This is a genomic window from Arenibacter certesii DSM 19833, from assembly GCF_000429545.1.
In the GTDB taxonomy this organism is placed as follows: Bacteria; Bacteroidota; Bacteroidia; order Flavobacteriales; family Flavobacteriaceae; genus Arenibacter; species Arenibacter certesii.
Genome location: NZ_AUCB01000033.1, coordinates 1 through 57,671, shown reverse-complemented (window position 1 = coordinate 57,671; position 57,671 = coordinate 1). Strand labels below are relative to the sequence as shown.

Below are 57,671 nucleotides of genomic sequence, written 5' to 3'. Positions count from 1 at the left end.
TCACCCTTATCAACTCCAATTAATTGGTAAACTAATACTACTATAAAGGCTGTAACAGGTCTCCAAATTAGAATAGATGTTTTATACATGCCTAAAGCATTTTTAAAATTGAACATCTTTGATATATTATTCGTTGTTAAAATCAATTATGGAGAAGTGAGAACCTATAAGGTTAGTTGGATTAGCTTGCTAAATACCTTGTTGATATAGAAAATCTTTTTATCGCATAACCATTAGGATTTCCATGCCTTTTTAACGATTGCCGGAGTAATTTTACTAAAAGGTGCTTTTATATAATCTTCAGCTTCCTAGTGTGAATCCTTTCTGCGCACCCTTTTTCGAGGATTACTATAATTCGGCAGATGATGTAAAATATCTTTAAACGTTTTTTTTCTTAAAATTTTATCGTTCACACCCAAAGAAATGTAAGACCATAAAGACGCTAAATTGATCTGAATTGTAATTATCGAAATTATTTTTTATAAATATAATTACTTCAATCACGAAAGTATTGCACAGAATCAGAGTTTGAAAACGTCATTAATACTATATATTTACTGATTGTTTAGATCTGATTCTATAAATTATAATTTAATATCGATTTAATATATAAGCTCGGGATTTTTAATTACAATGAAATGGACAACTTTAATTTTAATATTTACTTGGATTACATCGTTTTCACAAAACTCTGAATTTGATAGTATCTATAATAAGATAACACGTAATTTAGTATCGACCAGACCAGTTACAGCTTTAGTAACCACTGACTATTTATATGAAATTTCTGGCAATCAAATTGAGCAAGCTAAAGCTCTAATGCTAAAAGCATCTATTTTACGACAAAATGGCCTAACAAGCGAGGCTATAAAGGTTATTGAACAAGCAGATGGATTATTTAGTTTAAGTGAGAATTACATATATATAGCACGATTTAATGGATTGCTTTCTACTTTGTACAGGGAAAATGGAATCACGTCCTCTGGAAAAAGAGCATTACAAAAAGCAATAGAAGCTAGTAAAAAAATAAAAAGCAAAAATGACGCTTTGAGATTCCAGGGAAACCTTCAGCAAGAATTGGCATATTATGCCATGGAAACGGGAGATCATGTACATGCAATTATATATTTAAAACAAGGGATAGAATTTTTCAATAAACTAAACAAAAATTATGATCCTAATTTTCATTTGGCAACAACTCACGAGTTACTTGGAAAAAACTATCTATTACTGAAAAAACCGGACTCTGCATTTATTTACTTTGACCTCGCATTACAAAACCTTCAAAACTCTCAAAATCCGAAAAGTCCATTAAAAGGATTTATTTATAATGGTTTAGGAGCTACCTATCAGTATCAAGATGATTTTGAAAATGCGCATATCTATTATCTAAAAGGATTAGATGTAGCGGAAACTTCAAACTTTTATAATCTAAAAGTCGAGGTTTATAAAGCTTTAATGGACTACTATAGGGCTACAAATGAGGATGACAATTTTATATTATTTAGCGAAAAAAGAGAGAAATTAATTAACATAGCTAGACAAACTCAAAAAAATATTGCTAACAAACTAATAGAGAGACTTCAAGAAAAAGAGAATAGTATAAAATTTAAAAATTCATCTGCACTTTTTTTTGGCGCTAGTTTATTGGGAATTATTTTCGTTTTAGGCGTATATTATTATAGAAGTAAGCTGGGCATAAGTAATTTTCAAGGTATATCAGTTAATAATACACCTCGCAATGTTGAAACTTTAACTAAAATAGTTGAAGAAAAAAATTATATGTCTCAAGAAACCGAAAAGCATATTTTAAATAAATTAAAGGAGTTTGAAGATTCAAATTATTTTTTAGATAAAAATATGTCGTTTTCTACACTAGTAGGATTTATAAACAGTAATTCTAAATATTTAAGACAGGTACTTAAAAATAATAAGAATACAGACTATAATCACTATATAAACGAGCTGCGAATTAATTATGTTGTCAATAAATTAAAAACTAACCCTGACTACTTAAATTATAAAATTAGTTATTTAGCAGAAGAATGTGGCTTTTCGTCACATAGTAAATTTTCAGCCAGTTTTAAAAATGTTACTCAATTATCTCCTTCAGAATTTATCATCAATTTAAGAGATAAGGCAACCAATATAAATTCAGATTTAACGTAGTGGCTATTTCGGAATTACCATGCCAGTGCTATCGGAGGAAACAGTAATAATTAAATGATATTGCTATACTATTAAAAATAACTGTTAGTCTTTTTCATAACTATTTTTAACTGGCTCTTTCCGTTCCATTATGTATGTTTGGTGTCCCTATGCCAGTGCCAGTTTAAGATAGCCCTTTCTTGTTCCAGATGCCCCGGTGAGTATTTAGTTTTCCCTCCAGGTAATAAAATCCAAAGGTCCCAAATTAATGAACATAATCTTGTAAAGTTAGGGTCCAGGGAATAATTTAATCCAGTAATGTTTGCGAGCCGAATCCGACTTGTTACGATAGCTGTTTGATCTTTAGATTCGGGCGTTTTTCCCAATGGTGATCCGTAAGTAGGCTTTGGTATTCAACGGTGGTCCTTCTTCTAAACGGTTGTACTTTAGGTGTATTTGTTTTATTTGTTCACTAGTTTGGTGTTGTTAACAATATAGATTTAATTAATAACTAACCAATAAAAGATGTTCCTTGCGAATTTTTTGCCAAGGGATATGGCAGTAACAATTCATAATGAAACATATATTTAATTAGAAGCAGAGTTTTAAAGAATATGGGGCACAATTTTCAAAGATTTATGTACTGATCCATTAAAATAGTTTTAAAAACGGAACGGAATATTGATGTGTAAAATAAAGAATGTAATCGATCATAAATTTGGATAGTTTGGCTACCAGCCCAATGGATCATGGACGCCTCTAAACTTGGGGAGTCCACCTCATTTTGATATATTAGGCATAACTTTTGGAATGTATTTCTTTAAAGGATTGAAAATTCTTTCAAATCTTTTGTACGACGTAATGCAAATTGATACCCATGGGTTATGGAATCGTATTTACTTTCTGAAAAATAAAGATTGATTCTCGTTTTCATAACCGCTGTCTTCTCTGGTGCCACATACCTTTTTACTAGAACCCTACCCATATCAGAGAGGATGCCTTCTTTTTCTTTTGTATGTAGTTGTGCAAAACTGAGGTTGAATGCCAAAAAGCCTATTCATACTATGCCTAATTTAAGCCTTGTTTTCATTAAGTATAATTGTTAAGTAATGAATAATTCATCAATGAAATTTGAGCCTCTATTTACCTAATGATTTAGATCAGAAAATGTTATCTATACGTATTTCCCAGAGATAAATCCTCAAATTGATTAACCATATCATAATCACTATTTATACTGGCCCTAATATCTTCCACAACAATTCCATAGCCCATGCCATGAGCTATTTTGGAGTTGGTAATTGTTAGGTTGGCAAGGTTATCTCCATCTAGCCCTATAGCAGTTATTTTGGAAATGTTGGGCATTTCTGATTTACCTGCATAGTTCACTTCGTTGAAATCCATCACATTTTTGGGGCTGTCTGATTGAAATTGGATTCCATTCCAATAGCCTTTTATTTCTTTTATCCCTGTAAAAACTATTTTCTGTGTATTGGTGCCTTTGGCATACAAATACCCGTTGGGAAAAATACCTATCATCTTATCTTCCGCGAGCTTAAATAGGGCGCCGGGAAGTACTTTTAGCCCAGATTGTATGGATAGGTTACCACTTATTAGATAGCTAGCATTAAAATTTAGGGCGGGCCATACAGATTCGTTCTGGTTTAAAAGTATGGATTCGTAAATCTCGAATCCATTATGTCCATTATTAATAAATTCTAGGGCTGGAGCGTTTGCTAATTTAGCTACATGATTCGCCGACATAGTGACCGCTGCTTCTCTATTTCCCACAAACTTTACAAAACTAAAGCCATCTAGGTGTGTACTATTTTCCAGTAACAATCCGCTCCCACCACTCTCGGAAATTTTGGAGTCAGATATAGATAAACGGGCTTTATTCTCTCCATCTATAGCAATAGCTGTTTTAGTGGCAAAGCCATCCATAATTGAATTCCCTGCATTATAAACTTCTACATGCTTCAGCTGATTATTGTTGCTGTTTGACTTGATGGCTATTCCATTCCAATAACCACTAAGATTCTCTAACCCCTGAAACTTAATGGGATTTTGTTGTGTCCCAACTGCAGTTAAGAATCCAGAGGGAGTTACTTCTACCTCGGCATTATTTAAAAAACGAAAATCTACGCCTTCACTGATTACTACCCCAGAAGCAATTTCTATCTTGCCCATAATAAGATAGGAGATATCGTAGTTGGGCATACTTGAGGTGGACCGAGGGCATATCCAATTTGAGATTTCGGTATTATTTACCCGATCCCCTTGGACCCAGATAGATGAGGAGGTATTTTCATTAAATTCAGTCAACCCACTAAGAATTCCCAATTGTGAGGCAGGTAGCAGCATTGGTTTCTGGTTGTTGTTAATGGAATTTCCTAAGCGTAAATTCAATTTTGTTCCTCTTTCAACAAGTACACCAAATCCGGCACTGTGTTGGATTTTGGTATTTACTAAAGTGAGATTTGCGGTATTGGCGTTATCCAGTGCTAAATTTGCAGCCTCCTCTAATCCCTGAGCAGCGGAACTGCCTCCATATTCTATGGTTACCTTTTCAAGCAAATTTAAAGATGAATTAGAATTAAGGACAAGTCCCTTCCAGTACCCCGGAATTTTCATCTTTCCAGTTAAAACGATTGGACCTTCCAGTGCTCCCACAGCTATGATTGATCCTGAGGCATCAACAAACAACCCTTTATCCGTTTCAAATGCCATAGTAACCGCAGGAGCGATAGTAAGATTGCCCTTAACATGAATATCATTTGTAATTAAATAATCAATTTTACTATTATCATCAAAAATGTTTGGGAAATGGGTATCCTCATTAATATCGGCATCAATTATGACCATCTCTTGTAATGGAGGATTATCTTTTTCTTTAACCATAAGCGAGACCTCATCCACATCATAAAAAGAATCATTGTAAATTTTCAACTCAATTTGGTAAACTCCTGCTGTGTCTGGAGTAAACTTTGGCGTCATTGTGTTTTCATCCTCCATTAATGATAAACTATTTAAAGGCTTGTTCTTAAATCTCCAATAATATTTAAATGGTTTGCCTTGTTTGTCTTTAGAGTGAGACCCGTTTAAGATAATAACCTGCCCGGTAAACAATTGATCATTGTTCCAATTTCCGGCCTTTGCTTGTAGCGTGTTCATGGGTGTGTCAATAGTGTCATCCTTCTCACATGCAAAAAGGATCACTAAGAAAATTGATAGGTAAAACAGTTTTGTTTTCATTTTATATGTACTGATTTTGATTTTAAATATAGAGATGCTAACTATTTAAAATTTTGGTAATGCCTCATCCAATTATTGGCATGAATAATTATCAGTATAAAGGAAGTGTAGTATTGCTATGCTTGCAATAGCATGAATATGTGGAATTGATAGTTAGTGAAATTGAGTAGCGCCAGAAATATCAACGCTATTAGTGCTAGCAGTATGGAACTGCCAAGAGTTAGTATTTAAACTAAACTAGATTAATTTATCTCTAAATGCTTTCGCCACAGCTTCGCTCTTACTGTTTACATGTAATTTTTCGTAGATTTTTTTAATATGTGATCGAACTGTATCAATGGCAATAAAAAGTTCATTACCAATCATTTTATAACTGTACCCTTCTACCAAAAGATGCAGCACTTGATTTTCACGCTCACTCAGATTATATTCTTGATACTTCACTTGGTGCGTTTCCTGAAACATCTTGAGCACTTGTGCCGCAATTGATGAGGTCATAGGTGCGCCACCTTCGGTTGCATCTTGAATGTATTCTAACAGTTTTGCAGGCGGAGTTTTTTTTAGCAAATAGCCATCTGCCCCGTTTCTAATTGCCTCGAAGACGTTCTTATTATCGTCAAATACAGTCAGCATCAATATTTTGGCCACTGTATTAAACTGCCTTATTTTTTTTAGACCTTCCAAACCATCCGTTCCAGGCATATTGATGTCCAGTAGAATTACGTCTGGTTTCCATTTTTCTACCTCCTCCTTAACATGATCACAATTTTTATAGGATGCCAAAACGCTGAAACCAGTACTCCCATCGATCAGCATGGTAAGTCCCTCACGGAATTGTGGATTGTCCTCATAGAGTAAAACTTTGATCATCAGCTTATTTTTAAAGTAAAGTTAAGGAAGTAAGCCATCCTTTATATCACCTAAATATGTGGATGTTATAGTATCAATTGGTATGTTCAATATTACTTCGGTACCGTTCTGTGACGAACTTAGTAAATGGAATTGTCCTTTTAGCGCTTGTGCCCTTTTCCGCATATTTTCTAGACCGTTGCCAGAATCTGCTTGGTCTACGTTAAAGCCTATACCGTTATCCTTAATTTCCATGAATAACCTTTTTCCTCGACAGAATATAGCAACATTAACGTGATCACTTTGAGAGTACTTGGCAGAATTATTGATAGCCTCTTTATAAATAAGAAATAGATCGCGCCGTGCCTCCATATTTATTTTAAGAGTATTGATACCTTCATCAATCCGAAAATCGAACTGTATGTCTTTCGCTTTTAACACTCCAGTGCCATACTCTCGCATTCTCGCTAACACCTTACTCATACTGTCGTTATTCGGTTTAATGCTCCAGACAATATCGTCCATTGCCTCCATCATTCGCTGGCTATTATCAGTAATCTTGGTTAGATATTCACTACTTGCTATCAAGTCGCTTACCATTTTACTCTTAGCCATGGAACTTAAAATATTTATTGTACTTAAAGTAGAGCCCATATCGTCATGAAGGTCCCTAGCCACTTTGTTGCGGAGTTTTTCCACTGCTAGCAGCTTGTTAACCCTTAGTTTGTATATAAGATAAGTAAGGCTTAATAGAGCGATTGTAAAAAGCGAGATAAACCACCAAGAGGCATAAAAGGGAGGCAGAATTTTCAAACTGACTGCTGTTACCGTTTCTGATTCTATCCCCTGCAGATTTCGAGATTTTACTTCGAATGTATAGTCCCCTGGAGGTACCGTTGTATAATTGGCTGCTAATTCCCTTTCAGCTCTAACCCAATCCGAATTAATGCCTGGAATTCGATAATAATACTGGAGCTTGTGCTGCTGGTTAAAATTCAAAGCAGAAAAATAGATCGTAAATGAATTTTGGTGAGGTTTTAATTTTATTATTTTTTTGGATAGTAGTGAATCCAATGGGACGTATTGGTTAAACAACTTAAAATCGGTCAGGGTTACTCTTGGCGGGTTTTCGGTATGTTTTAGAACCTCTGGATCGAAACCGAAAACCACGTCATCACCACCAAACCATATTTCCCCATTATTCATCCTCCATTTAGCCGCATTAGTCCTTTCCCCATAAATGATTCCATGGAGATTGTTATACGAACTTATATTTTCTTTGCTGTAATTATAACTACTTAGGCCATTGTTCGTTATCATCCATAGTATTCCTTCTTTATCTATCAACATCTGCGATACCTTGGAACCGTTTAACCCCTCGTAGGCAGTTATCCGGTTTACCAATCCAGATTGTAGGTTTAAAATATTGAGTACTTCGGAGCCTAAAAAGAAAATACTATCATTGTACTGCTGAATGTCCCGAATGGAATTGTCCAATACGGAATATCTATCACAGAATTCCTTATCAAAGTGGAACAGGATGCTACCACTTTCCGGATTTATAACATATACGCCTTGTTTGTGGGTACCTACCCAAAGACGCCCTTGTTGATCAAAAAAGAGTTGATAGATGATGGTATTGAAATTATGAACCAATTGAAAGGAAGAATCGGAAATGGAGTTGCTTTTGTCCCATTTAACTAGATGCCCTCCTTGAGTGCCAAACCATAAGTTTCCCATTAAATCTTCCTTAATTTGGCGAACCGTACTTTTTTCAAAAATAGGGGGCAACAACCAATGCTGGGTCTTTTTAGTATCTGGATTTAAAACGGCTAAGGTGCCACCTTGTGATGCCGCCCATATACTACCCGAAGAACTATGTTGACAAAGACTCCATATTTTCCCATATTTTTCAAAATCGGCTTTCTCCATGTTGGTGTAAGGGTCGCCTTCTAATTGTTTAAAGTTGGCATCGTAAAAGAGGATTCCTTTACCCCAAGTACCAATCCAATTCTCTTTGTTCTGGGTTTCCAACAGGGAATTTACTGCCGATTCCTTTTCTAATATTTCTATGATCACAAGATTAAATACCTCTTTTAAATTGGGGTTAACTACATAAAGTCCATTTTCAGTGCTTACCCAGATGTTACCCTCTCGATCTTCAAAAAGATGTCGAATGTCATATGAATTTAGACCGAATTCCATGGGCGGGGTCATGATTTGCTGCTTAAAACCGTTTAGGTCATTTTCATAACTGAGTAGAGAATTGGCGCCTCCAATCCAAATTTGTCCCTCTTTGGTTTCCAATTGCTGATTTAGAAATACATAATCTAGATTGGAATTGCTTCCAATGGTATCGGACAACATTTTACTTTGTACTGGATCGTAATGTAATAGAACCGATCCTTGCTTTAATGGATCATAATCCCAATAGGTGGTCCACCATGTACCGTCTTTGGTTTTTAAAAAACCATTTGCATTTGGAAGTGCTTGTTGATTAAAGAGGGGAATAGCGCTTGGATTATTTCCATTGTAAAGGAGCTCGCCAGTATTGCCGTTATACATCGCAAGCCCTCTATCACTAGTTATAAAAAAATCCCCCGTACCTATATCCTCATATACTCCATTTACACCCCAACCTTCTGGCACCCTAATTGGAACATCCGTATCAACAAACATGGCCATATCGGGATTATACCATAATAGTCCGTATTTGTAAGCACATAGAAATACCCTACCCTTACTATCCTTAAAAAGTTTATATTCATTTCTAGGAGGTAGTGCTCCTTTGGTTAGTATAGGCGAATCACTATACTGAAATGAATAGGTGTTAAACTTACCTATCTGTGATCCTTGTACCAGCCAAAGTGTACCGTTTTCGCCCCCTAGTATTTGATTGATTCCTAGACTGGGTGGAAGTCGATGCTTATTGTCCCTAAAAGAAACAAACTTTCTTCCATCAAATCGCTGGATACCTACCTCAGTACCTATCCAAAGAAATCCTTTCTCGTCTTGCCAAACGCAGTTTACCTTGTTTGTATTGAGCCCATCTGCAACTGAGTAGCGATTATAGACATAGGTGTGTTGTCCAAAAACATAGCTTTGGACGATTAACATCCAATAAAGCATTCTTAAACCCATAAGGCCTCATTTTACACTATTAAAATTACATAAAGATTTGATTCACAGTTATTAAAATAAGCCAAATTATTTATGGGCTGTTAATCCTCAAATCACATAACTATGTGGATGAAATAAAGGGGTTTTAATACGCTTTTCTACTCATTTTCACATACTTGGGCGATTGTGGGAAGTCGGTATTCATCCGACCTTTGATCCTATAGTCTTAACCCAAAAAAATATAAAATAATGAGCGCATTCAACAGCAGTTACAAGTCACTATTGGAAGGTAGAAAAAACAAATCCTTTCTAAATTCTAAAGATAGTATAAGAAATAAATGGACGCAGTCCAGACGATTTCTCCTTTAATGAATACACATGCTAAATCACATGCACAGTACCTTATATCACACGATTTTAATTTTATAAATAAGCAAAAAATGAAAAAAGTCCAACAAAGGTTATATCAATTCGGGCAGCGAATTGAATATAGGTTATACCTGCACTATTTGTTACGGAACCTGAAGAAAGAAAACGTAATCCTTAAAGTTCATGACAAATGAAAAGGTGCTCAAAAATTTTTTACATCCTGACCTTATCCATTATTTTGGTCTCTTGCACCAAGGAATCTGTGACCGCATCCCAAGAGGTTACCCCAAGAACCTATTCCTTATCAGGCTTTACTGCCGTAGAAGTATCAGATAATTTTAATGTAACTATTGTGTTTTCGGATATTGAAGAGAAAGTTGTAGTTACCGCTAATGATAATCTTCATAAATATATCGGTCTAACCCTTGTAGGCGAAAGGTTACATATTAAACTTAATCACATCAATAAAATTAAGGGAAAGGAAACTCTAAATGTGATGATCAGTGCTAAGAATATTACTGATTTTAGAGCATCTGGAAATTCAAAATTACTCCTTAAAAATTCTTTGTATGCCCAGAAACTGAAAATTGATCTAGTTGGAAACGTGTGGTTCTCCGGAAATTTAACTACTAATTTCTTGGACTTGAAAGCTAAAGGGAATTGCATGGTAGAACTGACCGGAACTACAAAAAATATGTCTGCAACCCTCTCTGGAAATTCCGAACTAACCGATTACGGTTTAGCAGTAGAGGTCCTAAAGATTGATTTATCGGGAAATAGCAATTCCTATCTTTCTGTATCAAAAACCATAGATATTAAGGGTAGGGGAAACAGTATGCTGTTTTATAAGGGTGATGCCACCATTGTTCATCAAGATTTGTCCACAGGTGCGAAAATTGAAAAAAAAGGATAATAACATCTGTCTAAAATAACGAGCCATTAAGAAACCACGACGCTTTTAATTTGTAGTAACTGTAATAATTGTTAATCATGAAAAAATTATTGATCGGTCTATCTCTTTTAGGTCTTACCAACCTTTTGTACCCACATAATGCTAATGAGGTAATAGTGGAGCTTTTATTGGAGGAAAATTATATAACGCCTAGAAATAGCGCGTATTTCTTAATAGCACAAGAAAATTCCCCTTCGGGACTTGTAAAGAGTCTTCAAAATAGTGCAGCAGAATTTGACCCTAAAAAGTACGAATGGGCGGATCCGCAGGCGACTTTTTATGAGATTACTTTTAAAAAGGGTAGCGGAACGATTCGTGCAACCTATGATAATAGTGGAAATATTATAAATACTTCAGAAAAGTATGATAACATTAGTCTTCCAGCATCGGTTCGTAATAGTATATGGCGTAGGTATGAAGGTTACTATATAATGAGAAACTCTTATGAACTCTCGTATTCCAATGGTAGGAAAACCAAAGCTATATATAAGGTGTGGCTGCAACGGAATGGACAAAATAAAAGACTGAAACTACATGTGTAGATAAGATTTTGGGATCAGCGTATCTCAGAATTTCAAACTATTGGAGCATTTGTTCAAAAAGTTTTCAAGTGGAAACAAAGCACCGTCTGCCAATTGGTTTACGGTGTTTTTTGTTTTATGCATTTTCCTAAATATCATCTGTAATTTTCTAATTCCTTTTAGGTTCAAGGTTCTTTGATTTCTGCTATGAAGGAATCAGCCCATGTTGGCAGAGAAATTATCGTTAGCGTAGTATAGGATGAACTAATTGACCCTAATCCTATCTGGAACTGTTGGAAAGCTTTAAAAGCCATTCTGTACTTACCATATTCATGTTTGTCCATGCAAATAAACAAAATAAGCTTCGGGCTAAGTCAGATGGTTTACGTATTTTTATAATATCCCTACAATCTTAAACCTCGAAGCTTCCCGGTTGCTTCTATATAAAAAAGTTATAACAAAGCATACTGCTGTTGCGAAGTGTGCATAATAGCTTTTAAGGATTTGATCCCTCCATGATCCGATATATCGTTATTGCTCCTATATAAAATAATTGCCCTTAAATTAACTACTATGGAACTGCTGGAAAAATTTTTAGAATTTGAGCTGTTAAGCGTTGGAAAATATAATTTGAAAGTGGTTGGCCTGGTAATAGCATTTCTAATTATAATTATAACTAGGTTTATTTTATGGCTGATTAAAAAATCTATGTTTCGGAGGAGAAACCTGGAGCAATTTAATGAAGGAAACACCTATTCTTTATACCAAATAATAAAATATATATTTTGGGTAATTGCTTTCGGCTTTATTTTGGAATCTTTAGGAGTTAAAGTCACGCTATTAATTGCTGGTTCCGCCGCATTGTTAGTTGGTATTGGACTTGGATTACAGCAAACCTTTAATGATATTATTTCTGGTATAATTTTGCTTTCCGAAAGGTCGATTAGGATTTCAGATGTTTTGCAAATTGATGGAGATATTGTCAAAATACAGGAGATTGGCCTACGTACTTCTAAAGGATTAAACACAGACGATATTTCAATTATTATTCCCAACTCCTTAATTACCACAAATAAGGTTATTAATTGGAGTCATCAATCCAATCTAAATCGTTTTAGGATCGATGTTGGGGTTAGTTATGGAAGTGATGTAGAATTTGTCATAAAAATTCTTGAAGAAAGTGCCAAAGGGCATCCAGATGTGGATAATACAAAGTTGGTTGAAGCAAGACTTAAGAATTTTGGAAATTCGTCCTTAGATTTCCAAGTGCTTTTTTATAGTAGTACAATTTTTGGTTCAGACAGGATGAAAAGTGATATTCGTAGAATTATTAACACCAAGTTTAATGAAAATAATATTACCATACCCTTCCCTCAAATGGACGTGTATATAAAATCGAACGACGCAAATGAGTAAAATAAGTTTTTTCCTGTTTACAGAGTATTTGGCTTATTTCAGAAGATATAATTCCATGTTCAAAAAAATATTTTAACTAGAGTTTAATAACAGAAGGTGTGAATTGAAGGGAGAATACGAAGTAATTTAATGATTTAAAAGATGGCCTAATGAAGGAGTCCTCCTTTTCTTGGGCCAAGTTATTAGTCCTGGTATTTAATTCATCAGATTCTCTCTTTTAATAATTAATAATTTTAATATCATACTACTTACGCCCGGTAAAATGTTCCATGGTTTTATAAATCCCTAAAACACTTCCTGCAAACCAGTCGAATATCTTAATTGACATAATTGCCTGTCCTAACCTAGTCACCTTATAAATATATCCGGGAATAGTCAGCATTTTTTTATTTTTTTCTATTGCCTTTATAATGGTTAGGGCAGTAGCTTCTGGCTCTAGAATTGGTATTTTTGACTTTACACCATCAAACATTCCAGTGTTAATATAATACGGCATAACAGTGGTTACGTTCACATTCTTATTCATCTGTTTCATTTCCAGTCGTAAACTATCCGACCATCCAATTAACGACCATTTACTTGCAGCATAAACCGACATTTTAGGGTTAGAAATAAGACCACCAGATGAGGCTATATTACAGATGTGACCTGAATTTCTATTGATCATATCCTTTAAAAATTCGGCTGTAATTAACATAGGAGCGTTGGCATTAACTTCCATTGTTTTAATTATATCTGCTGTGGAATGGTCATGAAAATATTCACCAACAATTATTCCTGCATTATTGATAAGAACATCTATACTTCCATGAATTTCTTTCACTTCTTTTGCAACGGTTTGTATTTGTTTACTCTTGGAAACATCTACGTTAAAGGCAGAAATAACCCCCAAATTTGAAAAGGCAGAGATTGTTTTTTCGGTATTTTCTTGATTAAAATCCCAAATTATCACTTTTGCATTGCGCTCTAACATCAATCTGGCCATAATTTTACCAATACCAGATGCTCCCCCTGTTATTAAAACTGTTTTATCTTTTAACTGCATTATTATTCTATTTTTTATTTAAGTTATCAAAAAAAAGTAGTTGTGGTAAACACAAATGCCAGTGGAAAGTTACCTTATTGCCCTGGTCATCATTGCTAAAGCGTATAAGGTATAGGCATCTTTATCCTATCGAAGATAGGGTAATAATAAGTAGAGTGCAAGTTCTTTTATTCCAGCCTGTAGCTTACTAAATTATGCACGAAAAGGGGATAATTAATAACCTTAACGATACCGGTTGTAATGTACTGTAGAAGGAATTGGGACATTATAATGGGGGGCGCTTCTCCTATTATTTATCCGAGGAGGGATGACGTTCGTTTTATTTACAATTAAAAGAAGCGTTTAAATCATGTACCCTACTACCGATTGATCTGCAATTAATTAGAATAAGTGGAACCCCACTTAAAATTCTAATTCAAGGTGTTGTAAAAGAAAATGAAATGAAGAAAGGCTACAGTGCTGGAGATCCATACAAGATGCCCCTGAATTTGGAAAAGCAGAGGAACTTCAAGAAGAAAGACTCGAATACAGCGCTATTTTGATCTAGCGCCGGTAGTTTTTCTCCTTCTGGATTCTGAGCATAAGGTGAAAATGATAAATCTGAAGGGATGTGAAAGGTTGACGGTAAAAGGAAAAAGAGGTTTGAAAACTTACAGCTCCCATCGAGGATAATGGAGACGAATTGGGACTATATCAGTTTTATAAAGGATGCCTTCAATAATTATTATGATTTGAAACTTAGGATAGATGGGTTTATGGTGCCGCTCGCGATGATTTGCAAGTTTCCCAAAATGGAGAATATTTACTTAAAATCCTACTTTAATTGTTGAGGTTCGTGAACGACTTATTTTTTATACAAACCACTCATTTGAGCTGCCTACGTGTTAGCTTAGTGAGTAGTACTCAGTAGTTTCTTTTTTATTACTTATTATTTTCAATATTATTCCTGCATTAATAATTAATGCAGGAATAATTAAAACGTTTTACTGGTATTTACTTCCAATACATCGTATTGTATGAGAAGCACTGCTAAAAGAACAATAATCCTATTCCTCCTTTACATTTACTTCTCTTTCGACAAAAACTGCCTTTGCCACATTTAAAGCATTCAAAACTCGTGGGAAACCAGCATAGGGAAGTAGGTGGATTATGGCATCCACTATTTCCTTTGGGGTAATACCAATAGTAAGACCTGTGTTAATGTGTAATCTTAACTGGGGTTCTAATCCTTGTGTTACTAAGGATGATATGGTAATCAGTGTTTTTTTCTCATGGGATAATCCTTCTCTGGAATATATATCCCCAAATGCAAATTCAACAATATAATTCTCCAACTCAGGGTCTAAATCCATTAAACTCTCAAAGGTGATAGAGTAGGCCGGATTTTCAGATTTATCCTCATATTTCCGTATAACCTCCATACCTTTTTGAAAACGTTTCGATTTTTCCATGTCTTTTTTTATTATTTATGTTTTACTATTTAGTTTAATCTGGATGCATTCTATTATCCGCTTCAGTCGCTAGGATGCCTATTTTCAACATAAAATTAAACAAGCCCAATTATCTCGCCTTATTAGAATGCCACTCAACTATTTTATGAAAAAAGGAAAATTAGAATAATTTCCTGGAATATAAAAATTGGTTTCCAATAGCACATCGTCCCTGCACCATTATTAAATTGTCTAAAATTATATGGCTTGTTAAGGTTATTCAATTTCTGTTCGGCAATCTACTTTTTAGTATGAGGAGAAGGGAGATTTTAGCAATTGCGTTAAATTTTAAACCGTTTGCGAAGGACAAAATGCAATAGCATTCTTAGATTTATATAAATTCTACATGATGCAGCATCTTAGTTAACCTCTAGCCTAATGATGGATGTTTTAGAGGAAGATGGAATGAAAATTACCATTAGTATGCTGCAGCTTCGCAGAATGGTAAAAGTAGTATTCAATGAAACTATAAATCAGAAAATTAAGCTATATGAAAATTCAAGCCTATTTAGCCTTTAACGGTAATTGCCAAGAAGCATTAAATTTTTACGCCGATTTATTTGAGGCGGATATTATAAACAAACAATCCTATAAGGATAAAAAAATTGACGTTCCTTCTTCTTATCGAGATAAATTGCAACATGCGGAATTAAAGGGGAAAAACATTCATGTTATGGCTTATGATGCCTCTCCTGACACCCCTATTAATCATGGTAATCAGATTCACATGAGTGTAGATATGGATAGTAAGGAAAGTGCTTCGGAGATGTTTGGTGAACTTTCTAAGAGTGGAAGGGTTCATCATAATTTTAGAGAACGGGAGTGGGGGTATTTTGGAAGATGTACGGACAAATTTGGAATTAATTGGATGGTGAATTATAACAATTAAGGAGGTATTTTAATTAATGCTAAATAAAATGTTTCAAGTCCAGTAAAAGAAATAACTATCCCGTAAAAGTTGCTTTTACGGGATAGTTTTTATAATTCAACTTTAATGTGATGTATTATTTGTGGGGTTTACACCTTACTTTGTTATTAGACTATCCTCAATAAAATCTAAATCGTTTAGATTAGGAGAATTCTCTTTAAACATTATATTTTTGGATAGTTCAAATAGGTGGGCTTCGGTTTCAAAGAAATGCATCATATAACCAGCGGTGTTAATAAACATGACTATATCACCCCGTTCTGGTAATTTAGGCAGGGTAATCTTTCTTTTAAGAAGAACATCCCTTTCTAGACAATAGGCTCCAGTAAAATATACCTGTACTTCATCTGAATCTTCAGGGAAATTATGGTAAACGATATAAGGGTCTAACAGAAAATCTGCACTAGAACTCATCATTTGAGACATATTCATTTCAAGTCCCACTAACCATTGCCCTTTGGAATCTTTTTTTCTATGAGCTACTTTGGCGGCTGTAATACCGGTTTGGTTCAGTAATGATCTCCCTGGTTCGATCCTAATTTCAATATTTTCAGATTTTAATCGGTCAGTATTGTTCATATCATTGTTCGAATCCCTATAATCCAAGATTTCATTTAAAAAATCTACCCCATAAATGCTATTGAAAAAGGGGTATGTATTCAGTTTTCCGTTTAACTTCCCATCCACCATTTCATATCCCAATCCAGTACCATTAAACGTAATACTGGCATCTTCATTCTGGACGGACTCTCTTAACTTATAATCAAAATCTATCCATTCTTGCTCATGGGCCAAATAATTCATTAATATTCCTCCACCCATATCAATAAAAGTAATGGGGTACCCATTATGCTTTAATTGGTTAGCAAGAGAAATGCATGATGATAAGGCTAGTGCGCGTTGTTCGGTAGAATAACCATCTAAATGAAAATGCAATCCTGTTAAGTTTAAATTAGCTAACTCTTTATCTTTGCCTACGTGTTTGATTGTGAAAGGGATAACTTCATCTATATCAAATCCAAATCTGCTGTACAGCTTTTGTTTGTTTACATAAAACCCGCTAACCCTAATTCCTACATCCGCCTTAATGCCTAATTTTTTTGCTATGGAATTGATTAGGTTACATTCATCGGAATTATCCAGTATTATGGTAATTTTGTTTTGTAAGGCAAGTTCAATTTGATTGGTTGTCTTAATAGCGGAAGTCAATACTAGGCTTTGGCTATCTCCACCCAGTTCCAAGGATTGCAATAATTCTTTATAGCTTGCTGTGTCTACTCCTATTCCCGATTCTAGAGCATGTTTTACGAGTCCTCTAGATTTATTTGCTTTTCTAGCGTAATAAATCTGATGTCGAAGACCTCGAGATTCGAATACGTTTTTATATTTTTCAATGTTCTTCTCAAAAGAAGAAAGGTTATGCAGGTTTACCGGTGAACCATATTGTGCAATAAGCTGGTTTAATAGCTCCCCATCTTTAAATAGGTTATGCATCCATGCCGACGTTATTGGTGTAAGTCCATCTGTCGCGTTGCCTTTAAAATATTTCATCTGTTTTTATATGTTTACGGCTGTCAAGTTTCAGCCTAATTTCCGTTATAATATTCTTTGCCCATTGGGTAGCAAAATTGTTTCTTTCCCGTGAAAGGGTATCGTTATCAAAAGTTATCCCCTCAGTAGGAGTTCCATAAAAGGCTATATCCTTGTTAATTTTCCCATCCTTACTATAAGGATTTCCCTCCTTGTTTAAATCTATATATCCAGGTTTATAATAACCATTGGTCTTATTGGTATAAGGACGGACAATGCCATTCTCCATTAAATTATAAAACAAACCTCTGTGATCTTCACCTTCTGTGGCTCTAGGTATCCTAGCGTTGATCATATAGGTTACTGTTTCTTTTTTATTGGCGTGATTAAGAACGTGTACTTGTGAATGGGGATCATAGGTACAGCTGGTATTTTTCGCATAGGTAAAGTCAATAATCCCTGCCTCTTGAAGGGCTAATATCTTTTGGACATTCTGTAGGGGAGGACCATAAGCAAGCCTATTAAATAGTCCAAAGTAATACGAATCAAATTTATGCTGTGATGGTGCATCTAGTCCTCCAAAACTATAAATGCTATTAAAAATTGGGCTTATTTGGCGCCAAACTGATACGGCGGACATCAACGGGCTTTTTCCTACACCGAGCTTCGCTTCCTGTATTAGGTTTTTTATATAGTCCGAAATATAATCATGGGTTGGATATTGTTTACTGTGAAATGGATCTTCTAGATACTCCCAAGAAAATGGGGGTAGGTTAGGATATGCTAAATGAAAATGTGCGACTTGTTGCTTAATTTCGGAAAAATCTTCGCTAAAAATTAATTCTTGATTCTTTTCTTCAAACATGGCAGTATAGAAAGCGTAATAACATAACCTTTTTATCTTAGGAAGAACCGTTTTCATAAAACTACAGGGTCTAGCTAAAGTTGCTGGGTTCAAAACTGACTTGATAACCTCTGGGGGGATAATCTGTACATCCTGAGAGCCATTTCTAGGAATCATCGGCAATCCTGTTCTGGAAAATGGATATACTTTTAGAGGTTCCTTTCCGGAGGCTTTATACTTTAGGTAACCATTGGGCAATTCACTAAAGATCCCTCCACGACCTTCTGTAAGAGAAAGTGCCGTATCTATAAAGGTTAGTCCCATTCCTTTGATGGCCACTTTGGATTTTGGTAGTATTTGTCCAAGTTGCTCCACCGGATAGACAAAATGGATATACCCGGTCAATTTTTCCTGATGGGGAGGTTTATCGGTTCTGTACGAATAATGGCCAGTGGTAATTAATACCTTATGAAATTTTAAACTGGAGAGTAGGTCTTCCTCATCCTCGCTTTCCAAGGTATAACCACTATCACTTTTATGTATTTTCGTAATAGTCTTAACGTGCGTGGTAAGCTTCACATTGTTGGGAAGATAGTGGTAAAGTTTTTTAAAACAGTAGGAAAGGTATTTGCCTACCGAGGCTCTTGAGGAAAATAAATTGCGGATATTATTCTCTGGCTTCTCTTCTCTTTTTGATAACCATTGCACATAATCATCTATTTCCGAAGGAAGAAATTGGGGTCCATTGGTGGAATTAAATTTGATATTATGATTGGCGTAATTCATAATGAGATATTCGGGTTGATCTTGCCGATAGATATCCCCAGACCCAAAAAAAGCTGTTCTATTGAATAAATGGATAGAAATTGGGGCTTTAGTATTTGAATTCCTAATCTGCGCCAATAGATTTTCTAAGCCATATAGGCCTTTAGGCCCAAATCCTATGATTCCAATTGTAAGAGGGGCATCATCACCTAATTTTATCTTGTCTCGTTCTACCATCCTCCTATGGGGTATAGTACGTTTTTAACCCCTTCAATTTTCGTAGCTAACCAATCTTTATTATAAATGGTATCTAGATAGCGATCACCCCGATCGCTTAAGAGTAAAACACAATTGCTATTATCTGGAATATGGGCCTCGTATTTTTTAATTGCAGAAATTACTCCCCCTGTAGAACCGCCACAGAGAATTCCCTCTTCTTTTAAAAGAGACCAACAACCCCGCACACAATCTAGGTCGCTCACTTCCATATGATCCCAAAGTTTGGAGGTGTCCAAAAATTGTGAACGCACACTGGCGCCATGACCTGGAATTATTCTTTTTTCGGGAAGACCGCCAAATAGCACACTCCCCTTTGCATCTACGGCAATAATCTTCGTTTCGATATTATTTTCACTTATATAATCTGCACATCCCATAATTGTACCACAAGTACTTACTGCCATAAATAGGTAATCTACCTTGCCGTTAAGAGAATTTAAGATTTCTGTAATGGTGTTTTGGTGGGCAAGTGGATTATTTGGATTACCATATTGATTGGACCAATAGCTATTAGGGATTTGTTTTAGTAGTTGTTGGACTTTTTCTAGTCTGGCAGCTAAATACCCACCCTTTTCATTGGGAGTCTGTACGTACTCTATTTTAGCCCCATAAGTGAGTAATAACTTTTCGGTATGCCGATTGATATGGGGGTCTACAACTACAATCAATTTTAAATTGAAGTAAAGACACGCCTGAGCAAGCCCTAAGGCCATATTGCCTGAACTAGATTCAATAATGGTATGTCCTGGCTGAATTTTTCCATTATTTAGCGCTTCCAGTAAGATAAACATGGAAGTACGATCCTTAACACTTCCGCTGGGGTTGGACAATTCTAACTTTCCATAAACATTATAGGTAGAATTGTTGAAGAGTCTGTTCAGCTTTACTAAGGGCGTATTTCCAATGGTATCAACAATATTATTCGCAATCTTAATCTCTTTTTCTAATGCTATCATTACTAGTATTTTATTAATTAGACCTATGGTACTAGTTGAGGTATATACTTACCTGGAGTGAAAAAGTACCGTCAAATTAAATAAGTAGTTAACCTGTTCCGATATTTTGTTAACCGAAACAACCTCATACCCTTATTATGGCTTATGCGTTACGCTGCTAAACCATTACAGTTATATACTTAGTGCAATTAGGATCGCTGATCTAAATATAAAGAGGTTTTGGTGTGATAGGAATAGAGGTCTATTTTTATTTTCAATGTGCCCAAATCTGTTGAACTCTATATTTTATGATCTATTGAGTTACATTTTAAATCATTAAAGAAGATTTGTCTTTCTGAGGAATAGTAGTTTTATATAAAATTATTGAGATGCAGAACTGGATTTTATATACCTGGCTACAACAATTGAACAAACTATATGCTTATTCGCAACTTCAATATGTTAATGCGGCAATGAGAGCCCAATCCCCTATGTTAAAAAAGTTTTTGGAGGAAAGGGCTTTTGAAAGGCTAGATTTTATAACGGATATAGAATTAACCATTGAAGTGGGAGATGGTGAGTGTAATCATGGTCAGAGGTTAGAAGAGCTTTATCAAAGGCATATAAACTTATATGGTCAAAATGTTTTAAACTGTACTATTTGTAGGGATAGGGATTTTTTAGATACTGACTTCAAAATAATTGAAATTTGTAACCTGCTTCTTTCCAATAAGTTATTACCTAAAATCCGTCATACATTAAGAAACCATCTCCTAAAAGTAGAGTCAGCACGACTTTCAATTTATTATTTAAGAACCCTTTATCCCGAAGGGTAAGTAATAATATGAATAGTCCCATAGTTATCTTTTTGGATTGGAAATTTAATCACTAAGTGAGGTTTGAATGCTCCAACGTTTACTTGCCTGTTCCATTAAGGCGGGTAATAAAATATTAAATTTTTTTCTTCTGATGTCTTATGGTCTACCTTGTCATGGAATAATGTGTAATATAACTTATTAGAAACTGATTGAAATTCCGGCATTTCAATTTGCTTCCTTAATGGTTTAAAAGAAATGTATAATTCTTAGAAGCCTCCAACTATATAACTTATTAGGCCACCTACGTAAAACAGTTAATTTTTAATCCATTACCATTCATCGGAGTGCCTAGATTATTCTACCTTTTTAAAAAAAATAGTTCGAACAATTTAAAAATAGGAAGTAATGAAAAAATATGTTTTAGTTCTTGGTATCTCTTTCGCTCTAATGGCCCAAATTGGGTGTAAATCTAGTAAAGCCACTCAAAATGCACAGAAAAAAGAATCTATGAATATGGCTACAACTAAAGGATCGCAAGCTGCACAATCTTCAAAAGCTTCTGAAAAGGAAGTGGTGGAGGAAGATAATACAACCAATCTAGTTCAAGGGTATAATGGATCAACAGGTTCTAATGTGAATGTAAATTCTGCATCCCTAGAAGTTCCAATAACTACCAAAGAAGATTTTGCTAAAATGTATACAGAGTTAAATATGACTGACAACCAAATTAAACGATTGGAAAGCGCTATTAAAGAATTTGAAGACAAGCAGCGTAACGCTCCTAATGGAAAAATGATGGGTACGATTTCTAGTGAAAGGGAAAGACAATTGAAACAAATTTTATCTGATGAGCAATATTCCTCATATGAACAATGGAAGAAGAATAATTAGGCATTAGGATCATATAACTTTGGTGAAAATCAGTTATAGGTTTTCACCATGGTTATTTGCTTAAATAGCATAGGAGCTATTCCATTAAGAGCTTATTGCTTTAAATATGAGGTGTTTATTGTTGAAAGTCATATAGCTAGCATTGAATTTTAAATTGTAATACTTAATATCATGTAAAGTAGAAATAAAGAATACATGAAGGCGAGCGAAAGCGCTCCGATGCCAACTAAACAAAAAGACGATGCTGGAGTGAGTAATCAAACTACGAATGTACCAAGAACAAGATTTCCTTGGGCGATCATAGCAGTGATTACAGTAATCCTTATAGTAATTGCATTATTGATGTTAATGAGTGGGTAAGCTAAAAAAGTTTCAGTTGTATTAATCTTCTTTAATTGTTTCAATATTGGAATCTATATAACCAAAACCTATATTGATGAGAACTACTAATATGGTTAATATTGCTAGTTCCATAAACATTCCTGTGGCTGCAAGACAACCCGTACCAGCACTACACCAAACAGTGGCAGCAGTAGTAAGTCCCTTAACCTTATTCTCTTTTTGTAATATTACTCCTCCTCCCAAGAACCCGATTCCTATAATAACTTGACTAAGTACCCTAGTAATGTCTACATTTGGTTCTCCTTGATATCTAAGTGATATAAGTACAAATACGGCAGCACCTATAGACACTAACGTATTGGTCTTCAATCCCGCATGTTTGCCTTTAAATTCTCTTTCCAACCCAATTAATAGGCCAGACACCATTGCCACCCCGATTTTTAAGCTGAATTGCAACACTTCGTTATAGGTATCTACTTCTAGCATGGTCTATATTATTAATTTACATATAGTTGTTGTTTACCCATTAAATTAGAGTTTCAGTAAGCGGTTTATAAAAGAATGGTATAGGGTTTGGTATACCCTAAAGATAGAATGGATGCATAATATGTTTGTACTCAATAAAATAGATTTTTAACTTAAAAAGCTAATTGAAATTGTTGTCTCTAACTACTTCTGCGGCTACCATATAGATAAAAAAAACACCCTCACGATTAGGTGAGGGTGCAATAATAATTTGGGATGAAAATTTAGCGACTCCACTCGTCGATTTGATCCTCTAATTCTTCTCTTTTCTTTCCTGTCTTTTCTTGCAGGCGACCCATCATTTCATCAAATTTACCTTCTGTATAGGTAAGGTCATTATCGGTAAGATCACCGTACTTTTGCTTAAACTTACCTTTTACTTGTTTCCATTTTCCTTCTAATTGATCCTTGTTCATAATATTTTAAATTTAAATTAGACCATTAAGGCCTAGTAGGTTAATATTAATTACTTTTAATTATAACCCTAAATTAGGTAGATTGATTCATCTTTATGATTCCAGAAAATTTTACTTTTAACTCAATAACATTTTAACCCACCCAATAAGATGTGAAGGCTTCAAGAAATGCCTGTCCCTTTCCATTCAAGCAGAGGAGAGAATGATATTCAGAGTATCAAATCAAGGCCAATTTTATATGTCCTGCTTTTAAATATGTTAGATCTGTCTTTGTTTACAGCTATTAATATTATGGTGCTGTGAATTTTGATGATTAACTATTATCTATAGATTGAAACACCTTTTTTACCAATCATTTTTTGTGCTAATTTTGGGAAGGAAACAATAGGATGTTGTTTCTTATAATATGAATTTAAACTTACAAAGGGAAAGTTTCATTCTCATAAAATTTAAGTGTCTGTAGCGATAATCTCCCGAGCTAATTTCTCACTTGCCGAAAGTGAAAATACACTTTTGGTTTTCCGGAACGGATTGGGATTGGGTATGGTTTTTTCGTCAATTTTTTTGAAAATAGTGGGATGTACGTAATAATTTCTGCAAACACTTGGTGTATTGCCTAATTCCGAGGCCACCATTTTAATAACGATATTGCTAAACTTCTTTCTACCTCCTTTTTTTTGGTCATTCAGGGCTATAGGATAAAATTCAACCGCTAAGCGATTTGCTGCCCAAGTTCTAAAATCTTTGCTGCTATATTCGGAAGACATATACATTCCTATGTAAGAATTAACATCATCACTGTCCACATCATGGTAGTTGCCATTACTATCTCGGTACCTAAAAATTTCATAGCCCGGAAGATCGGCGGCCTTAGTTATAAATGGAACCAATTCTGGATGATTAATATAAACTTCCTGTTCCTGATTGCTCTTACCCTTAAAAGAAAGAAGCAGTCCATCATCTTCAATGGATAAGTGTTTTCTTCTTAAGGTGGTCAATCCATAAGAATCGTTTTGTTTTTTATACTCTTTATTGCCAATTCTGATCCCGTACTCGTCTAAGAGCAATATAATTAAAGCAATGAGTTTGTTTTTACTCCAACCCTTAGCGTATAGATCTTTATATGCTCTTTTACGGATTTTTGTCAAGTTACTAGAAAACGCGATCATTCGTTTGAACTTTTCTTCTTGCTGTTGCTTTTCAAAAACGGAGTGATAAATATATTGTTTCCTGTTTTTGGCATCCCTTCCAATTGCTTGGATATGACCATCATTAAAACGACATATTTGAACGTCTGTCCACATAGGAGGGATTACCAGGTTACGCAATCTTTTTAGTGATTTTTTGTCAGAAATTCTATTCCCGTGTTCATCATAAAAGCAATAGCCCCTACCACGTTTCTTCCTAGAAATAACCATTGCGGAATCATCAATTTCTTTAACCTGATTTCTTTTGTTTGCCATGACTTTTCTTTTAAGAAACATATTATACGCTTTCCTTAGGCGTTTTTAATGGGTTGGAAATCACCTTGTATATTTCCTTATTAAAGTTAAATAGTTAACAAGAGTGGATGCCCTTAAAAAAATAATATTTTAATCCTAAAGGAAGATTCTAAATTGTTGGAGACATTTAAGACTATAGCCTATCTGTCAGTGAATATTTTAAGGTAATTAAATCATGTGGGTAGGTCTAGGTTGATCTATCCATAAAAAAAAGGTTCCAATACAAAATTTATTGGAACCTTTTTTATGATTAAAGAAGTGTTTTAAACACTTCTTCCCGTTACTAATTTGTAAACGATTAGTATTACAGCTACTACTAATAGAAGATGTATAATACCTCCAATATCGGGGAAAACGGTAAAACCTACTAACCAGCCAATAATTAAAATTGCTACGATAATCCATACTATTTCTCTCATAATGTTTCGAATTTTGGTTTATATTTAAGGTTAATTTTAAAGGAACTAATTCCCTCTTATTGTATATATTTTAATTTCTATTTGATTTACATTTAAGTGTTGAATAACAAAGGTTACTATTTTTAGACAGGGATATTATCCACCTTATCCATTCTATCCCAATTTCGATGTTTTGCAATAGCTTCAATAAATTCCTTGGTTGTACCATTGATAAGTACCGCCTTATCTGCTTTAAAGTCCTTGCCAAATGTTCTATCCAATAGTTGTTCGCCTTCATTATCAACTGCAATCGCTTTACAGTGTTTTAGTGCTTCGTTTATAAACTTTATGAATTTGGCGTGTTTTATAAGTTCATTGACCGATTTATTTCCTCCGGGGATATATACGGCATCATAGAGCACACTCTCGGTGGTAGTTATGGAGGCGTCAATTTTATATTCCTTATTGGAATCGCTTTTAACTGTTCCTCCTGTAGGAGCTATCAATTTAATTTGCGCTTTCTCTTTTTGTATTGCCGATTTCATATCACTAAAGTCGGATTCGCTAAAACCATCCGATACCAATACTGCTATTTGTCTGGTTGCTATACTCTTAAACTTTGTATTGGCCTGACTTAATGCAGCGGACTTGTCCAAGTAATTTATCTTGGGGCCGGGTTGAAAATCTTCTACATTACTATCAGCTCCAATTGCCTGATTGATAGGTTGTTCTATGCTTTCAGGTATCGCAATTCCTAAATTTGCCGAGACAGTTTCCGCCAAGTCCTCATCTATTTGTTGTATTAACCATAGCATACGCTGTACTATATGGGTATGCGTACACTTTCCCAATTCAAAAGAATAGGCATCTGCTACGTGTTTTTGTTCCCATGGGGCTAAACTGCGGTAGAAGAGGGCAGGCTGAGAAAAGTGATCGCTAAAACTTTTACTTCGGGTCCTTATCTTTTTGGCATCAATACGTTCTTCATAGGAGGAGAATCCGCCTTCTGATATTTTAGATAAAAACGGACATCCGCCACCCAATGTATTAGGAAAATAGGCGGTTTGCCCTTTAGGGATATTCATCTGCATTTGGCCGTCTCGCTGGTTATGATGAGCATCTACCACTGGCTGATTAATGGGAATTTGATGGAAATTAGGGCTTCCTAAGCGCGAAAGTTGGGTATCGCGATATGAAAATAACCTACCTTGTAACAATGGATCGTTTGAAAAATCTATTCCAGGGACAATATTTCCCGGAAGGAAGGCTACCTGCTCCGTTTCTGCGAAAAAATTCTCTGGATTCCGATTTAGGGTCATTTTACCAATAATCTTAACGGGAACCATTTCCTCGGGAATAAGTTTTGTGGGGTCTAGTAGGTCAAATTCAAATTTATGTTCGTCTTCTTCAGGGATAATTTGAACTCCAAATTCCCATTGAGGAAATTCACCCGAATCAATTGCGTCCCATAAATCTCTTCTGTGAAAATCCGAATCGGCACCACTTATTTTTACTGCCTCATCCCATGTTACAGAATGCACACCCAACACCGGTTTCCAATGAAATCTTACAAAATGGGATTCACCTGATTTATTGATCAAGCGATAGGTATGAATCCCAAAGCCTTCCATCATTCTTAAGCTCCTGGGAATAGCTCTATCACTCATAACCCATATTTGGTTGTGCAGTGTTTCTGTGGCCAAACTAACAAAATCATAAAAAGTATCATGGGCAGACGCGGCCTGGGGAATCTCTTTATTAGGTTCTGGTTTTACGGAATGCACCAAATCTGGGAATTTCATGGCATCCTGTATAAAGAATATGGGCATATTATTGCCCACTAAATCCCATGTCCCTTCTTGGGTATAGAATTTAACGGCAAAACCCCTAACGTCTCTAGCCAAATCAGTAGATCCTTTGGAACCCGCAACAGTAGAAAACCTTGCGAAAACAGGAGTTTTACGATTGGTATCGGTGAGAATTCCGGCTTTTGAAAATTGCTCGATACTTTCAGTTAGTTCAAAATACCCGTGTGCTCCACTACCTCTTGCATGAACAATACGCTCTGGAATTCGCTCATGATCAAAACTGGTTATTTTCTCTCTTAGAATGAAATCCTCAAGTAAGCTTGCACCTCTAGATCCAGATTTTAAGGAATTATTGGTATCGTTTACCTTTAGACCTTGGCGAGTGGTTAATGGCTGATTTTCTCCATCCACCGTATGTCTCTTTAATCTCTTTATTTTATCATTCTCACTTTTCTCCATGGTCAAAAATGTTTTTGCTAATAGACTTCCTTAAAATTTTTTATAAAAATACATGCTCTTCCGCTCTCCTACGATCTTAATTGAATCAATAATTGCCGTTAATGAATATTATTTGCAATTTTTTTGACGACAACATAGCTAGTTTGCTTTTATAGTGCATATTTGACAATGATTGAGACAGTTGGTAATAGTATAAACAGGAGTCAAGAACCGTACTAACTATGTATTTAGGTTTTATAACAAAGTTTTCAAGGATGGTGCGTGTAATGAAACCTACCATTCTTCTATTTCTTTACGTACTTCACTTATGGAAATCCCTCTCACTTCAGCTATTTTTTCCACAACTCTTTCAAAACCACCAGCCTCAAAGTAGAGGTCTTCTAAATTTATTTCCTTATGTTTTTTTAAATATTCTTCTTGAATATCGTTCCATTTCTCTCGTGGAGTATCATATTGATTTAAATTTCGAGGCTCTTTATTATTAATGTTATCATTTTCTAGGTCGTCTGGGAAATCTTTTTTCTGCTTAGTCATATTGTAATTATTTACTTCATGGTTATATTATCTATTTTCTGCTGAGGTCCATTTTTTTAATGGCATCACCACAGCTCACAAAGAATTCTTTTATCTCTTCTTTCTGATCTTTTAATGCTATCGTAGGATCTATTTTATTCACAGCTCTATGGACTCTTTCTGTTTCTTTAGAAAGGTCTGGAAACTTTTGCACCTGTAATTGGGTAATAACCTCGCTTACCTCTTTACCCGCACTGTTAATATGAATTATAAGGTTAGACGCCGTTGTGTTATTCCTTATGGTTAGGGAGCTTTCTTTTAAAGTTTCGAGCTTATCGTCCATTTTTAGATGGTATTCTAGGGCAGTTGTTCTAACCATATTAATTAATTGGACCATTACACTTCTGGTATAATTAGGGTCCGATCCTAATTGCTGCCTATCTCCTAAGAGAGAAAGATATATTGCTGTTTCTTCTGCAGATTTAGAAAATTGGGAATTATTATTTTCTTTAATCTCTTTTTTTAGGGATACATCCGACACTACGGCAGGCATAGTACTCTCTTTATTCATTTTATCCGTTGTAAAAGCCATGTATGCAACAAGTAACAACACCACTAATAAAAGTACAGACCATGTCCACACTGGTATTTTGGTGGACGATTTAATTTTCGCCATTGTTTTAATTTTTTTGAAGGATAAAATCCGATACAATTTCTAGAGTTTGGTTATACGGTAACTTTTAAGCCGAATGAAAATTACATTGCATACAGTGAAACTAACCTCTTATTTTTAAAAGGGCTAATCCTATCCATTCTATAATTACCCTAATAAATTACTAGGTGAATTTTAATATGTTACCTATTTATTAATTAAGTGGATTTGAACGCTCCAACAATTGCTTGCCCTGTCCGTTCAGGTATGCTTCAAATAGTATAGGGTAGTGAACGTTAAATGGCATACGGCTTGCCTTAAAGTACTTAACTATATCAGCACCAGGGTAAAAGGGTAAAAGACGATTTAGGATAAAGACTCAATTTTTTAGAACTAGGATTTCTATTCTTTAAGGGAACAAACTCCGAAACTGCGGTATAGTGGTAAAGGTGTATGTAATGGAAATTAAAATGCTATAAAAATGCGATACGGTTAATCAATCTTCAGTTAGAGGTATTTAAACCTGTTATAACAAGTTATATTTATTACCTGATAAAACACTTCCTAGTTGCACTGTCCTTTTTTTGAATTTAGTGTAATGACGAGCTGTTTTAGACGTACAGATTTATAGGTGTTTTGTAAGGACCTTATTGATTTGTTGGCTTGGATTAATATAAATACTAACTTGTTTAATTGAATTGCTTTTGGTTGCTAAAAAACTATTGATATTTCTGGCCGACGATGACCAGGATGATAGGATGCTCTTTTTGGAAGCAATTGATGAGATTTTGCTTGAAACAGAGACAAAAACCTTTGACAATGGGGTTGATTTGATGGCGAAATTATTGGAAAATGATGCGCCACTACCTGATTTGATATTTCTAGATTTAAATATGCCGTTGATGACAGGGGAGGAGTGTCTCGTAGATATCCGTAATGAGCCCCGACTTGCTGAAATACCTATTATAATATATTCGGGATATATGGATTATGATAAAATTAATTTACTTCGAAAAAAAGGAGCAAATAAATATTTACAAAAACCATCTTCTTTTAAAAGCCTTCAGGGATTAATAGAGCAAGGAATATTATCCATTTACAAGTCGGAATTTGAACAAGCCTATATAATTAAAGAAGATAGGGATTAAGAGGTCTAACCAATGTCCATTAGCCTCTGAGTAGGTTTAGTAAATTGTATTGTAGGTGATTATAGGAGTGGAATGTAGTTTTCCGGGTCATAAATGTAATACAAAAATAGAAGTTATGAAGTTGGATAAATACACAAAGCGGGCTATAATTGGTGGATTCATTAGCATGATGGTCATCGCTTTAGGAACTATCATGTTAGGAAGATTAAGTGGTTATGAAGCTAAAGAATTAATAAAAAGTTCTTTAGATGGAATGAATACACTGTGTAATACAATAGCATTGGCCTCGGCAACTATTTTGGCTTTGCTTTTAACCTTGTTGAGTCTTAGTTCAAGCTCTAGGTCGGAGCTTAAAATGGAGTTTTATAAAGATGTGCTTCGGATTGCTAAACTAGATACTATAATTTTTATTGCTGCTGTTATAACTTTCCTGTTGTTTAATTTACCCATTACCGAATCGGATAATGTGCCCAATAATTGGTTTAATATTCTTTATTACCTCTCCTTAGGGGTTTCCAGCGTATTAAGTGCTGCCTTAATAGTTGTTGTACTCTTACTGTATAATACCGTAGTGAACTTAATTCAAATAGTAGGAATGGGAGTTGCTGATCATCCATTGGCTGCTGATGAGAATGACCTAGAACGGAAAAAAGAGTAGAAATAAAGTTCTACATTCATATTTAAAAAAAAGTGCTTCTCTACATTAAGAATAATCAGACTTAATTAATAATGGATTAGAAGGATGGCGCCTCAATTCTGCAAAATTAAAGTTTCAGTTGTATGATCTATAAGTTATCCCTTTGTCCACATAACCAAATTTACGGGAAAATGGGTTTTATACTCCATGATCGATATCGATAATAATATATTCTTTTGAATGCATCAAATCTTTATTTTGCTCCTAAATTTATCATCAATACTTTTTGAGTATTACACCTTTAAAATTTGTAATTATGGATAAAAAAATTATTGACAAAAAACAAGGAGTTGAGGATACTGAATTGCTTAAGGAAGAAAAAGATCCAAAACAGAACTATATTTTTCAGAAAACCAACATCACTAAAACTGGATTTATCATTATCCTGGTTGCATTAATCCTTATAGTTATTGGAATTACTATTTCCGGAGCATTTTTCGGTTCTGACGTCCAAAATCCTTAAAGTGTTAAATTTATAAGGATCTTCTTTAGGTTTTAGAATTGTATATCATTTGTTGGGAGTAGATGGGTTTAATTCTTGCTCTACAGCAAGTGACGCGTCTCCTTCGGTCCCGTATTCTATTTTGTAAATGCGTACAACAACTAAAAATAAACTAATTAATAAGGGTCCGAATATTAATCCTATAAACCCGAAAAGCGGGATTCCTATAATAACTCCAATTAGCGTTATTAAGGGATGTACATCGTCTAATTTCTGTAGTACAAACAATCTAATAATATTATCAGTAAGGCCGATGACTACTATTCCATAAATTAAAATTCCCCATGCCTGAAAATCATTTCCGTTAGACATCGCAAGAATAAAGACTGGGATGGTACCAAGAAAGCTTCCGATAAATGGAACCATAGATCCAATGGTTACAATCACCGCCCAGAAAATTGGGCTCTCTATACCAAAAATGTAAAAGCCTATTAATGCAATTATACCTTGTGCAATGGCTACCAAAGGTATTCCAATAGCATTGGCGCGAACCATTTCACGGGTTTCAACGCCTATAATTTTTAGATTGTGTGATTTTATGGGTATATAGGCGTAGAGTGCTTCACGTAGTTCCCTTCGGTTCGTAAGCATATAGTACAAGAAAAAATACATAATGGTAATCGCCATAAACATGTCAAATGTGCCCCCAGCAAAGCCTTGTAGATTTTCGGATAACCATTTAGAAATTGCAGATACATCTATCTGTGAGGAAATATCGTACCCTAATCGGTCTTCCCAAATTTGTAATTCCGATTTAAAAGCTTCCACTACCCTTTCGGAATTGGCCACTGTTTTTCCTATTTTATTGCCCAACATCATTATGGCGCCAGCAACCGGAACAAGGATTACTAAAAAGGAAGCAAGCATTAGAGTTCCAGCTGCTAAATTTCTATTCCAACCTCGGTTCACCAAATAGGCCATTGGCCTTTTTATAAGCACATAAATGGTTATGGCCCCAAGCACACCGGATAGGTAAGGCAACATCTCCACAAAAATAAGGCCTCCTAAAAAGGTAATCATTAATAATACTACGAGTTGCCTAATAGTTTTTGAGCTGATCCCATCCATATATTAAAATTTATATAAAATAATAAAACTCATTATCCAAAGGGTGGTTGCCTTCTTTTCTGACTAATGATGCTGTAAAAGTAAGTTGAGTTTAATAAATTCTTAACGTTTTTCAAAAATAACTTAATGTTAATGCTTTTTGCTTAAGTAGGGGCTAATAAAACTTTTTAGATTTTAAAGTGAATTTAATAATTAATTATTGAAGACTCTTATAAAACAAAAATCATGCAATTCCTCTATTTTCTACCACCAATATTAATGAACTAATCATTTGCGGTAACCATTAGTTTGATATAGTCAACTGCATTGCAATGTATAATCTAATTTTAATTAAGGAATAATACTTGAACGCTAAAGCTGGAACGTCACAAATAACCTAAAAGTATGAAATCTAATAAACCGTGAACAATGGCAGAAATAAAAATTAAAAAGAAAAGCCCTATATGGCCCTGGATTGTAGTCTTGGTAATAATAATTTCAGTAATCGTATATTTATTCGTTTATTCTGATAACGTTAATATAGAGGATGATAAACCACATATCGGACATGATGAACAGATAGAGAATAGTACAGGTGAGTGTACTGAAGATGATGTATTAAATGGAAATTTAATGTATTTCTATACGAATAAGAAAACAATGATTTCCTAAATCTTAAAAGTGTAACACTATGAAAACTAATGAAAAACATTTGTATTATTTAAGTGAGTTGTCGGATTATAAAGTAGATCCTAATTATACCAACGTGCATGGTTGGCCAGTTAAGGACGCTGCTTTAAGAACCATTGGCACGGTAACCAATCTTTTAGTAAATAAAAAAACTGAGCGGGTAGTTTATTTAGATGTAGAGGTTGACGCATCTATAATTGATGCCAACCATGATCCTTATAGGAGGTCTGCCAATTTGGAAACTCGCGAATATATTAATGAGGAGGGGGAGAATCATATAATTATTCCCATTGGTTTGGTAGATATTGACACGGTAAAAAAACACGTGTTCACAGAAATTATAGATCACCAAACTTTTGCTGAAACTAAGCGAATTAGACCCAATACAATAATTGAGAAGGATTATGAGAGTGATGTGCTCAATTCTTTCCGAAGGCGATATGTGGAAGAACCTGCAGTCGGGACAGATAATAGCTTCTTAGATGGCATAGATGAAGACCAAGTGCCTATCCTTAAAAATGGTAAGGAAGATATTCCTATAGATAAATTTGATTGGTACGACGCCGGAAATGAAGCTATTGAACCTCCATTAGAATCCGAAGAAAAAGATTTTTACCGTCACAAGCAATTTGATGATTCTAAGTTTCAAAATAGATAAATAGGTGAAAGGGTCTCATCAGGGTACCGCTTTTATCAAATACTTGTTAGATTATCTCCCCTCCATAAAAATGCCGTTGTACGTTATTTTAGTTATAGTCAATATATATAATAAATATTATGGACACTTTAAAAGTGAAAGGAGTTTTAGAAACCGCTCTCTATGTTTCTAATTTACAGGTTTCAATAGACTTTTATAAAGCTATTTTCAATATTGACATTCTTATAGAAAACCAAAGTTTTTGTGCTTTAAATATATTTAACAAACAAGTTCTGCTTCTTTTTCAAAAAGGTTCAGCAAGCCAAGGCAGTAGTAGTTCTGGGGGCATCATTCCACCACATGATGGATTTGGAAATCTGCATCTCGCGTTTTGTATTTCGGAAATTGACCTTTTTCCGTGGAAGGAATGGTTAACTAAAAATAAGGTTGAGATTGAAAGTGAATATAAATGGGAACGCGGGGGGACAAGCCTTTATTTCCGTGACCCCGACAATCATTTATTGGAATTGGCTACACCTGGGTTGTGGACCATTTATTAAATAGTAACCACAACTAAGTTTTGAATCAAGATAAATCGTTTCTGAAATGTGATGAATCTTATTAATCCTTTGTTATGAAAAATTCAAATTATACTAACTTTATTTTAATGTTAATATGCTCAGCCATATCTATGTATATAACCATGTATTTTAATACGTATGAATTCAGTCATGTATATTTTAGCTGGACAAGAATGTACATGACCTTAATAGGGATAGGGGGAATGGCAATTATTATGCTGTTATTTATGTTGAATATGTATCCTAATAGAATGAAAAACACAAGCATAATTTTGGGAAGTATTCTACTGATGTTTTTGTCTACTTATTTGGTTCGCCAACAAAGTCCGATCAACGATATAAAATGGATGAAGGCGATGATACCTCATCATTCCATTGCTATTCTTACTAGTGGTCGTGCCAACATACAAGATCCAGAGGTGAAACAGTTGGCGGAGCAGATTATTAAAGCACAGGAAAAGGAGATAGCTGAAATGAAAAAAATGATTAAGCGATTAGAAAATAAATAAAAAATCCATTGCTTTAATTAGCTATACTTATTAAGAAGCTTACTCTAGCACTACTTACGTTAAGAACCATGCTGCAATTGAAAAATATATTATTACACCACAGATATCAGATAAAGAAGTAACTAAAGGTGCACTGGCGGTGGCTGGATCTAATTTTAATCTTGTAAATATAAAGGGTAATAAGAGGCCTATCAAGCTACCTATCATTACTGTTAAAATCATAGAGAGCGCAACTACGATTATTATTTCTGGAGCTCGGAAGCTTGCGATCGCGGCTACCCCTACAGCCATAGTAATTCCCAAGAGAAATGAGACAATAAATTCCTTTCCTACAAGCTTATGCCAATCGCTTAATTTTACGCCGCCTACCGCTAAATATCGAATCATTAGGGTAGCAGACTGTGAACCAGCATTTCCACCACTATCGATTAGTAGGGGTAAAAAGAACACTAAGGGAACAAAGGATTGGATAACGTCTTCAAAACCGGACATGGCAGCACCGGAAAAGACATTCATAAAAACGAGTACAAAAAGCCAGCCCACCCGATTTTTATATAAGTTAAAAACTTTGGCCTTAATGGGATCAGTAATAGCACCTTTTATCGATCCAAATTTATGGAAATCTTCGGTGGATTCTAATTCTTCTACGTCCATTATATCGTCAAAGGTCACGATACCTATAAGTATTTCTTCATCATTCAAAACGGGGAGGGCAGCCCTATCAGATTCTTTAAATAATTTTACAGCCTCCTCCTGATCGTCCATTGCATTTAGTGCGACAAAACGATGGTCCATAAGCTCTTCGATAAGTTGATTGGGAGCCGCTAACAGAATTTTTCTTATTCGGATATCGTCGACCATTTTACCAGCTTCATTTACAATGAAGATTACGTTTAAGGTATCCGAGTTTTGACCGTTTTTTCTGATATATTCAAAAGTTTCTGCGACGGAGAAGTTAGGTTTAACTGCTACGAACTCCGGAGTCATAAGTCGGCCAACACTGTCTTTTGGATAACTTAGGAGTTGGGTTGTAATCTCTCGCTCTTCTGGAGATAATAATCGGATTAGGCTTTGAGATACATCCGTTGGCAATTGTTTGAAAAAAGAAGTTCTATCATCCGGTTCAATATCGTTTAGAAGACTAGCAACCTTAAGCGGGTTTTCTCCCAAAAACTCGATAATATTTAGTTGGTCAGAATAAGAAAGTAACTTAAATATTCTTTTTGCCCTTTCCTTGGTGAGCAGTCTAAAAAGAATAATTTGCTCCCTTTTTGGAATATCTTGTAGGATTTGAACTACTTCATTGGCCTCTAAATCGTTAATTGAACGATTTATTAATTTCCATTCTTTATTCCTGATCATATCCAGGAAGTTTATTTTAGATTCGATCATACCGATATGGGTAAATTTTGCTTTAATATATGAGCTGTATAATTATGTGTAATCCGGACCCAAAAAAAGGTCAGACAGATTGTAATTGTGAGGTAGGCGTTTCCGCTTTAATAAATATTATCAAACTCACGGACAGCGTTAAAATTAAGCGCTTTAAATCACATCTGCAATCAACGTGACTCTTTTTAATGGAGGATTTAAGGGGGGCATTGTATTACAGAGAATATAAATTATCCCAACTATTTTGTGTACTTTAAAATATAGCTATATTGTTTAATGTGTAATACACTAACGATCACTTGATATACAGAAATCTTGGTGGTGCAATCAGTTACATATTAAATTTTGGAAAGAAGCCTTATTGTAATGGGGCATAAATGAAAGGGAATTGATTAAACGAAAATGACTATGAAGACTAAAATAACAACAGAGAAATTGCCGATAAAGATTTGGTTAGAAGAAGGAGAAATGGAGGAAGGAGCGCTGGCACAGGCCCGTAATTTGGCCAATCTCCCTTTTGCATATAAACATATTGCCATTATGCCAGACACGCACCAAGGGTACGGCATGCCTATTGGGGCCATTTTGGCTACCAAGGGAGCCATTATTCCCAATGCCGTGGGAGTAGATATTGGCTGCGGTATGTGTTCCTTACGGACCAATTTAACCAACTTGGAAACCACTGATCTTAAGAAAATAATGACCCTTATACGAAAGTCGGTTCCGGTGGGGTATAAGCGTCATAGCAGTCCCCAAGATAACTCGTGGATGCCAGAAATTAAGGGGAAACTTCCTATAGTGGAACAGGAATATGAAAACGCTCTTTATCAAATTGGAACATTGGGGGGAGGAAACCATTTCCTGGAAATTCAAAAGGGTTCTGATGGATATATTTGGATAATGATTCACTCGGGTTCCAGGAATATTGGTTTTACCGTAGCAAATCACTATAATAAATTAGCTCAGGCTAAGAATAAGGCATCGGATAATAAGGTGCCAATGGATTTGGCATACTTATCAGAAGACGATAAAGATTATGAGCTGTATTGGAATGAGATGAATTATTGTATTGACTTTGCTCTTGCTAATAGAAAACTGATGATGGAGCGTACCGAGTTGGCATTTAAGGATATTCTGCCTGAGGTGGAGTTTACGGACTTCATCAATAAGCCTCACAATTTTGCATCTATAGAAACCCATTTTGGGGAGAAAGTTATTGTACATAGAAAAGGAGCTACTAGGGCGCGAGAAGGGGAGTGGGGTATGATTCCGGGGTCTCAGGGCACTAAATCTTTCCTAGTGAAAGGGAAAGGAAATGTGCATTCTTTTGAATCCTGTTCGCATGGCGCAGGAAGGGTAATGAGTAGAGCGCAGGCGCGTAAGAAATTAGATCTTAAGAAAGAGAGCAAAGCATTAGAGAAACAGGGGATACTGCATGCTATTAGGCACCGGAACGATTTGGACGAGGCTCCTAGTTCATATAAAAATATAGAAGAGGTAATGGCAAATCAGCAGGATTTGGTAGATATACAAATAGAATTACAGCCATTGGCCGTAGTAAAGGGATAGGAGTTGTCAGGTTTAATCAGGTTTAAGGCTAATTATAACTTGTACGTATCTCTATTTTTTTCAGAATAATGTTCATAAAAAAGCCAAAATAGATGCCTCACAAAGTTGCGAGGATCTATTTTGGCTAAAAATTTGGGGAACTTTATTATAAATAATTATACTGAAGTAGGTTAATCGTCCAATAAATCTATAATGTCTTTTAATTTCTCTTTAATCTGATCAGCAATTTCATTGTTACCATCTTGGTCTTCTGGACTTATTTCGATAAGACCATCGTTATTGCCATCAACAGCTTGGGAAAGATCTACTGCACCTACACCGTAAAGAAGTTGCGTTAGGTCAAACTGAATGGTTAGATTTGTCTGACTTTCAACGATTTCAATTTTCTTTTGGGAATCTTCAAAATCAATTTCTAATTCTTCGTCAAAGTCGTGCCAAAAGCTAAATGGAACATCGTCAATGGTACCCTTAATCAATATGGATTTACCAAACATTTCGCTATTAGTATCGGTGCTTTTATCAATATCGAATTCTAACTCCTCATAGGTTCCTACAGGAACGTCAATATTGATAAAGGAGATTTCTCCACTTAAAAGATCAAGTTCAAACGGACCTTCAAGTTCTATCTCATCTTCATAGCCATAGAAGCCATCGTTATCCCATTGTTCGTTCTCATCATCGTCATAATCAAGATCGAGCTCTAATTCAAACTCTTTTAGGTTGATTAAAAAGTCGCTCAACACAATCTTAGGGCCTACTTCTTTTGCCGTTTTGGATGAGCTCCCATTTGGATTGGTAATTTTCCCTTTTGCACTGATCGCTACTTTACCTTGTTTGGTTGTGGTTGAATCATTGTCTTTTTCACAACTTACCACGGTTAGCATTCCAAGAATTCCCATCCCTGCAACTAAGATGGATTTTTTTACGTTCGAAAAAACATTTCGATTGTCTGTAGTCATTTTACTATTATTTAATTGTTTGTATTGAAACAACTACCATTGCAATAACCCTACCGTAAAAGTGAATATTTTTTAAAATTATTTATTATGTATTGATAATGAGAGAGTTAATCGGGGTTTATTTCTTCGCTAATTTTAAATCTTGCTGTAGTACGTCTTCAATTCCTAGTCTAAAAGTATTTACCAATCCACTTGGTGTTTTGCGGTGTAGTTGTGGAGGAAGTCACGGTTATTTTACTAGGCTTAGCTATTTTGTCGTACACATCTTCTTCGTACATGCTTGGTATTTGATGTTCTACCACACTTTCAATCTTATATTCAATAAAGTTAAATCCGACTTTTAGATTTATGTCATAAGTGTATAAAGTTTCGATGGTGTCATTTTCCGTATTGGAGATGGTGGCATTGCACTGTCCTTGGTAATTAAAGTCCGATGCAACATAGACCACCTCATAATAGGATCCAATTACGGCATTATTAGAATAGGAGTCTTCTAACCATGGCAATAGAGCATCATCGGTAATCATATATAGTAAACCTGAATAGGGATTACCCTGGGTACTCAATGAAATAAATCCGCCATTAACAGCTTCAATGTTCTCATCCTCTGATAGTCTATCATAATTATTATCGCACTTAGAAAACAAGGTAAAGATAGCATCAGACATAAAGTTTGCTTTTACTTCATCATTAATAGAAGTGAGATCTTTTGGGAGATTGAAATGTATTTCCCCAGAATCGGCAATAGATCCAATGGTTATAGGATGCTCCACGCCAAAGGAAAATAGTACTAGATCCATAGCCTTTAGCGGATACTTTTCTACCTTGGCCACGGATTGAGCGGTAATAAATTCAATGGACAAGAGGATTATTATAAGAAGTGATTTTTTCATGATATGTATAGTTTATAAGTTAAAAGCGTAATTTATATGTCGTACTGTGATGTAAGGGATAAACGAATGTAGCTGCAATTGATATAGCACACCCATTAAAGGTTGGAAACTCATAAAACGATTTTCACATTAAGATCTAGGGGGCATCTAATTTGGGGTTTCAGATAATAAAATGTTTTATTTATTTTCCATACTTCTATTTGGTTAGGGGATTAATGTAAAATGTTCTTCCAATATTTTACTGGGTCTTTTATCTCGGTATAGGTAGCTAGCTTTAATATATGCCTTAGGAGCAGTGTTAGCTTGGCCATAATGAATGGTATAGGATATTTCAAAGGTTCTATTGGCAATACCATCATTGTTGTAGACAATCATTTTAAATTTAGAATGCCCTTTACCGCTCTCAATGTTTTTAGGTACTTCATTCCAATGTAACCAAGGCTTCGTGTTTTCTCCGATTTTGGCGAATAGGGTAGTGGAGGTATTATTGATCTCAATCTTCGGAAAACTACCGTGGTTGTCATTGTTTATAAAATGCATTTGGCCTATCATGGTCATGGAAAAAAGTAGGAGAACTATTAGAAGGCTAATTTGCTTTTTCATACGTTTTATTTTCTGGTTCTTAATCCGATAATTGATTTTTCATGTTAGTTTAAACCACTTTATAATTGGAATAATTATGTATTATATCATGTTGTAAATTTCTGTTTCAATTCCATTTTTGGTTTTCTAAAATGACGGCATTGAAAATATTTGTGCATTTGGCATTACTATCTGCTGTTCTTCATAATAATACCTAATACTTGTAGTCCCCTCTACTATAGATTCTAATCTTTTTTGATTATCAAAAGTCATGGTAAGCCTACCATCTACAATAAAAACTGTCTTTTCTGTGCCAATACCGCCACTAATTTTCTTGGCTCTAGGTTTCTAGTCTAGATATGGTTATCTCTCCGGCGAAGGCAGCAATTTTGTGCATAACAGATCCTTTTTTTGTCTCCAAGGCCATAAAATCGATATCTATTGGTGCGTGTTTTGCCATGGCACTGAACATTTGAGTCAGTTTTGTTTTCATCCAGCCTTTACCTGGAGCGTTCATATAGATGTAGCCTTCCTCGTCTGAATAAAGTGTTGCGTTCTCTGCCGGATGGGTCATTTTAAGACCGTAGTTATCCGCATCAAAAAACATATTTATCGTCCCATCCGGTGATTTCATAACAATCCGCATATCTGAACTTCCTGTAGATACATTGATAATTTGAACCCCATAGTTTTCTTCACTTAAGTGAAAAAGCGCTTCCAGTTTTACCGTACTGTTTTTTTGCAGGTCTTTTTTTAAATTCACCCCCTTAAATGTTACTATAGTGGTTTTGTTGTTTTTGCCTGATTCTACTTCTATATTATCGTAAGGATCTGTATTGGGAAGAAAGGAAACATGGTCTAAAACCGTATTACCATCTACATTTAACGAGAAGGTCATACCTTCTGCTTCTATTTCTTGTGTAGTGTACCCCAAAAATTCTATGGTAAAACTAGCCTCTTCTGCCACTTCGTCTTCTAAGATGCCCTCAAAGGGGTAGACGACACCTTCCTGTAATTCTTTCTTTGTTTTTGAATCTAAAAAGCTAACAGGTTCTATTATATGCATGGCGTTTCCTTTGGTAGCCATTTTTAAATAGGTGTTCACTTCAATAGAATCACCTCTCTTTTCATCATTTTCATAAGTGCGTAAATTCTCTTTCAGTTGGTATGGAGTATTTTCAAAAGCTAAGGGTGCAGTTTCCCCATATTCTAACATTCGATCATACATAAAACTAAAAGCCTTTAAAGCATCTTCAGCAAAAACAGTATTATGCCAATAAAAAAGCTGGGCATTTTGTAAAATTTGATTAAATGTAATCTCTAAATCTCCTCTTTGGCCTAATTGACAGGCACTAAGAATAAAAAGCTTATTGTTTACATTTGGATAAGCACTTGCAAAAAACTCAGGTATAAAAAAGAGTTCGCCAGGTGAAAACGAAATGCCTCTAATGTTTTTATTTTTAATATAATCGATTAACTCCTGCCGATCTTCTTTTTTATAGGTTATTCCTGAGGATATATAAGAATGGCAATTACTAGTGGTTTCAACCTCGTATCCCATAAGGTTACAAATCTCTGCTCTATGTGTTCCTAAGTGCACCACATCATAGTCATTAAATGATAAATAATCTTCCAGTGTTATATTTTGTTGTGTCTTAGTTTTATTAGCCTTGTAGTTGACTCCCCCTTTATAATTTCTATTTTTGGGCAACTTCTTTAATGGTATTAAAGGGTCATCGGTCTGCCCAAACTCCCAAGCATATGGGGCAAGTACCAATGCTTTTTTATTTTGTCTGTTTTCGCCTCTATCTGCACCCACCACATTGGCCTTACTATCTTCTTTGATAGTATTAAGAATCATAAGCGGTGGGAAAGCAGTACTAGCTGTACCACCTTTAGTTAAGGAGGAAAATTCCTTGAGTTTAATTAACATAGTGGGGCCGCCTTTAAGCCTGAAACTCAATAATTCGTTTCCAACGCCTATTTCTTTAAGTCCCGGAATTTGCTGAAGCTCTTTAACCAATTCATCCACTGATTTTAGTTGAATGGTATCTAAGATGGCAAACCCTTTTAGGATGACGGAATCGGGCATTTTGGAGAAATCCTCCAAGATCTGATTGACGGCGATTGATTTTTCTTTTTTGCTTTGGTTACTCGAAAACAAAATCAACAATAGGACGAATAGAAATACGTGTCGCATAGTTTTATCGCTTAGTATGAAGTCCTATTTTGTATTTCGGACGATGTATTTGGTTTTTATTGCTTCTATATTAGAATTACAGCTTAATGAATTCTGATCTTCTATTATTAGCTCTACCTTTTTCAGTGGAATTATCATCTACGGCTTCTGATTCACCTTTTCCCATAGATTGCAGACGATCTTCACGTATTCCAAACTCTTGAATAAGAAGTTGCTTTACCGTTGCTGCCCTATTTTCTGATAAAGTTTGGTTATAACTTTCTTCCCCTTTATTGTCGGTATGTCCAATAATTTGCAGACTAATGGAATCATCATCGCGTAGCAATTTAGCGATGTCCAATAGTATTCCGTAGGATTCTTTTTTTACGGTAGATTTGGCGGTATCAAAGTATATTCCTGTAGTACTAAATTTACCATCCTTCAGGAATAATGAACGTAGATCCTCTGTAGACTCCGCAATTTTAAAGTTGGAGACGCCTACGAAATGACCTTCTTCTGGTAACACATCCATTACCTGAATTAAAAAATACCTCCCAATGTTTGCCTGTATAATATTAGGAGAATCCACCATTTTCTCTTCATTGATCCAGATACGCAATCGTTTTTTATTTATTGCAATGGAAACATGTACTGTTTCATTTAAGTATTCCTTAATTTCTCGGTCAATACGATTGCCAATTTTGACTTCTACTTCGCCTCCAAAATTTTCAATATTTCGTACACTAAAACCGTTATGAGAAAGTAAGATTTCTAAATCGGCAATTGTTCCCGCGCTACCCATGGAATAGGATTTCTTTGTTAAGAATGCAAAATATATTTTACTGCCAGGTTTTCCTGCACCATAGCCGTTATTGGTCAAATCAAATTCTATGGTATAATTTTCAGGCAATGTGTTCTCCATGGTAGGCGTATATCCTGAACGTCTCACAAGGGAAAGCCACTTTACATCTGAGTTACTTATGTTTACAACCTCCCCAGAACCGTTGGTTTCCCACAAAGCTGGGAAGTCGCCAAGTGCATCAACTGCAAAATCGTCGTAAAATAATAGCTTATTTCCTGGTACAAAGGTGAAATCGCTATACACCCCAAAACCATTTCGTTCGGTAGGTTTCCCTGAAGTATTTTGGGGTTCATTAACTTCATTCTCTTCTTGTTTGGTAGAATTATTTCCTTTGTTTTTTTTCTTATTCCCCTTTTTACCATCTAGAATGGTATCCATTACTTTTCCTGTTTCACGGTAGACCTTTTGTTCTGACTTTCTTATTACCGCTTCTTCCGCTGCTCTTTCAACACGTTTCCCTAATCTTTTAAGAATTTGTGCGTGGCATAAACTGTTACTAAGGGAAAAGATGAGTAGAAAAATAGATATTCTTAAACCTAATTTAATTGCTTTCATTTCATACTAATTTTAGGAGATCAAAAATTGATCTGTATTTGCTGAATCTAAGATCTAGTATATGCTTGAAGAAAAGTAGGTTGTATGTAACAGAAGATAGTACTGATGTAACGCTTTTAGTCTGGGATCGTTATAATCTTAGGACATAGGAGTTTTTCCAAAGGTTTTTTTATAACATTTAATAAAATAGGAGGGCGAATTAAACCCGGTAGTATAGGCAATTTCTGCGACGGTTATCCCAGGCTTTTTTAAAAGATTTTGTGCTTGTTTTAATCGTTCTAACCGTATAAATGCAGTAGTGCTATATCCTGTTAAGGCAATAAGTTTTCTATGTAACTGCATTCTGCTCATTTCCACTAGTTGGCTAAATTTTTCTGCTGTAAAATTTGAATCCTGTAAATGGGTATTCAGAATGGTTTCAACCTTTAATAAGAATTTTTCATCGGTAGTGGTAAAGGCAATATCTTTTGGTGTAAAAACATTCTTCTTATTGTAGTGTGCTCTAAGTTTTTTTCTAGTGTTTATAATATTATCTATTCTTACTAGAAAAGTTTTTGGGTTAAATGGTTTTGTTATGAATTCTTCGGCACCACTTTGCAAACTAGCTATTTCATTTTCTGGACCTGTTTTTCCCGTTAGCATTATTATTGGGATATGAGAGGTTTTTTCATCACTCTTTAAGTGATTGCATAGTGCTATCCCATTTTTTTTAGGCATCATAAGATCTGTAATAATAAGGTCCGGAATCTTTTTAAGTGCCATATTAATACCAGTCTCGCCATCTTTTGATGTGAGTATCTTATACTTACCCTCTAAAAGGGATACCATAAAATTTAGGAGATCGGCATTGTCTTCTACTAATAAAATTAACGGCTGGTTTTTTTGTGAATCTGTGTTAATGGGTACAATCTCCTTGATCGGTGAAACAGCTCCTTCGCTAATTTCATCTTCATTAATAATATGAATCGGGACTTCTATTTTAAAGGTTATTTTTTTACGGTCATTAGCGTAGAAGGCAGTGGCAGATCCTTGTAGATGTTCTACCAATTCTTTAACCAAAGAAAGCCCAATTCCTGTTCCTTCATTCGTATGATTAGCCTGAAAAAATCTTTCAAAAAGTTTATTGGTATCTTCTTCCAATACCTTGTCTATATCGTTGGTTACGATTATTACTAAGTTATTGGTTTCTGAAACCGCTGCGGTAAAGATTATATGTCCATTGGATGAAGTGTATTTTATGGCATTGCTTAGTAGATTGCCAATAATCTTTTCTAAAATATCTGTGTCTATTAATACTAAAGGCATAGGTCCCAAGGAGTGTGAAAATACTAGCTTACGATTTTTGGCTAGGTATTCATAGGGTTCGAGTTGTGATTGGATGAAACCACTCAATTGGATTTTTTCTGGATTTAATTTTAAAGAACCTGTATCCAACTTATTCAATTCCAGCATTTGGTTGACAAGATCTAATAGCCTTTTGGTGTTTTTATCCACCAAGTTGAGGTCCTTTTTTAGACTGGGGGTTGGATTATTTTCCAGTTGTTTTTTAATTGGTCCCGTTATGAGGGTTAAGGGAGTTCTAAATTCATGGGATATATTGGAATATAACGTGGCTTTAAAATCATTGAGCTCCTTGAGCCTTTCCGTTTCCTGTCTTTCAAATTTCAGTTGCATTTTCATATTCCACCTCCACTTAAAATATCTATATATCAAGTAAATAGTAATGCATATGAATAGAATGTATATACCAATTGCGATATTAGTAAGGTACCAAGGATCATTGATAGTAAAGTTATAGGAAGCCTCCTTTTTGTTCCAAATACCGTCATAATTACTAGATTTAACCCTAAAAGTATAATCCCCTGGAGGTAGGTTGGTATATCTTGCACTATTCTCATTACCGGATTGGATCCAATCTTCATCATGACCAACGAGTTGAAATTGATATTGATTTTTAACAGGCAAAGAGAATTGTAAACTTGCAAATGAAAACGAAACTGTATTTTGTTTATAGTTAAGTTTTAAATTGGGGATAAGGGGTTTAGAGTTGTTATAAACTTCAAATTTCGTAATTACTGTTCTCGGAAGTACTTCACTAATTTCTATGTCCGATGGATTAAACCAATAATAGCCTTCCAATCCGCCAAAATATAGGTTACCATTACTTGCCTTAAAATAGGCTCCGGTATTAAATTCCGTGGCAAGTCCGTCGTAATTGGTATAATTGACAATTTTAGGTTTCGTTTCCAGATTGTCGGGCACATAAAACTGGGTGATACCTCTATTGGAGCTTAACCATAGATTATTTTGTTCATCGGGCAATATGGCATAGATCACATCATTGGCCAGTCCTTCATTAGTGGTATAATTATAAAATTTGTTGTTAACAATATCAAAGGCACTTAGCCCACTACCGTTAGTGCCAATCCATAAGATACCCTTATCGTTATAATACAAAGATTTTATCTGATTGCTGGCGAGAGAGTATTTGTTATTAGCATCATGAGTGTAGGTTGTTGTAGTGTTGGTTTTTAAGTCTATTCTACAAATTCCGTTGTCTTGTGTGCCTACCCATAGAAATTGACCAGCTTCCTTTACAATTGCCCTAATATTGTTGGAAGGAAGTCCATTATTAGAGTTACTTTTTTCAAATCTTTTTATAACCCCTTGCTTTTTATTGACTTTAAAGAGTCCGGCCTCTCGTGTCCCTATCCATTTATCTATATAAGTATCATTAAGTATGCACCAAACGGTAATATCTTCTAGACTTTTTAGGGTTGGATAATTAATAATCTGCTCATTTACATCCATGATATGTAGTCCGCCCTCCTGCGTTCCAATCCAAAGTTCCCCGTCATTATCACTGAGCAGGCTCATTATTCTATTGGATCTAAGTCCTTGTTTATTATCTGTCTGATAGGTTGTCCATTTATTTTTTTTTGGTGAATACCTAGATAGTCCTTTTCCGCTTGTTCCAATCCAGACATTATTTTGGGCATCTAGGGCTATAGATCTTACGACATCTATATTTATATTCTCTGGAGTTTGAAAATTGATTACGGAGTTGAATTTTTCCAATTGGGCGTCGTAATAGTTTATCCCTGCACCGTCTGTTCCAAACCATAGTGTTCCGGTATAGTCTTCATATATACTTAATATATCTTTATACTGAATGGCTTTTGGATTATGTTTTTCGGGTAGGTATTGATTTAATTGACTCTGTGCAATGTCAATTTTAAAAAGCCCATCCCCATAGGTGCCTATCCATAATTGGTCGTTAGAATCCAGTAGCATGGTTATCACATATATAGAATTGAGGCTGTTGTTAACATCATCAATAAAGATATCAGGTCTTTTAAATTGGGTTTCTTCCGGCTCCTTATACCAAATTCCACCCCCAAAGGTCCCAATCCACTGATTGTTTTCATGATCAAAAAGAATAAAGCTATAATTGGTCTTAGAATTATTTTGCCCATCAGGGTAATAGTAGTGTAACTTTTCTGGTTGTGAAGGGTCTAATTTTAAAATATACTTCTCACAGCTAAGCCATAGATTGCCTACTTTGTCCTGGGTTATGGCGTTAATAGCACTAACCAGATCAGGAGTTAGTATTTGTTCCATCTTTTTGGTGATGAAGGAGCGTCTATAGAGGCCAGTAGTATAGCTCCCGAACCAAAGATTTTTTTGCTGGTCTTCAAAAATGGTACTGGCATCTACTATCCCTATAATCGGTTCAAATTTGTTATTGGATTTGTTTAATTTATGCGGGATTTGCGATATGGGGATAGTCCACAACTCCTCCTGACTATCTACAAACACCTTTCCTAATTTACTATAGGTAGTATTGGTAATATCCTTAAAGTAGAGGTTGTATTTTGTAAAGCTTCTTCCATCATATTTATTCAATCCATCTTGGGTAGCAATCCATAAGAACCCTGCTTGATCTTGAGTAATAGAAATGGCAGAGTTTTGGGATAATCCATCCTTAACAGATAATTGACGGAATGAAACTTGTTTTTGGGAATGGGCTGATAGGCAACAAAAAAGAAGTAGGTAGTTTGCAAAAACTTTGAGGTGATTTGTAATCATCTGATGACTTCTTTATTTACGAATTTGAATGTCCTGCAGCATAGAAGATATTAATTTATGAAGAAAAAGTCATATAAATCTATATGTCGAAGTAAAAAATGTTATTGGGTAAATTACTATGGTAGAAAAATAATGGTGGTGAAAGGGGTTGTTGTAAATTATTGAGTCACAAAGGATTTGAATTGTATTTGTTTGATGAAATAATGCCTATTTCCTTATAACGGATAAGGGTTTAATGGTCAATTAAAATTAACATTAAATGGCTTGGTATTTTTTTCGCAAATAAATTTGCGCAATAACTAATGTTAATTGTATATTTGCAGCCGCTAAAGATGACTATTTATCCATAGCGAATGGTGGCATAGCTCAGCTGGATAGAGCACCTGCCTTCTAAGCAGGCGGTCGAAGGTTCGAATCCTTCTGCCATCACCACCGGAAACCCTCAGTAAACACTGGGGTTTTCGTCATTTTAGGACTTTCCGTAAAAAAGCAAAACTTCCAAATTGTGCATAGTTTGTGCATAGTTTTTGAGTTTTAACAATTTATTCTGTCAATTAAGCTGTTTTTAGTACAAATAGGGCCAGTGAATTCGATTTGGGATAAATTTTTTTCTTAGAAGTGGTGGATCAAGGATCAAGTCAGAAAGTTGTGGCATTAAGGTTCTTCTTAAATCCAATGTATTTCAGAGCTCTGGTATTGGGTGGGTTTTGCAACTATTGGAGAGCCACTTTATTAAAATAAAGGCTTATATTAGTTGTTGATAAAATTGATGGACATGTATAATTATACTCATGTCCTTACTTTACCACCAATTTCAAAAATGAATAAGGAAGAAACTAAAGTCGACGAGTTTAAGGAAATGAATTTCTGCCCAACTTGTAACTCAGTAGTTGAGACCGTAATAGTTTACTCATATGCTTCCGACGAAACTGTTACTGAAGATTTGTCTGGATATGTTACGGAAGTTTTATTGAGCAAGTGCTTAAAATGCCAGAATCCATTCTTAAAAGAAAAAAATTACCGAATCGTTGAAGGAGATGATTTTCTTACAAACGAATTACAGCTGTTTCCAAATACAGAAAACAGAGCAATTAAAAGTTGTCCTGAAATTGTATATAATCCATATAAAGAAGCCTTAAAATGTTATCGTGCGCATGCTTATGACGCTTGCGTAATAATGTGTCGGAAAGGTATAGAAGCAATCTGTATTGATAAGGGAGAAATAAAGGGTAATCTAGCAAACAAATTGAAAAATCTAAACACTAAAGGAATTTTAGAGAATACTCTTTATAATTGGGCTAATGAATTGAGATTAATTGGAAACAACGGAGCACATTCACATGACCAAATTGTCAATCAACAAGATGCGAAAGAAGCTATTGACTTTTTTGATGCGTTTATAACCTACTTGTATCACTTGGTTTATCAATATGAAGAACTAATTAAGAGAAGGGAAATATAAATACTGGTGGTAACAAAATCAAAACGTAATGAGAAGTTTATGGCTAAATCGAATGGTCTTGTATATTTAAAAAGTTGCTATATCATATGTATTTAGCTTTGGAGTAAAAAACTAAATAAAAACACATATGAAAAAAATGGATACATATCATAAACAAAAAGAAATAATTAATCCGAAGAATTAATAGAAAAATTATCTTCATATAAAAGTAGAGTTTTTGACTCCTAATAAATATTTAGATAATATAAAATTCATAAGCAATGTTTGAACTTGGAAAACTTTACATCCCAACTTTATTAGATTTTAATCCTAACACACAAAAAATTACTTTTAAAATTCCTGAAGTTTATTCCCGGGAATACATTGAAAACATTGAACACTCCTTACAAATACATATGAGAGGTTCTGACGTTTTTATAATTTATTATGGAGAAGATGATTCCAATTTATCTACTACACTAGACCTTGAAGTTCCGCACATTGCTTATGGTAATTTAGATTCTGAAAGTTTCGGAAAAATTCAGGAAAGAGCTTTACACGTCTTAAGAAATCATATTATTGATTCTCAAAGAGAGTTATTGAATCTTTTCAATGATAAGAACGGGTAAATCACTACGGCTAAAATACTCTAATATGTTAAGAATACCCAAATGGAGATGAATGCGCATAAATCTCTGGTTGAGTGTCGACAAAACTACCTTCTATTAAAAGTATTTGAAGTATGACAATCATTATAATACCATCCAGTGGTCACATCTTTTTTGGCTGGAGCTGTAAGCGTAATTTAGAAGACATGACCATTATTTGGGTATACTTATGGAACTCGGGAACCTATGACAAGATTCAAAGCAAAATGAATAATTTCATAAATTGGAAACAGAATAGCGATGGTTGGCACAGGGACGGATTATCCCTTAGTAGTGATGAAGCTCCTCTAATGAGAGTGGAGAAAAGGGAGTATCTAATTTGATGTACAGCCTGCCAATTTGAAAAAAGGTTGAGTTATTTTTGTATATTACAGTAGAAGAGCCATATGATTGGATACTATCATGAATGGTTCCGTGAGAGTGGAAGGTGGAAACTTCCTTCTAAAATATAATAGAATACTCTTGTTTTATAAGGGTCAAACCATAAAATCGATAAATTAAATATGATTTGGAATAACATATCAGGCGAAAACCTTATGGAATTTTGTCACAGAAATATAAGTTCATATCAAAATAATTACAACCTTCTGAATAACAATTTTATAAATAGAAATAAAATTAAAAATATCAGGAAAAAATCTGACTTAATTACTTCGTCGATTATAAATTACTTCTCATTAAATGCAGAATTAGAATTGGAAGATTTATACTTTACATTAAAAAAAAGTAATTCTGACTTTTGGGATAAATTGTTCTTTCATTGCGTTGCATTAGCTACAACAGAGATTTTATTAGAACCTGGTGATTTTGATATTGACAAATCTACAACACGTGCAATAGCAATATTCACAAAAGAACTTAAAGATTTTGGGAAATTCAATGACCCTGAACTAGTTTCATTGAAATTTGACCTTATTAAAGAAAAAATAAAAATGAATTTAATTACAATTCCTACTCTATTTGAAAAATAAAAATACTAGTATCCAGCCAGTCGATAGGACAGGGCTAAATATCTTGTTGACGGTATCGGTTTCTTTTGGGAAAGCCTTCTTCTTAATGTTTGTTACGGAGTCTTATTTCCGCAGACTTGCCTTGGGTTTGTGTTGATTTTTGAAGTACAACTTTTTTGTTACTTCAACCTAATTTTTTTATCAGTTTGGTGGACTGTTCGGAGAGAGCGTTTTGGTGATATGGAGAGATTACAAAGCGAAAAAAGAAGTAACATGTATTCATACGAAGGTTATAGAAAATTTCAAAACCGCTATATTAAAGGGTTAAAATATATTAGTCAACAAACCTTCTATCCCTTTGTTTCGATAATTAAGCAACCTAAAGGTAAGCTACAAGCGACATCTGAAAGTTTTGAGGCATTTTATAATAAGAAAGGCAAATTAATACATATCGTTAACCTTCATCCACGATCATTATACAAATATTCATATGATAAGCAGAATAGACTTACTAAAATCCTTGAAATAAACAAAGAAACTAATTCTTTATCGAGGGAAAATAATGTGATTTATAAAGACAAAAATAATTTCGTAGAACACATTCGAGAGTTTATTAATACAACATATGAAAGAACCAGGCAAATACATCACATATATGAAAAAGGTATTCGATGTGTTGAACAAAAATTTGTCACAATAGATGAGTGGTACCTTCATCAAACATTACGGTACGATAATATAATTAAAGAAATTCGTGATACCAGTAGAGAATATCAAGAAGTGTATATATCTGAATTAAATAAAAACAATCAAGTTATTAAAAGTTTTAATTTCGATCTAGAATATAACGAGGATGGTGAAGTGAAAGAGACTGAAGACAAATTTAATCCATCTAATTATTGTTTATATACATATAATGGTGGTGGTTTAATAAAATCTGAATCGAATATCTCAAATGAACCTTGGACCAGGAATTATGAATATCAATACAATAAATTTGGCCATTGGATTCAACAAATAACTTGTATAGATAATTCTTTGCAATTTCTTTGTGAAAGGAAACTTTTATATTTTTAAATTGAACTTGACATTGCCAAGCTAATGGGAGGAGGGACCCGTTCGTTCAAAAGCGATTTATATGAATTACTATGTACAGTTCCTAAACAAAAAAGGTCTAAAATTCCGCATATGACCGTAATCCTGCACTGTGAAAATTAATACTGGTATAACCATTAAGATCTAGTACTTTTTTCAAGGAAATACATTATTGTGAAAAAATCTTTCACTCATCTTTATAAGAGTATACTTGTTAAGATTTTCATCAGATGATAATGTGACGGATAATATTTTGACTATTACTATATATAATCCAAGATATTATAGTGACCAGTTAGGAGATTTCCTAGAATAATAACGAAAGAGCTGATATAATAATATAGAACTACTTCAGTGAATGAATACTTAAATATTCAATGTGAAAATAAACAACAAAGGGACTGAGAATTATTGTAGTGCTGTTTAGACACACACACACACACACACACACTGGTGGTTTTTATGAAATAACTCTTATATTAGTTACTGAGAATATAGAGATAGTGTAGTTTGTTGCTAAATCCTAACCTTGGAATTAAATATGGGTAAATGTAGATTATGTTTAAAGGAAAAGAAACTGATTAAGGCACACATCATCCCTGAATTTATGTATAACAAAATTAAGGATGAAAACAACATCTTTTATGCAATGAGTTATAATTTAGATACGGACATAAGTCGTTCTAAAAAAATCCAAACAGGCGAATTTGACAAGAACATACTTTGCGAAGATTGTGATAATCGAATAATAGGTGCTAATTATGAAAAATACGCGCAAAAATCAATGTACGGAAGGGATCTTGACCCAGAAATTGCACCAATTTGCAGAAACTATCAGAATCCCAATGACGGAGCTGAGTATTCAATTTGCAAAAATATTGATTATGGTAAAATGAAATTATTTCTTCTTTCTATATTATGGAGAGCTTCAATTACCGACCGAAAAATTTTCATGGATGTAGATTTAGGTGAAAAACACGAAGAAACATTAAGGAAATTAATATATGAAAACATAATACCAAAAGAATCGGAATATCCGATTATGATAACTTCTTTTCTACGGACGGAAAATAGCTGGAAAAACCTAATCGGACAACCGAAACGGGTAAGATTTCAGAACGGATTAAATGGATACGTTTTTTTATTGGACAGTTTTCAATTTATGTTTTATGTAAACTCATCTCATCATAAATTACCTGAATACTTGACCAGAACAATGCTAAAAGAAAATGGAGAAATGACAGTTTTGCATTTGCCGAACGGGAAAGAATTAGATTTTTTAAAATCTATATTGAAAAAATAACTGAAACTAATTGAACAGGTGTCTCCTCCGTGTATAAAACGGTTAGGGCCATTCAAATACAAACGTATTCATCCGAATATTAAATGGATAAATACCAGGTAGTACAAAGTTTTAAGATCAAAACTTTAAACAACTCGGTAGAGGCCAGTAAAAAAGGTCTAAAAAGGAGGGTTTAAGAATTTGCTATTACATTAATTGAGGTTTGGGGAAATATAAGATCTATGCGGGAAATTATTTACATATTACTAATCTCAATCATAATAACAGGTTGTGATAGATATAAAGTCAAGGATTTTGCCGACTTGGAATATATTCCAGTTTTACCGGATGAAATTTTACTCGTTGTGGATGAGGATTCTTACCAAGAATTTCCAACAATTCTAAAGTTTTCAACCGATAAAATTATAATTTCACGTTTCCAAAATTCAGAGGAGTATGATACAGGATATGAAAATGACACATTAAATATTTTGAGCAAATCGTTTGTTGAAGACGGAAAAGTTCAATTAACAAGATTTAAAACGAATTTGAACACTTTAACTCTTTGTGGAAATAATAAAAGCGATAATATATATTACATTGAGGGATTAGATCCTCTAAGAAAACTCACATTAATTGGGATTGGTGAAAATATTCTAAACCAAATTGTTAATCTTAAAAAAGAAACCAGCGAATAGTGCTCTACCTTTAAATAGAAGCAGACAATGAATTAGTAGATAAAATAAAGAATTACTTCCAGGTGAGTATTTCGGTTCGTTTTGTGCCAGTGTTATCGGTCGGTTTTGGGACTCTCCGAAATAGCTAAGCTGATCTTTTCCACCTCCCTTCCTATAGTTCTTTATTTGAAAGGTTACGGTTTGGTTCGTTTTGTCCAATTGCTTGATCTGGTAAAGGTAATCGCGTGCTGATCCCGCACTGAGCGTACGAGCCGAACCGTTGGCTGAAAAATTCTGCAATTCAAAAAATGATAACTCAAATTGATAATTTTGTATCTTTGATTAAAAGCTAAATAAAATGGATTTACAAACGAGAAAATTAGCACTTATTCAAGAATTTTTAAAAATTCAAAGTGAAGAGGTTATTTCACGTTTAGAAAAAATCTTGAAGAAAGAAAACCAACAATCTGGACACGAAGATCTTAAACCAATGACAATTGAGGAATTTAATTCTCGGATCGACCAATCTATGGAAGATTCAAAAAATGGGCGACTAATTGAAGCGAGTGAATTAAAGGCCAAAATTGATAAATGGAGTTAAAATTATTTTGGACTGATTTTTCTCAAAAAGAACTCGAAAAAATTTATAGGTACTATCGTGAAAAAGCAGGAACCCGAATTGCAAAAAATCTCGTTAACGGAATTTACAATGAGACTTTAAAGCTAATAAAACAACCGAAAATCGGACAACTCGAAGAGCTTCTAAAGGATAGAGAACAAGAATTCAGATATTTAGTCTATAAAAATTATAAAGTCATTTATTGGATAAACATTAAAGAAAACCGAATTGAAATAAATGACGTTTTTGATACGCGACAAAACCCAATAAAAATAGAACGGACGAAATAAAGTCAGTTGCCAACTCCGATTACCGTTGCCCAAGCTCAAATTTTACGAAATAGCATCCATATAAGCCGTTTTTAGCAAGGGTAAATTTAGGCTGACTTATGGTAGACTTTCTTTTTGGTCCATAATATTTCGATCGTATTGATCTTTCCCATGCCCCTAAACTGGATCAAGTGTAGGTTTTCCTAAAAGTCAGATGGTTTAATATTCATAAAGTTCCACAAACCTTGAAGTAAATTTCAAAAAATTGACATATAATAATGTACTTGGTGCTCCTAGCAAATCACAAAATCTGCGTTTTCTCCACCTTCAAATCACCAATTTCCTCGTTTTCAATTGTTAATAACTCTATTTTCTCCTAAAAACAAGAATTTGAACAATATAGCATTTGGTATCATTTGATGTTTTGTGATATCAAATAAAATTAGATGAAAATTCCTTTACTATCATTTGGTGTAATATGACACATCATACTATGAGCCAACTGGTTGTGGATAACTATTGGTGTTTCTCATGGCTTTCACCCAATCAATTCTTTACTTTTATTTTAACAAACCTATAGAAGGTAAACAAAAGCGCTTTTGTTCATTTCTTAATCTTAAAAGAGAAACAAATGGACACTATTTTAATTTTTGATCGCTTAGATCGTTTGGAAAAACTGTTAACTGCCCATAAAGAGGTGTTAACTTTTGAGGAAACCTGTGACTATACTGGAATATCGAGAAGCTATCTTTACAAACTGACTTCTTCCGGGACTATTCCCCACTCCAAGCCCAACGGGAAAATGATTTTCTTTGAAAAAAGGAAACTGAACAATTGGCTCCTACAGAACAGTAGAAAATCCAAGGCCGAAATTGAGAACGAGGCTCTGAGGCATACTTTCAAAAATAGACGGCCATGATTGTCGGTGACCATCGGGGGCAGCTTTACAAGGTAGAGGATGCCAAGAAAAAGACGATCTACGATTATACCATTGAATACTTGGAAGGGAAGTACGATATTATGTACAATGAGATATCCCATGATTTCCAGATATCGTTCAAGAAACGAGCTCAATGGTCCTATCTGAACCTCAATTCCCTCATTATTGAACTTGCCAAAGCTGGTGTCGATATCAGTACTGGGAAACTAGAAATCCTGATCCGGTCAGAACTCATCCCCAAATACAATCCTATAAAAGCCTACTTTAAATCCCTTCCCAAATGGGATGGAGAAGATTATATTCAAAAACTGGCGTCCTACGTTCCCACCTATGATGATGAGGCTTTTCTTTACCATTTAAAAAAATGGTTGGTCCGTGCCATAAAATGTGCCCTAGAACCGGGCTACTTCAACAAACAAGCTTTGATCATAAGCCATAAGGGACAGAGCTCGGGGAAATCTACCTGGTGCCGCTTTATCTGTCCCCCAGAACTCGCTGATTATATGGCGGAGGACATCAGTAATGATAAGGATGCTAGGATCCAGTTGTGCCGGAACTTCCTCTACAACTTGGACGAATTGGCCGTGCTGACCAAAAAAGACGTGAATGCCCTGAAAGCCTTCTTTTCCAAGACCTTCATTAACGAACGCCTGCCCTATGACCGAAAAAATACTACCCTACCCAGGATCTGTTCGTTTTTGGGTTCTACCAATATGTCGTCCTTTCTAAATGATGAGACTGGATCTGTACGCTGGTTATGCTTTGAACTAATGGATAAAATTGATTTCTCCTACTCCAAGGAAGTGAAAATAAAGAACGTCTGGGTCCAGGCCTACCACCTCGCTTACTCTGACCCAAACTTCAACCCGGAACTCACGCTAACGGATATTAAGGAGAACGAGATACGTAATAAAAAATACACCAAATTGACCACCGAGGAAGAGTTGATTTCCAAATACTATAAAAAATCAAATGATATGAACGATTTCGTGACCGCCTCGGATGTATTGGTGAAGTTAAGCGGCTTAAATGTAAGGCTGAGCCAAGTAAATCTAGGACGCGCCTTATCGGGGTTCAACTTCCAACGGGTGAAACATCCCGAACGTCAGGTTTATGGATATCTGGCCAAATCTGTGTTTTCCAAAGGTCCTTGGGAATTAGAACTGTAGAAAAAGTGCAATTCTACTTACCTAGTTACCTAACAGGCCATGACCGCCCTAACTGCGGGAGCTTCCTTAGGTAAGATGTATTAACCCCAAGTTACCTAGGTATTACCTATCCTACCTATTAGGTAAGATAGGTAAGATGAAAAAACAACCTACCCTAGCTCTCATCCCCTATGAACAGGGACTTAGGTAAGAAGGTAAGAGAAAACGAAAAAAAAGAATTAACTGATGAAAAAAGAAAGAACCATTAAGCTGACGTGTGAAAGAGCCCGAGCTTTTCCCATCGAAAAAGCGCTGGCAAAACTCGGGCACTTTCCTACCAAAGAATCTGATAAAGAAGCTTGGTTCCTGAGTCCGTTCCGCTCAGAAACCCAAGCCTCTTTTAAAGTCTCCAAGAAACTGAACCGGTGGTACGACCACGGCATAGGGAAAGGGGGAAATGTAATTGATCTTATTTGCCTGGTCAACAAAACATCGGTAAGGGAAACATTGGAATGGCTACAAAACGGTCAAAACTCTTTTTCTTTTCAGCAGCCACTTTTTAAAGAAGATAAACAGGATAAGATCGAGATTAAGTATGTTAAGGAACTGAGCCATTTTGCGCTAGGGGAATATGTAATGAAAAGAGGGATCTCCATATTAACCGCCAGAAAACTGTGCAAGGAAGTCCATTATAGGTTTAAGGACAAGATGTATTTCGCCCTAGGCTTAGCGAACAGCTCCGGAGGTTGGGAATTGCGGAACAAATACTATAAGAATTCCAGCTCCCCAAAAGACGTCACTCACCTCCAGAACGGAAACAGTAGGCTGATCGTTACCGAGGGCATGTTCGATATGATGAGCCTGATGGAGTGGGACCAAAAACTAATGGAAGCGAATGATCTTTTGATATTAAACTCCTTG

50 protein-coding genes and 1 tRNA gene are annotated in these 57,671 nt (G+C 34.9%); 28 read left to right on the top strand and 23 right to left on the bottom strand.

Annotation, left to right across the window (positions count from 1 at the left end; translation table 11 throughout):
- Positions 1 to 633: 633 nt before the first annotated feature.
- Positions 634 to 2,169, top strand: coding sequence for a tetratricopeptide repeat protein (locus G466_RS0115020; protein WP_026814402.1), 1,536 nt, complete (start codon positions 634 to 636; stop codon positions 2,167 to 2,169).
- A gap of 1,149 nt (positions 2,170 to 3,318) precedes the next feature.
- Here G466_RS0115020 and G466_RS0115010 read toward each other — a convergent pair.
- The 3 genes from G466_RS0115010 to G466_RS0115000 form a co-directional block, all read right to left on the bottom strand.
- A complete protein-coding gene (locus tag G466_RS0115010) occupies positions 3,319 to 5,403 on the bottom strand; it encodes a hypothetical protein (protein ID WP_026814400.1) in 2,085 nt (694 codons plus the stop codon).
- Positions 5,404 to 5,640: 237 nt separating this feature from the next.
- Positions 5,641 to 6,273, bottom strand: a complete 633-nt coding sequence (locus G466_RS0115005; RefSeq protein WP_026814399.1) for a response regulator — start codon at positions 6,271 to 6,273, stop codon at positions 5,641 to 5,643.
- 21 nt (positions 6,274 to 6,294) lie between these two features.
- Entirely contained in the window at positions 6,295 to 9,393 is a 3,099-nt protein-coding gene (locus tag G466_RS0115000) for a ligand-binding sensor domain-containing protein (RefSeq protein ID WP_026814398.1), read from the bottom strand.
- A gap of 538 nt (positions 9,394 to 9,931) precedes the next feature.
- Here G466_RS0115000 and G466_RS0114990 point away from each other — a divergent pair.
- The 3 genes from G466_RS0114990 to G466_RS0114970 all read left to right on the top strand — a co-directional run bounded on the left by G466_RS0114990 (position 9,932) and on the right by G466_RS0114970 (position 12,630).
- Positions 9,932 to 10,654, top strand: a complete 723-nt coding sequence (locus tag G466_RS0114990; protein WP_026814396.1) for a head GIN domain-containing protein — start codon at positions 9,932 to 9,934, stop codon at positions 10,652 to 10,654.
- Between the two features lie 77 nt (positions 10,655 to 10,731).
- Positions 10,732 to 11,235, top strand: a complete 504-nt coding sequence (locus G466_RS0114985) for a hypothetical protein (RefSeq protein WP_026814395.1) — start codon at positions 10,732 to 10,734, stop codon at positions 11,233 to 11,235.
- Positions 11,236 to 11,787: 552 nt separating this feature from the next.
- On the top strand, positions 11,788 to 12,630 hold the full coding sequence (locus G466_RS0114970) for a mechanosensitive ion channel family protein (RefSeq protein WP_026814394.1): 843 nt from the start codon (positions 11,788 to 11,790) through the stop codon (positions 12,628 to 12,630).
- A gap of 244 nt (positions 12,631 to 12,874) precedes the next feature.
- Here the strand turns inward: G466_RS0114970 and G466_RS0114965 are convergent, their stop codons facing one another.
- Together G466_RS0114965 and G466_RS0114960 are read right to left on the bottom strand one after the other, a co-directional pair.
- Positions 12,875 to 13,678 carry an SDR family oxidoreductase gene (locus tag G466_RS0114965; RefSeq protein ID WP_026814393.1) on the bottom strand — a complete coding sequence of 268 codons (804 nt, stop codon included), beginning with the start codon at positions 13,676 to 13,678 and terminating at the stop codon, positions 12,875 to 12,877.
- 1,043 nt (positions 13,679 to 14,721) lie between these two features.
- Positions 14,722 to 15,126: a carboxymuconolactone decarboxylase family protein gene (locus G466_RS0114960; protein WP_026814392.1), complete on the bottom strand. Its 405-nt coding sequence runs from the start codon at positions 15,124 to 15,126 to the stop codon at positions 14,722 to 14,724.
- A gap of 529 nt (positions 15,127 to 15,655) precedes the next feature.
- On the opposite strand from G466_RS0114960, the gene G466_RS0114955 reads away from it, so the two are divergent.
- Positions 15,656 to 16,054 (top strand): VOC family protein, encoded by a 399-nt coding sequence (locus tag G466_RS0114955; RefSeq protein ID WP_026814391.1) that lies wholly within the window; start codon positions 15,656 to 15,658, stop codon positions 16,052 to 16,054.
- Positions 16,055 to 16,189: 135 nt separating this feature from the next.
- Here the strand turns inward: G466_RS0114955 and G466_RS0114950 are convergent, their stop codons facing one another.
- Genes G466_RS0114950 through sbnA form a run of 3 tightly spaced genes read right to left on the bottom strand, consistent with a single transcriptional unit; the run spans position 16,190 to position 20,467 of the window.
- Positions 16,190 to 17,644: an alanine racemase gene (locus G466_RS0114950; RefSeq protein WP_026814390.1), complete on the bottom strand. Its 1,455-nt coding sequence runs from the start codon at positions 17,642 to 17,644 to the stop codon at positions 16,190 to 16,192.
- Positions 17,631 to 19,469: an FAD/NAD(P)-binding protein gene (locus G466_RS22190; protein WP_051315698.1), complete on the bottom strand. Its 1,839-nt coding sequence runs from the start codon at positions 19,467 to 19,469 to the stop codon at positions 17,631 to 17,633. The genes G466_RS0114950 and G466_RS22190 overlap by 14 nt, the downstream gene beginning before the upstream one ends.
- A complete protein-coding gene (gene sbnA, locus G466_RS0114940; RefSeq protein WP_026814389.1) occupies positions 19,463 to 20,467 on the bottom strand; it encodes a 2,3-diaminopropionate biosynthesis protein SbnA in 1,005 nt (334 codons plus the stop codon). Before sbnA ends, G466_RS22190 begins: the two co-directional genes overlap by 7 nt.
- 368 nt (positions 20,468 to 20,835) lie before the next feature.
- Here sbnA and G466_RS0114935 point away from each other — a divergent pair, with 368 nt between their 5' ends.
- Complete coding sequence (locus tag G466_RS0114935; RefSeq protein ID WP_026814388.1) at positions 20,836 to 21,282, top strand: hypothetical protein; 447 nt, start codon at positions 20,836 to 20,838, stop codon at positions 21,280 to 21,282.
- Positions 21,283 to 21,669: 387 nt separating this feature from the next.
- Positions 21,670 to 22,155 (top strand): hypothetical protein, encoded by a 486-nt coding sequence (locus G466_RS0114930; protein WP_026814387.1) that lies wholly within the window; start codon positions 21,670 to 21,672, stop codon positions 22,153 to 22,155.
- A gap of 381 nt (positions 22,156 to 22,536) precedes the next feature.
- Here the strand turns inward: G466_RS0114930 and G466_RS0114920 are convergent, their stop codons facing one another.
- From G466_RS0114920 to G466_RS0114890, 7 genes are all read right to left on the bottom strand, one after another.
- Positions 22,537 to 22,983 (bottom strand): MgtC/SapB family protein, encoded by a 447-nt coding sequence (locus G466_RS0114920; protein ID WP_026814386.1) that lies wholly within the window; start codon positions 22,981 to 22,983, stop codon positions 22,537 to 22,539.
- A gap of 263 nt (positions 22,984 to 23,246) precedes the next feature.
- Positions 23,247 to 23,438, bottom strand: coding sequence for a CsbD family protein (locus tag G466_RS0114915; RefSeq protein WP_026814385.1), 192 nt, complete (start codon positions 23,436 to 23,438; stop codon positions 23,247 to 23,249).
- 449 nt (positions 23,439 to 23,887) lie between these two features.
- Positions 23,888 to 24,901, bottom strand: coding sequence for a DNA topoisomerase IB (locus G466_RS0114910; protein WP_229797230.1), 1,014 nt, complete (start codon positions 24,899 to 24,901; stop codon positions 23,888 to 23,890).
- Between the two features lie 302 nt (positions 24,902 to 25,203).
- Positions 25,204 to 25,359 carry a lmo0937 family membrane protein gene (locus G466_RS23915; RefSeq protein ID WP_026814383.1) on the bottom strand — a complete coding sequence of 52 codons (156 nt, stop codon included), beginning with the start codon at positions 25,357 to 25,359 and terminating at the stop codon, positions 25,204 to 25,206.
- 122 nt (positions 25,360 to 25,481) lie between these two features.
- On the bottom strand, positions 25,482 to 27,605 hold the full coding sequence (locus G466_RS0114900) for a catalase (RefSeq protein WP_026814382.1): 2,124 nt from the start codon (positions 27,603 to 27,605) through the stop codon (positions 25,482 to 25,484).
- 273 nt (positions 27,606 to 27,878) lie between these two features.
- Positions 27,879 to 28,139, bottom strand: a complete 261-nt coding sequence (locus G466_RS0114895) for a hypothetical protein (RefSeq protein ID WP_026814381.1) — start codon at positions 28,137 to 28,139, stop codon at positions 27,879 to 27,881.
- A gap of 31 nt (positions 28,140 to 28,170) precedes the next feature.
- Positions 28,171 to 28,794, bottom strand: a complete 624-nt coding sequence (locus tag G466_RS0114890) for a hypothetical protein (protein WP_157373915.1) — start codon at positions 28,792 to 28,794, stop codon at positions 28,171 to 28,173.
- Between the two features lie 680 nt (positions 28,795 to 29,474).
- Here G466_RS0114890 and G466_RS0114880 point away from each other — a divergent pair.
- The 3 genes from G466_RS0114880 to G466_RS0114870 all read left to right on the top strand — a co-directional run bounded on the left by G466_RS0114880 (position 29,475) and on the right by G466_RS0114870 (position 31,078).
- A complete protein-coding gene (locus tag G466_RS0114880; protein WP_026814379.1) occupies positions 29,475 to 29,918 on the top strand; it encodes a response regulator in 444 nt (147 codons plus the stop codon).
- 115 nt (positions 29,919 to 30,033) lie between these two features.
- Entirely contained in the window at positions 30,034 to 30,576 is a 543-nt protein-coding gene (locus G466_RS0114875; protein WP_034235833.1) for a hypothetical protein, read from the top strand.
- Between the two features lie 295 nt (positions 30,577 to 30,871).
- Complete coding sequence (locus G466_RS0114870) at positions 30,872 to 31,078, top strand: hypothetical protein (RefSeq protein WP_026814377.1); 207 nt, start codon at positions 30,872 to 30,874, stop codon at positions 31,076 to 31,078.
- 45 nt (positions 31,079 to 31,123) lie between these two features.
- Here G466_RS0114870 and G466_RS0114865 read toward each other — a convergent pair whose 3' ends face one another.
- Positions 31,124 to 32,185: an AI-2E family transporter gene (locus tag G466_RS0114865; protein ID WP_026814376.1), complete on the bottom strand. Its 1,062-nt coding sequence runs from the start codon at positions 32,183 to 32,185 to the stop codon at positions 31,124 to 31,126.
- 408 nt (positions 32,186 to 32,593) lie between these two features.
- On the opposite strand from G466_RS0114865, the gene G466_RS22185 reads away from it, so the two are divergent.
- The 4 genes from G466_RS22185 to G466_RS0114845 all read left to right on the top strand — a co-directional run bounded on the left by G466_RS22185 (position 32,594) and on the right by G466_RS0114845 (position 34,581).
- Entirely contained in the window at positions 32,594 to 32,836 is a 243-nt protein-coding gene (locus G466_RS22185; protein ID WP_034235830.1) for a hypothetical protein, read from the top strand.
- Positions 32,837 to 32,855: 19 nt separating this feature from the next.
- Positions 32,856 to 33,512, top strand: coding sequence for a PRC-barrel domain-containing protein (locus tag G466_RS22180; protein WP_051315696.1), 657 nt, complete (start codon positions 32,856 to 32,858; stop codon positions 33,510 to 33,512).
- Between the two features lie 119 nt (positions 33,513 to 33,631).
- Entirely contained in the window at positions 33,632 to 34,051 is a 420-nt protein-coding gene (locus G466_RS0114850) for a VOC family protein (RefSeq protein ID WP_034235827.1), read from the top strand.
- Between the two features lie 74 nt (positions 34,052 to 34,125).
- Complete coding sequence (locus tag G466_RS0114845; protein WP_026814374.1) at positions 34,126 to 34,581, top strand: DUF305 domain-containing protein; 456 nt, start codon at positions 34,126 to 34,128, stop codon at positions 34,579 to 34,581.
- Between the two features lie 54 nt (positions 34,582 to 34,635).
- On the opposite strand, the gene mgtE is transcribed toward G466_RS0114845, so the two are convergent.
- Positions 34,636 to 35,943: a magnesium transporter gene (gene mgtE, locus G466_RS0114840; protein ID WP_229797231.1), complete on the bottom strand. Its 1,308-nt coding sequence runs from the start codon at positions 35,941 to 35,943 to the stop codon at positions 34,636 to 34,638.
- A gap of 438 nt (positions 35,944 to 36,381) precedes the next feature.
- On the opposite strand from mgtE, the gene G466_RS0114835 reads away from it, so the two are divergent.
- Positions 36,382 to 37,542: an RtcB family protein gene (locus G466_RS0114835; protein ID WP_026814372.1), complete on the top strand. Its 1,161-nt coding sequence runs from the start codon at positions 36,382 to 36,384 to the stop codon at positions 37,540 to 37,542.
- A gap of 170 nt (positions 37,543 to 37,712) precedes the next feature.
- Here G466_RS0114835 and G466_RS22175 read toward each other — a convergent pair whose 3' ends face one another.
- The 6 genes from G466_RS22175 to G466_RS22165 form a co-directional block, all read right to left on the bottom strand.
- Positions 37,713 to 38,501, bottom strand: coding sequence for a hypothetical protein (locus G466_RS22175; RefSeq protein ID WP_051315695.1), 789 nt, complete (start codon positions 38,499 to 38,501; stop codon positions 37,713 to 37,715).
- A gap of 170 nt (positions 38,502 to 38,671) precedes the next feature.
- Positions 38,672 to 39,394: a hypothetical protein gene (locus G466_RS0114825; protein ID WP_026814371.1), complete on the bottom strand. Its 723-nt coding sequence runs from the start codon at positions 39,392 to 39,394 to the stop codon at positions 38,672 to 38,674.
- Positions 39,395 to 39,598: 204 nt separating this feature from the next.
- Positions 39,599 to 39,997 (bottom strand): hypothetical protein, encoded by a 399-nt coding sequence (locus G466_RS0114820; protein ID WP_034235824.1) that lies wholly within the window; start codon positions 39,995 to 39,997, stop codon positions 39,599 to 39,601.
- A 319-nt stretch (positions 39,998 to 40,316) separates the two neighbouring features.
- Positions 40,317 to 42,176, bottom strand: a complete 1,860-nt coding sequence (locus G466_RS0114815) for a hypothetical protein (RefSeq protein WP_157373912.1) — start codon at positions 42,174 to 42,176, stop codon at positions 40,317 to 40,319.
- 76 nt (positions 42,177 to 42,252) lie between these two features.
- Positions 42,253 to 43,572, bottom strand: a complete 1,320-nt coding sequence (locus G466_RS22170) for an OmpA family protein (protein WP_051315694.1) — start codon at positions 43,570 to 43,572, stop codon at positions 42,253 to 42,255.
- Positions 43,573 to 43,710: 138 nt separating this feature from the next.
- A complete protein-coding gene (locus G466_RS22165) occupies positions 43,711 to 47,661 on the bottom strand; it encodes a hybrid sensor histidine kinase/response regulator transcription factor (protein ID WP_034235818.1) in 3,951 nt (1,316 codons plus the stop codon).
- Between the two features lie 355 nt (positions 47,662 to 48,016).
- On the opposite strand from G466_RS22165, the gene G466_RS0114800 reads away from it, so the two are divergent.
- The 13 genes from G466_RS0114800 to G466_RS0114740 form a co-directional block, all read left to right on the top strand.
- Positions 48,017 to 48,093: transfer RNA gene (locus G466_RS0114800), tRNA-Arg, on the top strand.
- Positions 48,094 to 48,436: 343 nt separating this feature from the next.
- Positions 48,437 to 49,123, top strand: a complete 687-nt coding sequence (locus G466_RS0114795; protein WP_205622039.1) for a DUF4145 domain-containing protein — start codon at positions 48,437 to 48,439, stop codon at positions 49,121 to 49,123.
- A 260-nt stretch (positions 49,124 to 49,383) separates the two neighbouring features.
- A complete protein-coding gene (locus tag G466_RS0114790) occupies positions 49,384 to 49,731 on the top strand; it encodes a hypothetical protein (RefSeq protein WP_026814367.1) in 348 nt (115 codons plus the stop codon).
- Between the two features lie 113 nt (positions 49,732 to 49,844).
- Positions 49,845 to 50,093, top strand: a complete 249-nt coding sequence (locus G466_RS0114785) for a hypothetical protein (protein WP_026814366.1) — start codon at positions 49,845 to 49,847, stop codon at positions 50,091 to 50,093.
- 180 nt (positions 50,094 to 50,273) lie between these two features.
- A complete protein-coding gene (locus tag G466_RS0114780; RefSeq protein WP_026814365.1) occupies positions 50,274 to 50,741 on the top strand; it encodes a hypothetical protein in 468 nt (155 codons plus the stop codon).
- Between the two features lie 252 nt (positions 50,742 to 50,993).
- Positions 50,994 to 51,797 (top strand): hypothetical protein, encoded by an 804-nt coding sequence (locus tag G466_RS0114775; protein WP_157373910.1) that lies wholly within the window; start codon positions 50,994 to 50,996, stop codon positions 51,795 to 51,797.
- Between the two features lie 547 nt (positions 51,798 to 52,344).
- Positions 52,345 to 53,118 (top strand): hypothetical protein, encoded by a 774-nt coding sequence (locus tag G466_RS0114770; RefSeq protein WP_157373908.1) that lies wholly within the window; start codon positions 52,345 to 52,347, stop codon positions 53,116 to 53,118.
- 221 nt (positions 53,119 to 53,339) lie between these two features.
- Positions 53,340 to 53,795 carry a hypothetical protein gene (locus tag G466_RS0114765; RefSeq protein WP_026814362.1) on the top strand — a complete coding sequence of 152 codons (456 nt, stop codon included), beginning with the start codon at positions 53,340 to 53,342 and terminating at the stop codon, positions 53,793 to 53,795.
- Between the two features lie 337 nt (positions 53,796 to 54,132).
- Entirely contained in the window at positions 54,133 to 54,375 is a 243-nt protein-coding gene (locus G466_RS0114760; protein WP_026814361.1) for a hypothetical protein, read from the top strand.
- Positions 54,366 to 54,683, top strand: coding sequence for a type II toxin-antitoxin system RelE/ParE family toxin (locus G466_RS0114755; protein WP_026814360.1), 318 nt, complete (start codon positions 54,366 to 54,368; stop codon positions 54,681 to 54,683). The genes G466_RS0114760 and G466_RS0114755 overlap by 10 nt, the downstream gene beginning before the upstream one ends.
- A 610-nt stretch (positions 54,684 to 55,293) precedes the next feature.
- On the top strand, positions 55,294 to 55,581 hold the full coding sequence (locus tag G466_RS0114750; protein WP_026814359.1) for a helix-turn-helix transcriptional regulator: 288 nt from the start codon (positions 55,294 to 55,296) through the stop codon (positions 55,579 to 55,581).
- Positions 55,578 to 56,771: a VapE domain-containing protein gene (locus tag G466_RS0114745; RefSeq protein WP_026814358.1), complete on the top strand. Its 1,194-nt coding sequence runs from the start codon at positions 55,578 to 55,580 to the stop codon at positions 56,769 to 56,771. The genes G466_RS0114750 and G466_RS0114745 overlap by 4 nt, the downstream gene beginning before the upstream one ends.
- A gap of 225 nt (positions 56,772 to 56,996) precedes the next feature.
- On the top strand, positions 56,997 to 57,671 hold a 675-nt coding region (locus G466_RS0114740; RefSeq protein ID WP_034235816.1), incomplete at its 3' end, for a CHC2 zinc finger domain-containing protein.

Coding starts and splice junctions, on each gene's coding strand:
- G466_RS22165 (WP_034235818.1), bottom strand. CDS start 47,661: ATGATTACAAATCACCTCAAAGTTTTTGCAAACTACCTACTTCTTTTT.
- G466_RS0114750 (WP_026814359.1), top strand. CDS start 55,294: ATGGACACTATTTTAATTTTTGATCGCTTAGATCGTTTGGAAAAACTG.
- mgtE (WP_229797231.1), bottom strand. CDS start 35,943: ATGATCAGGAATAAAGAATGGAAATTAATAAATCGTTCAATTAACGAT.
- G466_RS22185 (WP_034235830.1), top strand. CDS start 32,594: ATGGCAGAAATAAAAATTAAAAAGAAAAGCCCTATATGGCCCTGGATT.
- G466_RS0114790 (WP_026814367.1), top strand. CDS start 49,384: ATGTTTGAACTTGGAAAACTTTACATCCCAACTTTATTAGATTTTAAT.
- G466_RS0114875 (WP_034235833.1), top strand. CDS start 30,034: ATGAAGTTGGATAAATACACAAAGCGGGCTATAATTGGTGGATTCATT.
- G466_RS0114970 (WP_026814394.1), top strand. CDS start 11,788: ATGGAACTGCTGGAAAAATTTTTAGAATTTGAGCTGTTAAGCGTTGGA.
- G466_RS22170 (WP_051315694.1), bottom strand. CDS start 43,572: ATGAAAGCAATTAAATTAGGTTTAAGAATATCTATTTTTCTACTCATC.
- G466_RS0114920 (WP_026814386.1), bottom strand. CDS start 22,983: ATGCTAGAAGTAGATACCTATAACGAAGTGTTGCAATTCAGCTTAAAA.
- G466_RS22180 (WP_051315696.1), top strand. CDS start 32,856: ATGAAAACTAATGAAAAACATTTGTATTATTTAAGTGAGTTGTCGGAT.
- G466_RS0114795 (WP_205622039.1), top strand. CDS start 48,437: ATGTATAATTATACTCATGTCCTTACTTTACCACCAATTTCAAAAATG.
- G466_RS0114895 (WP_026814381.1), bottom strand. CDS start 28,139: ATGACTAAGCAGAAAAAAGATTTCCCAGACGACCTAGAAAATGATAAC.
- G466_RS0115020 (WP_026814402.1), top strand. CDS start 634: ATGAAATGGACAACTTTAATTTTAATATTTACTTGGATTACATCGTTT.
- G466_RS0114755 (WP_026814360.1), top strand. CDS start 54,366: ATGGAGTTAAAATTATTTTGGACTGATTTTTCTCAAAAAGAACTCGAA.
- G466_RS23915 (WP_026814383.1), bottom strand. CDS start 25,359: ATGAGAGAAATAGTATGGATTATCGTAGCAATTTTAATTATTGGCTGG.
- G466_RS0115005 (WP_026814399.1), bottom strand. CDS start 6,273: ATGATCAAAGTTTTACTCTATGAGGACAATCCACAATTCCGTGAGGGA.
- G466_RS0114835 (WP_026814372.1), top strand. CDS start 36,382: ATGAAGACTAAAATAACAACAGAGAAATTGCCGATAAAGATTTGGTTA.
- G466_RS22175 (WP_051315695.1), bottom strand. CDS start 38,501: ATGACTACAGACAATCGAAATGTTTTTTCGAACGTAAAAAAATCCATC.
- G466_RS0114765 (WP_026814362.1), top strand. CDS start 53,340: ATGCGGGAAATTATTTACATATTACTAATCTCAATCATAATAACAGGT.
- G466_RS0114890 (WP_157373915.1), bottom strand. CDS start 28,794: ATGGCGAAAATTAAATCGTCCACCAAAATACCAGTGTGGACATGGTCT.
- G466_RS0114985 (WP_026814395.1), top strand. CDS start 10,732: ATGAAAAAATTATTGATCGGTCTATCTCTTTTAGGTCTTACCAACCTT.
- G466_RS0114870 (WP_026814377.1), top strand. CDS start 30,872: ATGGATAAAAAAATTATTGACAAAAAACAAGGAGTTGAGGATACTGAA.
- G466_RS0114760 (WP_026814361.1), top strand. CDS start 54,133: ATGGATTTACAAACGAGAAAATTAGCACTTATTCAAGAATTTTTAAAA.
- G466_RS0114775 (WP_157373910.1), top strand. CDS start 50,994: ATGTATTCATACGAAGGTTATAGAAAATTTCAAAACCGCTATATTAAA.
- G466_RS0114915 (WP_026814385.1), bottom strand. CDS start 23,438: ATGAACAAGGATCAATTAGAAGGAAAATGGAAACAAGTAAAAGGTAAG.
- G466_RS0114960 (WP_026814392.1), bottom strand. CDS start 15,126: ATGGAAAAATCGAAACGTTTTCAAAAAGGTATGGAGGTTATACGGAAA.
- G466_RS0114930 (WP_026814387.1), top strand. CDS start 21,670: ATGAAAAAATATGTTTTAGTTCTTGGTATCTCTTTCGCTCTAATGGCC.
- G466_RS0114935 (WP_026814388.1), top strand. CDS start 20,836: ATGCAGAACTGGATTTTATATACCTGGCTACAACAATTGAACAAACTA.
- G466_RS0115000 (WP_026814398.1), bottom strand. CDS start 9,393: ATGGGTTTAAGAATGCTTTATTGGATGTTAATCGTCCAAAGCTATGTT.
- G466_RS0114900 (WP_026814382.1), bottom strand. CDS start 27,605: ATGGAGAAAAGTGAGAATGATAAAATAAAGAGATTAAAGAGACATACG.
- G466_RS0114745 (WP_026814358.1), top strand. CDS start 55,578: ATGATTGTCGGTGACCATCGGGGGCAGCTTTACAAGGTAGAGGATGCC.
- G466_RS0114910 (WP_229797230.1), bottom strand. CDS start 24,901: ATGGCAAACAAAAGAAATCAGGTTAAAGAAATTGATGATTCCGCAATG.
- G466_RS0114785 (WP_026814366.1), top strand. CDS start 49,845: ATGACAATCATTATAATACCATCCAGTGGTCACATCTTTTTTGGCTGG.
- G466_RS0114950 (WP_026814390.1), bottom strand. CDS start 17,644: ATGAAATATTTTAAAGGCAACGCGACAGATGGACTTACACCAATAACG.
- G466_RS0114955 (WP_026814391.1), top strand. CDS start 15,656: ATGAAAATTCAAGCCTATTTAGCCTTTAACGGTAATTGCCAAGAAGCA.
- G466_RS22190 (WP_051315698.1), bottom strand. CDS start 19,469: ATGGTAGAACGAGACAAGATAAAATTAGGTGATGATGCCCCTCTTACA.
- G466_RS0114850 (WP_034235827.1), top strand. CDS start 33,632: ATGGACACTTTAAAAGTGAAAGGAGTTTTAGAAACCGCTCTCTATGTT.
- G466_RS0114780 (WP_026814365.1), top strand. CDS start 50,274: ATGATTTGGAATAACATATCAGGCGAAAACCTTATGGAATTTTGTCAC.
- G466_RS0115010 (WP_026814400.1), bottom strand. CDS start 5,403: ATGAAAACAAAACTGTTTTACCTATCAATTTTCTTAGTGATCCTTTTT.
- G466_RS0114865 (WP_026814376.1), bottom strand. CDS start 32,185: ATGGATGGGATCAGCTCAAAAACTATTAGGCAACTCGTAGTATTATTA.
- G466_RS0114845 (WP_026814374.1), top strand. CDS start 34,126: ATGAAAAATTCAAATTATACTAACTTTATTTTAATGTTAATATGCTCA.
- G466_RS0114825 (WP_026814371.1), bottom strand. CDS start 39,394: ATGAAAAAATCACTTCTTATAATAATCCTCTTGTCCATTGAATTTATT.
- sbnA (WP_026814389.1), bottom strand. CDS start 20,467: ATGATAGCATTAGAAAAAGAGATTAAGATTGCGAATAATATTGTTGAT.
- G466_RS0114815 (WP_157373912.1), bottom strand. CDS start 42,176: ATGCGACACGTATTTCTATTCGTCCTATTGTTGATTTTGTTTTCGAGT.
- G466_RS0114990 (WP_026814396.1), top strand. CDS start 9,932: ATGAAAAGGTGCTCAAAAATTTTTTACATCCTGACCTTATCCATTATT.
- G466_RS0114820 (WP_034235824.1), bottom strand. CDS start 39,997: ATGAAAAAGCAAATTAGCCTTCTAATAGTTCTCCTACTTTTTTCCATG.